Source organism: Empedobacter sp. GD03739 (genome assembly GCF_029843245.1).
Lineage (GTDB): Bacteria > Bacteroidota > Bacteroidia > Flavobacteriales > Weeksellaceae > Empedobacter > Empedobacter falsenii_B.
In genome coordinates this window covers 1-57,671 of record NZ_JAOCHX010000012.1, presented here as the reverse complement: position 1 = coordinate 57,671, position 57,671 = coordinate 1, and the positions used below count along the sequence as shown (strand labels likewise).

Sequence of the window (57,671 nt, the reverse complement as noted above, 5' to 3'; positions counted from 1 at the left end):
CGTTTCAAATCAATTGAAAAACCGCTTGAAGCGATTAATCAATATTTAGCAGAAGTTTGGGACGAAGCCACAAGACGAGGATATAATTTTGACCGAAATAAAATTGATTTTGATTTTACAAAGATTAAAATTGAGGTTACAACAGGTCAAATGCAATATGAATTCAACCATTTATTAAAGAAGTTAGAACAAAGAGATCCTGAGCGATTCAAACAATTTGAAAACCTCAAAATGGTTGATTGCGCGGAGATTTTCGAAGTAAAAGAAGGAGAAATAGAAAAATGGGAGATCATTTCTTAGAAGAATATTTTGCGAAAGCAAAAGAAAAACAACGTGAACATAAAAAGTTTTTGGAGAAGTTGAAAAAGAAACCGCCTAAAAACTTGGATCAAAAAATGGAAGAAATTCACGAAGATGTTTTCAATCGTATTGATTGTCTTTCTTGCGCGAATTGTTGCAAAACAACGGGTCCGCTTTTTACGCAAAAAGATATTGAGCGTTTAGCGCATGTTTTTCGTATCAAACCAAGTCAATTTATTGATAAATATTTACGAATTGATGAGGACAATGATTACGTTTTGCAACAAGTTCCTTGTCCATTTTTGGATAGTGAAAATTATTGTTTGGTTTATGAAGATCGTCCAAAAGCTTGCCGTGAATATCCACATACAGATCGCAAAAAGTTTTATCAAATTAATCATCTTACCCTAAAAAATACGCTAATTTGTCCTGCAACTTATGAAGTTGTCGAACAAATGCAGAAAGAAATAAAAGTATAAATGGAAACACCTCTAAAAATAATCGCATTTATTATGTTGATATTTCCGACGATTTATCAAGGAATTGCTGGATTTAGAACCAAAGATGCTACTGTTGTAAAAAAAATTGCTTGGCGCGCCGTTTTGATGCAAATCATGGGAACGCTTTTGGCTTATTTTATCTTCATAAAAATTGGTCAAGACAAACAAGTTGCCATTTATGTTGGCTTTATGTTTTTTACGTCGCTTGCAATTTTAGTGCTGATTCAAAACATTTTGATTTACTTAAAAAATAATAGTAATAATTAAAACGTCGTCTATGAGCGACGTTTTTTTAATATCATTAAGCTAATAAATTAACGTATTGTTCTGCTTTTTCGGTTAGTTTAGTTTTTACTTGATCATAATTTGAATCAAAAAAACTTCGTAATCTGAACTTTGATTTTTTGGTTTGAATAGTTAGAATTTGATTGCGATTCAAGCGAAAAATGTCTTCTTCTTCGTACAAATAATAAATTGCTCGATATGGAATTTCATCTTTTTTGAAAATTGTTCTGATTTCGAACGTTTCTTCTTTTAACGTAAATAAGGTCAAATTAAACGTTAAATCGTATAAAATAGACATCGATGCAAGTAAAGAAATCATGAAAACGCCAATGCGTAAAAAAGGTTCGTCTATCCAAAAATTTCCTCCAAACCAAAAAGCTTTGACAAACGTGAAGTTAACCATCATTAATAATAGAAAAATGATGATGAGAAGAAGTGTTTGCCAACTAAGTTTAGATTTTACCATCTCTCATTGGATTTGTACTAATTTACAATTTTTTTGAACAGGTTTAGAAAATTTTTCTACAAATAAAAAACCTCAGATAAATCTGAGGTTCATTATATTAAAAAAAATGTTATGTTATAAAATTTCAATACTAAAACTATGATTGAGATAATTGTTATAATCCAAGATTTATGCCAAACTGAATCATTTTACGATTATCAAATGTATTATCTTTAAAATAATTATTAAAATCCTTTCTCACAAAGACATCAATCAATCCTAAACCAATTGTTACTTCGGCTCCGTAGATAAAATTATTCACATTATAATTTCCACGATTTTTGCTGCGAACACCATCTCCTTTGTAAATATTATTCGATGATAACAACGTTCCTCCATACATATATGCTGCGATATAGTGTTTTCCTTGCGGACGATATGCAAAATCTTCGGTAATATTTTTGACTTTCGAAAAGTTGTATTTAAATCCAACTGGAACCATAAAATAAGCCGAGCGCAACTTCGATTTGTCTAACGATTTGTCATGTTTTATTAAACCAACATCTCCATTTTCATCACGATTAAAACGCATATCATCGTCAATTCTGTAAGTTCTCCAAGAGAATAGTGCTCCTGCTAAAAAGTTAACTGGACTCGTTAAGGATAATTGTCTTTCGTACATTAAACCTGCCGTAATATTACTTGAAAACTTTTCGTGTTTGTTCAATTCTTCGTCTTTTTTACCTGTAAACGCCATGTATCCAAAAGAAGCATAACCGTTAATTTGATTCGCAATTCGGTAACGTTTCGTCACATCTTGTTTTGTTTTTGGCGTAATTGGATCTTCGCCATTCATAATCGAAAATGCAACTTGTTGTTTGATGATATCATCTAAGTTAAAATTCACTTCCTGAATACGATCATTTATCGTTCCCGAATACACATTTGCAATCGCTTCTTTCTTCGCTGTAGCCTCAGAAGCATTCAGTTTTCCTTCTGCTAATTCTTTGTCAACTGCCGCAATTTTCTTTTCCATTGCAGATTTTTCTTCCTGCACAATTTGACGAATCACTAACGTAAATTCGCTAATGCGATCTTTTACAATTGGACTGATTTTTTCGTCATTTTTATCATTCAAATCAAATGTAAATTTTTGAGCATATAGTGATGTAGCTGATAAGCATAATAATCCTGCTACGATAAGTTTTTTTATCATAATCTTGCTAATTTAGGGATATTAATGTTTTATTTGAAGCCGATAGAAACCACGCGCGATTGGTTTGACTCCTTTAGATTTTCTTTATTTTCGATCGAATACAACAACATATTTGGATCTACAAAATTCTTATTCTTTTTGTTCACTTTTACAGAATCTAATGTTGTGTTAGCTGCAATATTTTTCTTTGGTTGAGCTTCTGATTTTAAATCTTCTTTCTTCTCTACAATAGCTTCTTTCTTCGTTGGAAAAGCCATTTCAACTTGTTGAGATTCTTCGTTTATTGCCACTTGAACTTTACCATGTTGAATTGGTTTCTTCTCTTCTTGTGTCTGAATTTCAACTTCTTTTTTAGAAGAATCAATCTTTTCATTATTCGCTAAAATCGATTCTGAAGAATGAACTGTATTAGAGTCTGATTGAATTTGTTGCGGATTATTTTGTTCCTGATGATTTACAAATTCTTTTGGTTGATCATCTTTCGATTGATTCGAGAATAAATAAATTGATGTAGAAACCGTAAATAACGCCACAACCGCAGCAGACAACCACCATTTAAAATTTGATTTTTGTGGTGATGGAGCGACATCCATACGAGCTTGAATTCTGTCCCACGCATCATGAGAAGGATTCAATTCACGATTTTCTAAATCGTCTTTTATATAGTTTGATATTTTATCGTTGTTTTTCATTTGTCATTTTCTTTTTACTTAGAACAATTTCTTTCAGTTTTGCCTTTGCTCGAAACAATTGCGTTTTGCTGGTCGAAACCGAAATATTCAGCATTTCTGAAATTTCTTGATGCGAATAATCTTCGAGAATATGAAGATTAAACACCAATCGATAAGGTTCTGAAAGTTGATCTAACATGTCTTGCACATTAAAATTTAACCACGTTTCCTCTACTTCTTCATCCGCTTCATCATAATTAGAAACTCTTACATCATCAACATAAATCAATGTTTTATTTGCACGTAAAAAAGTTAAACATTCGTTGACCATAATTCGACGCATCCAACCTTCGAAACTTCCTTTATTTTGAAATTTCTCGATATGATTAAAGACTTTACAAAAACCATTAATCATACAATCTTCTGCATAATGCATGTCTTCGATGTAGCTTCTACAAACGCTCAGCATCTTTTTGGAGCTTTGTTCGTAGAGTTCTTTTTGCGCCAAAGCATCGTTCTTTTTTAGTCGTTCGACTAAAATTTCTTCTTTACTTTTTCGATTTAGTACAAATAATTTCACGTGTGTTAATTGCTTTCTTACTTAATAGACTCAAGGTTTGTAAAAAGGTTACAGAAAATTAAACTTTTTTTTTGAAATGATTTGATATAGAACGAAAAAAGCTCACAATTAGCGAGCTTTTTAATCATATTTATCTAAAATAAATTATTTCTGAAACGAATCTTTATTCAATTCGTATAATATTTTAAGACCTTTTATTGTGTGTAAACGATCATCGATATCAATTTTATCTGTCAACGATTTGTAAACACCGCCAACTCCTCCTGTCGAAATCACATAACATTGTTCTCCTTCTTCGGCATTGATACGATCAATCATTCCTTCGACCATACTCAAAAAACCATAAACCATTCCTGATTGCATGCAAGATTCTGTATCAGATCCCAAAACAGTTTTAGGCGCTTTCAGTTCGACTGTTGGTAATTGAGCCGTTTCTCCTACTAAAGAATTTAAGGCAGTAATAATTCCGGGAGCAATTACTACTCCACCGACATTTGCTGATTCGTCTATGCCTAAGAAAGTTAGTGCAGTTCCAAAATCAATGACAATTTTTTTGCCTTGATAATTTTGATAATGTGCAGCTACGGCATTCGCATATAAATCTGTTCCCATTTGGTTTGACTTATGCTTGATTGCTGATGGTGTATTACGATCCACAACCATTGGTTTGAACTTGTGAATTTTTTGTAAAGCAATCTTAACACTTGCTGTAAGTGGTGGAACAACCGAACCAATCACAATATCTGTAATATCATATTTCTCAATTCCGAAAGGTTCGTACATGTTCGAGAATTTTGCAAAAAACTCGTATTCGGTACGGTAAGGTTTTGAATTGATTGTCCATGTAATAATCTCCGTTTCACTTTTGAAAACTGCGAAACGAAGATTAGTATTTCCAATATTTACTGCTAATAACATTATTTTGTAAATACGTTATTTTTATCGTTTACATCTGCCAAACGTTTTGTTGGATCGATGGTAACTTGTTTAACTTCTTTCGAAACTTTAACATCATAGGTAGGTTTTGTCCAGAACCAATCTTCTAAAATAGTTCTTTTTGCACCTTGATATTCTACTAAGTTTTCTGTTGGTTTTTCTCCACGCATTTCACGTAAAGGAATGTAGAATAATTCTTTTGAACCATCTGTATATTCTACCAATAAATCAATAGGCATTGCAAAATCTGATTTGTTTGCAATTGTGATTGTGTTTCCGTTTACAGCTTCTACAGCGTAATCAATTTTGCGTGTTGTGTTCAAGAATAAATTAAAATACCATTTAAGATTAATTCCAGAAACTTCTTCTGCCACACGTTTGAAATCGTTACCAGAAGGATGTTTGAATTTCCATTGTTTATAAAACTCTAAAAATGTTTTGTTCAAATTATCATTCCCAATAATATAACCCAATTGAATCGCTAAAACTTGACCTTTGTAGTAAGCCTCTAAAGAATATGCATAGTTGGTGTTGTAATAATCTGCCAATAAACTTGCAGGTTCTTCTTTTCCAGAAAGTGCTAAACTAATATATCCTTTGTAAGCATCTGGATTTGGATTAGAAGGCATTACTTTTAATTTATCTACAACATTAAGGTGTGCCATTTGCTCTACATATGATGTAAAACCTTCGTCGAACCATTCGTTGTACGTTTCATTGATTCCAAACAATTGTTGATACCAAGAGTGCGCTGCTTCGTGGAAAATTGTACCAATTAAACTATTCAAATTACTTCCTCCAGCAATTAGAGTTGCAGTACCATATTCCATACCACCGTCACCACCTTGAATAATTGAATACGTTTTCCATGGATATTCACCAAAATGTTCAGAATTATAATCGAAGAAACCTAATGCATAAGGCATCGCTTGTCTCCACGCAGAAGATTTATCATTGTCTTGGTAAACTAAATAAACATCTACGCCATGTTTAGATTTTTCGTGTTCCACAATAAATTCTTTATCTGCAGCCCAAACAAAATCGTGAATATTTTCAGCTTTGAAATTCCAAGCTACTTTACCATTTTTTGCTTTGATTGTAGGATTTTTCAAATAACCTTTTACATTATTTGGATTTTGTAACTCTCCTGATGCTCCCACAACATAATCTTTATCGATGTTAATTGTGACATCAAAATTACCAAAAGGAGCAAAAAATTCGCGACCAACATATTCATCTAAATGCCAACCTTCTGGATCGAATTCTGCCATTTTTGGATACCATTGCGCCATAGAAAATTCTACACCATCTTTCGAATTACGTCCAGAACGACGAATTTGTTCAGGAACTTGCGCATTCCAAACCATATCGAAAGTAGATGTTTGTCCTTCTGCAATTGGTTTTGCTAGCGTAACTTCTAAGATTGTTCCATCAACTTTATACGAAACAGCTTTACCATCTTGCTTTAGAGAAGTCACTTTTTGATAACCGATTTGATCTGGTTTTAATTCAGAAATACGGCTAACATATTTAGGATTTTCTTTTGTTCCAACATTCGTTGCCATTCTTTTATCAGGATCTGGAATGTTTTGCAAACGATTATCCATCATACTTCCTGGTTGAAAAGCATTAAAATACAAATGAAAATAAACTTTATTCAGGCTTTGTCCTGAATTGTTCGTGTATTTCAATTGCATTTTTCCATTATATTGATACGCTTTTTCATTCATATCAACATCAATCTTATAATCTACCTTTTGTTGCCAATATCCTTTGCGTTGCGCAAAAGCAAATTGTACCAAACAAAGGCAAATTAGTAAAGTAAATTTTCTCATTTCTAACTAATCATTAAACTTTAATCTCTCAAAAATACTAAAAAAAGCTCGTGTCAAGTACTTGACACGAGCTTTTAAATAATAAATAATAAAAAACTATATAATATTCATTCTACAATTACCACATTGGCGTTTGCAAAAATGAAGATAATATTCCTGGAAAAATTCCCATCACAATTAAGATAACCATTCCAATGATTAAAAGGAAATTCGTTAATCCGTCTTGTGTTTTTAATTTGTTTTTTCCTTTTTTGAAATACATGTAGTTGATGATTTTGAAGTAATAATACATACTCAAAACTGCCATAACCAATGCAATTACAATCAAAAATAGGTTTTTATCGTTTGTTCCTCCAATACTTAATGCCATAAATTTCGCGAAGAAACCTCCTGTTAATGGAATACCTGCTAATGAAATTAATGAAATTGTCATCGCTGCTGCTAAAACTGGATTTGCTTTTCCTAAACCAATGAAACTCTCAAATTTTGGATTTTTGAATTGATCAATCGTATAGAAAATAATGAAATTCGCAACCGAATAAGCAATCGTATAGAACATCAAAGCCTCTTTAGAAGCTGAATTGATGTTGAACAAAACAAATAACATGAAACCTGCTTGCGCGATTGATGAATAAGCCATCAAACGTTTGACAGATTTTTGAGAAACTGCTCCGAAGTTTCCTATAAATAACGTCAAAATGATGATTGAAGCAAATAATAAACGGTAATATTCGGCATATTCTACATTTGTTGGGAATGATTTTAAGACTAAAATAAATCCTAAAAATGATCCTCCTTTGATGATTGTCGACATAAACGATGTAAACACAGTTGGTGTTCCGTCGTAAACGTCTGGTGTCCATGCGTGGAACGGTGCTGCAGAAACTTTGAAACAAAATGCGAAGATGATTAAACACCATCCTGCGTAATAAATTGTTTCGAAATCTTTGTTATAGTTTACCAATTGATCAACCATAAAAGTTCCTGTTGCGCCGTACAAAAATGTTACACCTAACATCAAAATTCCTGTTGAGAAAGCTCCCATCAAGAAATATTTTACAGAAGCTTCTGTACTTCTAAGACTTTCTTTGTTTGTTCCTGCAATAATGTACATTGGAATTGACATTAATTCGATTCCTAAGAACATAATTACTAAGTTGTGGAATTGTGCTAAAACTGCGATTCCTGTAAAAGAGAAGAAAATTAAGGCATAATATTCTGCCACATGTTTTCCTACTTTTCCAAACGAATCTTTGTTCAACAATAAGTAAAAAATTGCCAATCCTGCCAATGCGATAAAGAACGAAACGCCGTAAAGCGATTGTCCAATCATATTATCGAATTTTCCTGCGAACATTGAGCAACCTTTCAAGTCGAAAATTCCTCCTACAATCATTCCGAAAAACAGAACAACAGAAAGTATATTTAAGGCACGATTATTTTTGATGTAGAATCCACTAAACATCAAAATAATACCTGAAAGTGCTGATAAAATAATCGTATTCATATCTATTTATTCAAAAATGATTAATGTGCTAATAAATTAAAAATTGGTGTTGGATAAACTCCTAAAATAATCACGATGATTGCGATTACAGAAATAACTGCAATTGGTCCAAAACCTCCTTTTTGAGCATCTTTTTGTTTGATGTTTTTCACTTCTCCAAACAATAATGCGCTTGATAATCTCAACGTATAAACGGCAGATAAAATAACACCTAAACAAGCTACTACACATAAAACTGGATTGTGTGTAAATAATGCAGAAAGCATCATAAACTCTCCGATGAATGAGCTTGTCAATGGTAATGCTACGTTTGCTAAACCGAATATCATGAATAAGATAGATAATGTTGGATCAACTTTTGCTAAACCACCAATCGATTTGATGTCTGTCAAATCATATTTTCTTTCCATAATATCTACACATAACCATAATCCTAAAACAACTAAACCATGTGAAAACATTTGGAAATAAGCTCCTGCTACACCATTTGCTAATTCAGAAAATAATGACACAAAAATTAAAGCTAAGTGAGCAATCGAGCTATATGCAATAATTTTCTTCACATTTTTTGCACTCAAAGCTATTAACGAGGCATAAACTAATCCGAAAATTGCTAAATAAGTAATGTATTTGAACAATTCTGAAATCGTTGGAAACATTCCCAAATACCAAGTAACCACTGCAAATAATCCCATTTTCGCCATCAAAGCTGAAAGTACAACTGTTAATGGAGTTGGTGATGTTTTATAGATTGTTGGTTGCCATGTATGAAATGGAAAGATTGGAATTTTAATCACAAAAGCGATTAAGAATAACAATGCCAACGCTGTGTTTGTTGAATAATGCGGTCCTGTAACTTGTACAACATCTGTTAATAAAAATGATGCTGGTTGTAAGAAAAATCCGATGTAAATAATTCCTCCTAACATAAACATCGATCCTAAAATCGTATATAAGAAGAATGTCATATTTGCGCGAATTTTGTCTTTTCCAATTCCAAATAATCCGATTAAGAAATAAACTGGAATTAAGACAACTTCCCAGAAGAAATAGAATAAAATTAAATCTTCTGCTAAGAAAACTCCGTTTAATCCTGCTAAAGTGATTAACAATAATCCATAGAATGTATTGCTATATTTTTGTTTTGTTGTTGATAAATAAACAAAAAGAGCTAAGTAAGTAAGGTTAGTTAATAGAATCATTAATCCTCCCAAACCTTGAGCATTTAACGCGAAATAAGTTTTAACGCTGTTGAAATTGAACCATTGTGTTTGAAACGTTAACTCGTTGTTTCCACCTTTGCAAGTGATAAACAAGTACAACGCCAACAACGCTCCACCAACGAATGCTCCTAACCATCTTTGTGGTTTTTGACCTTGCATTAATAGCATAAAAACTCCTACTATTAATGGTAAAATGATAAATAAAGATAAAAGCATTACTAACCTATTTTGAAATTAAATACCCCATAAAAAAGATTGCGATACCTGCCACGATTCCTACAACCATTAGCATAATATAGAATCCTACATTTCCGTTTTGTAGCTGACGTACATTTTTTGATGCGCGACCAGAAACAGTTCCAACTCCTAAAACAAAAGCTGCAATTCCTGCTTTTTCTACATATTTTTTCAAGACATCACCCAACTCGAACAATGGTTTTACAATTGCATTGTCATATAACTCGTCGATGTACCATTTGTCTTCAAAGAATTTTGCAATTCCTGTTGCTTCACCATCTACATGGTTTGTGTATTTCTTGATTGCATAATAAATTGCACCAAGTACACAAAGTAATAAAGCTCCCATCATCATCCATTCTGTTGCATGAGAAACATGATGAGCTTCTCCGATTGATACAACTCCACTTAAGAAAGTTTGAAGTTTATGTCCGTCTTGCATAAACAACGCTGGAATTCCGATATAACCTGCAAAAACAGAAAGAACTGCTAAGATGATTAATGGAATTGTCATTGCAGCTGGACTTTCATGCGGATGAGCTTCTTTATCTCTTAAATCTCCTAAGAAAGTCATTGCATATAAACGGAACATATAGAATGCTGTCATCACAGAAACGATAAATCCGATTCCGTAAACAACTGGATTAGAAACAAACATTCCTAATAACATTTCGTCTTTCGAGAAGAAACCTGATAAACCTGGAATACCAGCGATTGCCAAACATCCAATCAAGAAAGTGATATGTGTAATTTTCATGTATTTGCTCAAACCTCCCATTTTGCGCATATCTTGCTCGTGGTGCATTCCGTGAATTACAGAACCTGCCCCTAAGAATAATAATGCTTTGAAAAATGCATGCGTCATTACGTGGAAAACTGCTGCGATATACGCTCCAGATCCAATTGCTGCGAACATTAATCCTAATTGAGAAACTGTAGAATAAGCCAATACTTTTTTGATATCGTTTTGACGCATTGCAATCGTTGCAGTAACAAAAGCTGTTGCAATTCCTACGTACTGAATAACTTGTAATGTGATTGGCGCTGCCGAAAATAATTCGTTGCAACGTGTAATCATAAAGATACCTGCCGTTACCATTGTTGCAGCGTGAATAAGTGCTGAAACTGGCGTTGGTCCTGCCATCGCGTCTGGTAACCAAGTAAATAATGGTAATTGAGCCGATTTACCTGTTGCTGCTAAGAATAACAATAATGTGATTCCTGTTAATACAAAACCTGTAAATGCAGATGGATCAATTGCTAATTGGCTGAATACTTTTACATATTCTAACGTTCCAAATTCTTTGAAAATCCAAAACATTGCCAATAAGAATCCAACATCTCCAATACGGTTCATGATGAAAGCTTTCTTTGCTGCTTTGATATATTCTGGATTTGTAAACCAAAAACCAATTAATAAGAATGAACAAAGTCCAACTCCTTCCCATCCAATAAACATCATTACGAAATTGTTTCCCATCACAAGAATCAACATGAAGAAGATGAATAAATTTAGGTAAGAAAAGAATTTTGCAAATCCTTTGTCTTCGCTCATGTAAGCCGAGCTGTACACGTGAATTAAAAATCCAACTCCTGTAATAATTAACAAGAACAAACTCGTTAATGCATCAATTTGAAATGCAAACGGAACTTGTAAAGTTGGAATATTGATAATATCAAATGCCTTAAAAATTAATGGTTGTGCATCTGCTCCTGATGGAACTGACATAAAAACCATGATTGATAAAATGAAACTTGCTAAAACTGCTCCACTTCCGATGAAAGTAACTAAGCTTTTTGAAAGTACATTTCGTCCTAAACCGTTAATCAAAAATCCTATGAATGGAATCAAAGGAATTAACCATATATACTGCTCCATTCTTAACCTTTTAAACGATTTAACACATTAATATCTACCGAGTATACTTTGCGGAACAATAAAATTATCACTGATAATCCTACAGCAACCTCAGCCGCAGCCACAACCATAATAAAGAATACTAAAAGTTGTGCATCTGTTCCTTTTTCTAATGCTGGATTTGCGTGATAGTGCATTTTTGAGAACGCTACTAACAACAAATTCACAGAATTTAACATCAATTCTATACACATAAAAATGACAATTGCGTTACGACGAATCATTACGCCAGCCATTCCTATTCCGAATAGGATTAATGATAAAGTAATATAATAACTGATTGGTAACATCTTTTACTTTTTATATTTAATCCAATAATTCTTCGTCCTTTTTCGATAACATCACCGCTCCAATCATTGCAGAAATAAACAAAATACTGCTCAACTCGAATGGTAAAACATATTCTGAATACAACAATGATCCTAAGTTGTGAATCAATCCTAAATCACCTGTTCCCATTTCTACAGCTGTGTTTGCAGAAGCTTGATTTTGTGAGAAAATACCAATTGTCAAGGCAACAAATAACAAAGAGATTAAACTCGCTGCTAATATTTTTGCTGGTCGACCAAATGATTTCTTTTCACTATTCAAGTTCATCAACATCACCACGAATAAGAACAATACCATAATTGCTCCGGCATAGACAATGACATTTACAATTGCCAAAAACTGTGCGTTTAGCAATACATAATGTCCGCTGATGCAGAAGAATGTTACGATTAAATATAAAATGGAATGTACAGGATTTTTACTGAACACCATTAGTAGCGCACTTAACACCGTTAAGCTCGACAAAACATAGAATAAAATGATAGGTAATTCCATTAATTTGTAGCTTTTTTCGGGATTAATAAATCTTCTTTCGAATAGATAAAGTTTTGACGTTTGAAACTTGCTGGTGGAACTGTTTGCGATAAATAAACAGCATCTTTTGGACAAGCTTCTTCACAGAATCCACAGAAAATACAACGTAACATGTTAATTTCATATTTCGCTGCATATTTTTCTTCGCGGTAAAGATTTTCTTCACCAGGAAGTCTTTCTGCTGCTTCCATTGTAATCGCTTCTGCTGGACAAGCCAAAGCACAAAGTCCACAAGCCGTACAATTTTCGCGATCTTCTTCATCTCTATTCAAAACGTGTAATCCTCTAAATACAGGACTAAACGGTCTTTGTTTTTCTGGATAACTAATTGTTGCTTTCTTCGAAAAGAAGTGCTTCAATGTAATCATCAACCCTTTTGCGATAGAAATCAAATAGATACTTTCCCAAAAAGTAAGGGGTTTACGTTCTACTTGTTTTACTCTATTTGTAATTGGTTTCATACTTTTAATGATTTTGATGATTCTACTTGTTTAATAATAAAATCACTAAGCCTGTAATTAACATATTGATTAATGCTAAAGGCAATAATTTTTTCCAACCTAAATCCATTAATTGGTCATATCTGAAACGAGGAATCGTCCAACGCACCCACATATAGAAGAAGATGAAGAAACAAGCTTTACCGAATAATGAAAGGAAATTAAGAATTGCCGTTCCATTCACTCCGATAGAGTTTACTAATGTTGCATCGTCTACAAATGGGATATCGTATCCACCAAAATATAAGGTAGAAATTACTACAGAACTGATAAACATGTTGATGTATTCTGCGAATAAGAAGAATCCCATCTTCATCGAAGAATATTCTGAGTGATAACCTCCAATTAACTCATTTTCTGCTTCTGGTAAATCGAACGGAGTACGGTTAGTTTCTGCGAACGAACAAACCAAGAAAATAATAAATCCTAATGGTTGTAATAAGATAAACCACGCATGCTCTTGTTGATAATGTACAATATCACTCAATTTTAAAGAACCTGTCATCATCAAAATTGTGATTAACACTATTCCCATCGGTAATTCGTACGAAATAATCTGCGAAGCTGCACGCAAACCTCCCATTAAAGAGTATTTGTTGTTCGATGCCCAAGCACCAATCATAATTCCATAAACACCTAAACTTAATACACCTAAAATGTATAAAAATCCGATGTTAACATCTGCAATTTGAGGAACAACTACACGATCTCCAATCTCGAAAGCTGTCGACCATGGAATAACTGCACCTGTCATACAAGCTACAATCATTGCCAAAGATGGACCTAAGATGAATAAAAATTTATTCGAATCTTTTGGTGTAATTTCCTCTTTCGAGAATAATTTTAAACCATCGGCAAGCGGTTGTAATAAACCAAAAATACCTGCACGGTTTGGTCCGATACGATCTTGTAAGAATGCTGCAACTTTACGCTCAGCCCAAGTAGAGTACATGGCAACAACTAATGCAAAACCAATCATTACGCCTACTAAAGCTAACTTTTCTAATGCATCAGCAATAAATTCTTCTGTCATTTTGTTAATTTTATTTACGAATGATTAATCTTTAAAATCTTTACTTGTTGCTGGTCCATCAATTTTAGATAAATCACGATTTGGTTCATTTACTTCTGAAACCGAGTGAATATCTAATAAAATCTTTGGATCGCGTTTGATTACTTTCGGAAGTGTTTCTTTTGGCTCCACTTTATTCTCAAAGTAATGACCTTGACGAACAACAGAATCTTTAGAAATTTCTGATGGTTTTTCTAACGTCCAATCGTTGATATCTTTTTTATCGAAACGACATGTGTTACAAATCCAATCTTTTACTTCGTTAAATTCATCTTTGCGAGCTGTTACACGGAAAACTTCGTTTCCACGGAACCACACTTGTGCTTTACCAGAACAAGTCGGACAATCGCGATGTGCATCAACTGGTTTCAAGAACCAAACACGATTTTTGAAACGGAACGTTTTATCTGTTAGAGCTCCAACTGGACAAACATCAATAATATTTCCGATGAATTCGTTATCTAAACTTTTGTTGATATGAGTTGAAATTTCTGCGTGATCTCCACGATTCATTACACCATGCTCACGACAACCTGTGATTTGATCCGCAGTTTTTACACAACGATAACATAAAATGCATCGGTTCATGTTCAACTGAATATTTGGACCTAAATCTTCTTTTGGGAATGTACGACGATCAAATTCGTAACGTGTTGCTTCTGCTCCGTGCTCGTAACTTAAATCTTGTAATTTACATTCTCCTGCTTGATCACATACTGGACAATCTAAAGGATGGTTGATTAATAATAATTCAACAATACCTTTACGTGCCTCAACTGTACGCTCAGACGTTTTATTGCCTACAACCATTCCGTCCATAACTGTTGTACGACAAGACGGAACCAATTTTGGCATTGGACGAGGATCTGCTTCACTTCCTTTTGATACTTCTACCAAACATGTTCTACAGTTTCCTCCTGTATTTTCTAATTTACCGTAGTAACACATCGCTGGAGGTGCTACTTCTTTACCAACCATACGAGCGGCTTGAAGGATCGTTGTTCCCGCAGGTACTTCAATCGTTTCGTTATCGATGGTAACTTTAAATAATGGTGTTTCTTCTGCCATCTTCGTATTAATTTGCGGTTTCTTTAATTTCGATTGGATCAGCATAATGTGCTAAACCAAAATTACGCATCAAACATTCTTCCGGATTATTAATATGCCATTCAAACTCATCACGGAAGTGACGAATTGCCGCTGCTACTGGCCAAGCCGCTGCATCTCCTAATGGACAAATTGTATTTCCTTCGATTTTACGTTGAACATCCCATAACAATTCGATGTCAGACATTTTTCCTTTTCCTTCATCGATTCGTTTCAAGATTTTTTCCATCCAACCTGTTCCTTCACGACAAGGTGAACATTGTCCACACGATTCGTGACGATAGAAACGAGCTAATGTATACGTGTGGTAAACAACATCTTGATCTTCATCTAAAACAATAAATCCTCCGGAACCCATCATTGTTCCTGTTTGGAAACCTCCTTCTGATAAACTTTCGTAATTCATGTAACGAGGTTTACCTTCTGCAGTTTTTAACAATAAGTTTGCTGGAACAATTGGCACAGAACTTCCTCCAGGAATACATGCTTTAAGGCGTTTTCCATTTGGAATACCTCCACAATATTCGTCTGAATAAATAAATTCTTCAACCGTAATTGTCATATCAATTTCATAAACGCCTGGTTTATTAATATTACCACAAGCTGAAATTAATTTTGTTCCTGTTGAACGTCCAACTCCAATTTTAGAATATGCTTCTCCTCCAATCTCAATAATTGGAACAATAGCTGCAATTGTTTCTACATTGTTTACAACCGTTGGTCTTCCCCATAAACCTTTAACAGCTGGGAAAGGTGGTTTTAGACGTGGATTTCCACGTTTACCCTCTAACGATTCTAACAATGCCGTTTCCTCTCCACAGATATAAGCTCCACCTCCACGTTGAACATAAATTTCGCAATCGAAACCTGTTCCTTGAATGTTTTTACCTAACCAACCAGCAGCTTTTGCTTCGTCGATTGCTTCTTCTAAAATTTCTGCAACCCACGCATATTCTCCACGGATATAAATAAATGATGTATTAGAACCTAAACAGAATGATGAAATCAGAACTCCTTCAATTAATAAATGAGGAATATATTCCATCAAGAAACGGTCTTTGAACGTTCCTGGTTCAGATTCGTCTGCATTTACCACTAAGTGTCTTGGAACACCTTCTGGCTTTGCCAAAAAGCTCCATTTCATTCCAGTTGGGAAACCTGCACCACCACGACCTCTTAAACCAGAAGTTTTTACTTCTTCTAAGATTTCATCAGTTGTCATTTTAAATGCTTTTTCAGCATTTGCATAACCACCGTTTTCGCGGTAAGCTTGATACTGACGAATTCCTGGAACATCAATATTTTTTAACAGTAATTTTTGTCCCATTATGCTAATTTTTTCAATTCCTCGATTAATTCGTCTACTTTCTCGATCGTTAAATTCTCACGATACGTTTTTCCTAACTGTAGCATTGGCGCGTAACCACATGCTCCTAAACATTCGGCTGGTTTTAATGTAAATAAACCATCTGCCGAAGTTCCACCAGCTTCAATATTTAATTTTGTTTTGATGTGTTCAATAATTTTGTCTGAACCTCTTAACATACAAGGTCCTGTTTGACAAACTTCTAACACAAATTTCCCTACAGGATTTAAGTTAAACATCGAATAAAATGAAGCTACTTCGTAAACTTCTACTGGTAAAATTTCTAATACTTCTGCAACATAATCTAAATGAGGAGTGTCTAACCAACCACCAAACTCAGCTTGTGCGACATGAAGTAAAGGAATCAATGCACTTTGTTTTTTATCCGATGGATAACGTGCAATGATTTTATCTACTTTTTGTTGTGTTTCTTCTGAAAATTGAATTGCCATTTTTAATAATTTTTATTAAGCATCTAATTCTCCAGCAATCAAATTCAAACTACTCATTGTGATAATGGCATCTGAAATCATTGATCCTTCAATCAATTCTGGATAAGCTTGATAATAAATGAAACAAGGTCTACGGAAATGTAAACGGTATGGCGAACGTCCACCATCAGAAACGAAATAATAACCCAACTCACCATTTGCAGCTTCGATTGAATTATAAATTTCTCCTTTTGGCATATCTACCTCTCCCATAATAATTTTGAAGTGATAGATTAACGCTTCCATTTTTGTGTAAACATCTTTCTTTAGTGGTAAATAAAAGTCTGGAGCATCAGCATGATATTGCGTTGCTTCTTCTCCTTCTAATGCATCAATTTTTGCAATTGCTTGTTTAATGATACTTAAACTTTGCCACATTTCTTGACCACGAACTAAGAATCTATCGTAACAATCTCCCGTTGTACCAACTGGAATATCGAATTCGAATTCTTCGTAACGAGAATATGGTTTCGCTACACGAACATCATAATCTACACCAGCCGCACGTAAATTTGGTCCTGTGAAACCATAATTTAATGCACGTTCAGCCGAAATTCCTCCTACTCCTTGCGTACGATCCATAAAAATACGGTTACGTAAAAATAAGTTTTCAAACTCTGTTAAGACATCTGGAAACTCTCTCACGAAACGATGGATTTTTGTCCAAGCAACTTCAGAAAAATCACGTTCGAAACCACCGATACGACCAATATTTGTTGTTAAACGAGAACCACAAATTTCTTCGTAAATCTCATAAATCAACTCGCGGTATTTCATCATATAAAGGAATCCTGTAAATGCTCCTGTATCAACACCCATAATCGAGTTACATACAATATGATCTGCCATACGAGCCAATTCCATAATGATAACACGCAAATAAGAAACACGTTTTGGAACTTCAATTCCAACGAATTTCTCAACTGTCATGTGCCAACCTAAGTTATTTAACGGCGCCGAACAATAGTTCAATCGGTCTGTTAAAGGTGTAATTTGGTACAAAGGTTTGCGTTCAGCAATTTTCTCAAAAGCACGGTGAATATACCCAACTGTAGGAACCGCAGATTTGATGATTTCACCATCAATCTCTAAAATATTTTGAAATACCCCATGTGTTGCAGGATGCGTAGGTCCTAAGTTTAAGGTAATTGTGCTTTTTTCTAACGAACCATCTGGAAGATCAAGATGCTTTAATTTTTTAGTTTTCTCTTTTCCCATGGTTAATTTGCTTTTACATTAAAACCTCCGTAATTAAAATCTCCACCACGACCAAACATATCGTCGTCTTTGTCTTTACGTGTTTGATCCTCTAATGGGAACTCTTTGCGTAACGGATGATAATCCATTTCTGGAACATTCATGACACGAATTAAATTTGGATGTCCTACAAAATCAACTCCATAGAAATCATACGCCTCGCGCTCTAACCAGTTAGCTGTTTCGAATAATTTAGTTGCGGTAAAAATCGAAGGTTTTTCGATTGGTAAAGCAAATTTTAATCGAACCTCAACTCCTTCATATAGATTATAAACTAAATAGGTTACAACCAATTCTTCTCCAACATTATTAGGATAATGAATAGCAGTTAAATCCTTCAAAAATTTGAAAGATAATTGCTCATCATCATATAAATATTGTAAAATCTTTAGATTGAAATCTTTGTTAGCGTATAAAGTCAATACACCGAAATGCTCTTCGTATCCGTATATATTTTCTTGAAACTTCTGAACCAAACGGTCTTTTATAAATGAATTGTCCATTATTTCAACTTATTTAATTCCATAACTTGCTAAAAGTTGTTGATATTCTTCGCTACTTCTGCGACGAACACTTTCGCTCTCTACCAACTCCTGAATACGCATTACACCATCGATAATTGCTTCTGGACGAGGCGGACAACCTGGCACATATACGTCTACTGGAATTACTTCATCAATTCCTTGTAAGACCGAATATGTATCAAAAATTCCTCCCGAACTTGCACAAGCACCAACAGCAATCACCCAACGAGGTTCTGCCATTTGGATGTAAACTTGCTTCAGAACTGGCGCCATTTTTTTAGAAATTGTACCCATTACCATCAACAAATCGCACTGACGAGGCGTAAAAGCCAAACGCTCAGATCCAAAACGTGCCAAATCGTATGTCGAACCCATAGTCGCCATAAACTCGATTCCGCAACAACTTGTCGCAAATGGTAAAGGCCAAATAGAGTTTTTACGCGCTAATCCAACTACTTTTGATAGTTGCATCGCCATAAAACCTTCACCTTCAAAACCTCCTGGAGACTCTACAATCTTCACATTGGTATTGTGTGTTACTGGTCTTTTATTATGAATCATTATACTATTATTTTAGAATTTTAATCGCTCTATTTTTCCCAATTAAGAGCTCCTTTTTTGCGTACATACAAGTACATCACAAAGAATAATCCAACGAATGTTACAACTGCTGCAAAACCTTCCCAACCTAACTCTTTAAAATTCGCTGCATATGGGTAAAAGAAGATTACCTCTACGTCGAATAACACGAATAAAATGGCTACTAAGAAGTATTTAATTGCAAATGGCTGTCTTGCATTTCCAACTTTCTCAATCCCAGACTCGAAATTCTCTAATTTTTCGTCTGTCTTTCTCGATGGCCCAAGAAAATGTGTCGCAACGATAGTACCCGCTACAAACGCAAAAGCAATCACAAAAAGAATGAGAATAGGAATATAACTTGATGCTGTTTCCATAACTACTTTACTATTTTTCCAACTAATATTTTATCGATAAAAATAATAATAAAATATCATATTATTTATGTAAATTAGTTTTCAGCTAGTTATAGTTCTTTATATGATAAATTATATATTATTTATCTATATCGGAAGTTTAATGATTGAATAAAAAAAGGAGAACTAACAACTTGGTCAATTCTCCCTATGTATTTTATTAGATTACTAATTAAAACTTAAAAAAGTTAATGAATTAATAAATTTTGTAGATTTTGCAGTGCTTCATGCACAGTTTTAATATGTTCAAATCGTACTAACAATGTTGGATACTCTTCTCCTTTTTTGGGTGATTTTTCCTTAAAATTGATGTTTTTAGGGTTATTTTGAACGTAATTTAAAATTAATCTAAATTCATCTGACTGATAAAATTCGCTTTGTGGTTTATTAATAAAATAAGCCAATAAAACACCATTTTTCATCACCAAACGTTCGAAACCTAATTTTTTACTGATCCATTTCAGTTGAATTGATTCCAATAAATTTTCGGCTTCAATTGGTAATTTTCCAAAGCGGTCAATCAAATTATTTTTAAACGTTTGTAAATCTGTTTCAGTTTCGACATCAGCTAATTCTTTGTACAACAATAAACGTTCTTCCGAACTTTCAATGTATTCGTCGGGGAACATAATTTGTAAATCCGAATCAATTTGCACATCCGATACATACGATTTTACTTCTTCCGATTTTTGATCTTCGAACAAATCTTTGAAATCTGTTTCTTTCAATTCTTCAATCGCTTCATTCAAGATTTTTTGATACGTTTCGAAACCGATATCCATCATAAATCCTGTTTGTTCAGCACCTAAAAGATTTCCAGCTCCACGAATTTCTAAATCTTTCATCGCAATATTGAATCCTGATCCTAAATCAGAAAACTGCTCAATTGCTTGCAAACGTTTACGCGCTTCGTCCGTTAAAACCGAAAGTGGTGGCGCAACCAAATAACAAAACGCTTTGCGGTTACTACGACCAACACGTCCACGCATTTGATGCAAATCTGCCAAACCGAAATTCTGCGCATCATTAATTAAAATCGTATTCGCATTCGGAACATCTAAACCAGATTCGATAATAGTTGTTGACACAAAAACATCATATCGACCATCAATAAAATCGAGTAAAACGGCTTCTAATTCTTTCCCATCCATTTGTCCATGACCAATCGCCACACTCGCATCAGGAACTAATCGTTGTACCATTCCAGCAATATCTTTTAACGATTGCACACGATTGTGAATGATATAAACTTGTCCACCACGTTGCATTTCGTACATAATCGCATCACGGAAAATCTCTTCATTAAAACCAACCAATTGCGTATCGACAGGTTGTCTATTTGGTGGAGGAGTTTTGATAACCGATAAATCACGCGCAGCCATCAACGAGAATTGAAGTGTACGCGGAATTGGCGTCGCAGTCAAGGTTAATGTATCAATATTTTCGCGAAGTGTTTTCAATTTATCTTTTACACCAACACCAAATTTGTGTTCCTCATCCACAATTAATAATCCCAAATCTTTGTATTCAATTTTTGGATTAACCAATTGATGCGTTCCTATCACAATATCAACTTGACCAGATTTTAAACCATCTAAAACAGCTTTTTTCTTTGCTCCTGTTACAAATCGATTGAGATAAGCAACTTTCACAGGCAAATCTCGTAAACGCTCTGAAAATGTCTTGAAATGTTGAAAAGCTAAAATCGTTGTTGGCACTAAAACAGCAACTTGTTTTCCATCAACAGCTGCTTTCATCGCCGCACGAATCGCAACCTCTGTTTTCCCGAAACCAACATCTCCACAAACCAAACGATCCATTGGGCGTTCAGATTCCATATCCGTTTTTACATCTTGCGTCGCTTTGTACTGATCGGGCGTATCTTCATAAATAAAAGATGCTTCCAACTCATTTTGCAAATACGTATCAGGCGAATACGCAAAACCTTTTCTGGCACGGCGTTTCGCATATAATTTAATCAAATCGAAAGCAATTTCTTTTACTTTAGCTTTGGTTTTATTCTTTAAATTTTTCCAAGCTGGAGATCCAAGTTTTGAAATTTTTGGCTCAGCGCCATCTTTTCCTCTAAACTTTGCAATTTTATGCAACGAATGAATATTAACATACAGAATATCATTATTTTGATAAATCAATTTGATTGATTCTTGCGTTACGCCATTATTATTCAATCGTACCAAACCTGCAAATTTTCCGATCCCATAATCTATATGCGTCACAAAATCTCCAACTTGCAACGAATTGATTTCCTTTAGCGTAATCGCTTCTTTTTTGGAAAATGAATTTCGAAGATTGAATTTATGATATCGACCAAAAATCTGGTGATCCGTATAACACGTTAATTTGATTTCTTCGTCAATAAAACCTTGATAAATAGATCCCAAAACGGGAATATATGAAACTTCTTTTCCGATATCATCAAAAATTTCTTCGAAACGTTTGATTTGATTTTCATTGGAACAAATCAGTGCATTTTTGAAACCTTCGGCTTTATGCTCATTCAAATCATCAATTAATAACTCGAATTGCTTATTAAAACTTGGTTGAGGTTTGAATGGTGATTCTATTTCTTCAACTGTTTCAAAATAAGATTTCATGGAACATTCAATAACTCCATAAGATGAAATTTGTTGAAGAAATGCATTCTCATTCAAAAATAAATGATTCGGTTCTGCTTGTTTAATTTCTCCTTTCAATTCTGAAAAAGCAACTTCCGCTTGTTCAAAATTCTTGGTGATTTGTTTCGCTAAAACAGAAATATTTTTCGCGATAACTAAACTATCTTTCGAAATATATTCTAAGAAACTTTCTCGTTTTTCGTTAATCGATTTACTCTCAAGATTTGGAATAATCGTAATTTCTTTTGTCGTTGCAATGGACAATTGATTCTCGATATCAAACGTTCTGATGGTTTCCACCTCATCACCAAACAACGAAATTCGATAAGGATGCTCATTCGAAAACGAAAAAACATCTATAATTCCACCACGAATCGAGAATTCTCCCGGTTCAGAAACAAAATCAACACGATGAAAATTATAAGAAGATAAAACCTCCGTTAAGAAATCAATTCCTAAATCATTTCCAACCTTCACTTTAAGTGTATTCGTAGAAAGCGCTTTTTTTGTCACTACTTTTTCAGACAAGGCTTCCGCATATGTCACCACAATTTTTGGGCGTTTCGAATGCGATAATACATTTAAAACCTCTGTTCTAATAACAACATTTGCATTATTTACTTCCTCAATTTCGTAAGGACGCTTATAAGAAGACGGAAAAAATAGAATTTGTTCTTTATCAAACAAAGTTTCCAAATCATTTAACACATAAGCCGCTTCTTCTTTATCATCAAAAATTAGAATCGTAGGACGCGCAACACGATCATATAAATGACCAGTTATAATGCTCAATCCTGAACCTAAAAAACCTTTGATATTGACTTTATGCTGTGGATTATTTTTAAAATTGACAATAAGCTTCTGTACGAAATCTGAAGAATCGTATAAGCTAAAAACGTTGTGAATAGTTTTCTGTTCCAAAGTTTTGCAAATATAAAATTTTATAAACTTATTTTTAAACAATCTTCAAAAAAAGCAATGTTAAAATGCGAATTTTCAATTAATGAAAATTTTTCGGAAAATTTATAAAAAAAGTTGAGCTAAGTTAAAAAAATTAATCCTAGCTTTGATTTATCAAAAAAAGAAAATGAAATTAGTTCACAACATTATCAACTTGATTATTTTAGTCATTCTTATCCCAAGGAGTGGTAATTAATTGTGTACGTACAAAATAACAATTAAAGCCACTTCATAACGAGGTGGCTTTTTTTATGGAGAAAAATTAATTAAACAATATTATGCAAAACAATTTCGTCATTATTATCATTATTATTTTAGTCTTGGTCTTACGATTAGGAAAGGTGGTTTTATGACGAATTTTTTGAACGATTTTTTATGAGCCACCTTAATTTAAGGTGGCTTTTTTTATGTTTTTAATACAAACAAATGTCAAATAAACAGTGATGAAAAACAACAAAGAAGCACTAAACAAACACAGCCGAACCGTAACGCAAGATGACACTTTACCCGCGTCACAAGCGATGTTACATGGGATTGGCCTAACTAACGAAGACCTAAAAAAACCGCTAATCGGAATTGCAAGTATGGGGTACGATGGAAATACTTGCAATATGCATCTGAATCAATTTGCACAGTTGGTACAAGATGGAATGAAAGCCGAAAACCTAATCGGATTGAAGTTCAACACTATCGGAATTAGCGATGGAATTACCAACGGAACTTCAGGAATGCGCTACTCTTTAGTAAGTAGAGAAATCATTGCAGATTCTATCGAAACTGTTTGTGCAGGACACTTTTACGATGGCGTAATTACTATTCCTGGTTGTGATAAAAACATGCCAGGATCGATTATGGCAATGGGACGTTTAAACCGTCCTTCGATCATGATTTATGGTGGAACAATTGCTCCGGGACATTACAAAGAAGAGGAATTAAACATTGTTTCTGCTTTCGAAGCATTAGGAAAAAAATTAAACGGAAATCTTGATGACAAAGATTTTTGTGGAATCATTCAGAATGCTTGTCCTGGTCCAGGTGCTTGTGGCGGAATGTATACAGCAAACACAATGGCAGCGGCGATTGAAGCGATGGGAATGAGTTTACCTTATTCATCTTCTTATCCTGCTCTTAGCCAAGAAAAGAAAAACGAATGTACAACTGCAGCGCATTATCTAAGAGTTTTATTAGAAAAAGATATTAAACCAAGTGATATCATCACGAAGAATTCTTTAGAAAATGCCATCAAAACGATTGTTGTTTTAGGCGGAAGCACAAATGCTGTTTTGCACTTATTAGCAATTGCAGCGACTATGAATATCAAATTATCATTAGACGATATACAAGCAATTAACGATAAAACATCAGTAATAGCAGACTTAAAACCTAGTGGAAAATACTTGATGGAACATTTGAGTAAAGTTGGTGGAGTTCCTGCTGTTTTAAAGTATATGTTACAAGAAGATTTAATCGATGGAAGTTGTTTAACGGTTACTGGAAAAACATTAGCCGAAAATTTAGCATCGGTTCCTGATTTAGATTTCTCTAAACAAAATATTATTCGTCCATTATCTAATCCCATAAAAGAAACTGGACACTTACAAATGCTTTACGGAAACCTTGCTCCTGGCGGATCGGTATCTAAAATATCTGGAAAAGAAGGTTTTTATTTTAAAGGAAAAGCACAAGTTTTTAATAGCGAAGTTGAAGTTTTAAAAGCAATCGAAGATTTACAAATCAAAGCTGGAAGCGTTATCGTCATCCGAAACGAAGGTCCGAAAGGTGGTCCTGGAATGCCAGAAATGTTGAAACCAACATCTGCCATTATTGGAGCTGGATTAGGAGATAAAGTCGCTTTGATTACAGACGGACGATTTAGTGGCGGAACGCACGGATTTGTCGTCGGTCACATAACACCAGAAGCTTTTGAAGGAGGTCCAATCGCATTAGTCGAGAATAATGATCTCATCGAAATTGACATCAACAAAAATGAATTAAACCTTTTGATTGATGAAAAAACATTAGAAAATCGAAAAAATAACTGGAAACAACCCGCATTAAAAGTAAAAAATGGAGTCTTATACAAATACGCAAAGCAAGTCGGAAACGCTTCAGAAGGATGTCTTACTGACCAATAAACCAACTCAAATTTCAGGTTCACAAGCGATTATTAACGCTTTATTGTCCGAAGGAGTTACAACAGTCTTTGGCTATCCTGGTGGCGCAATTATGCCTATATATGATGCTTTGTATGATTACAAAGATAAATTAGAACACATTTTAGTTCGTCATGAACAAGGAGGCATTCACGCTGCGCAAGGTTATGCAAGAACTTCAGGAAAAGTAGGTGTAGCTTTTGCCACGAGTGGTCCAGGCGCAACGAATTTAGTCACTGGAATTGCAGATGCCATGATTGATAGCAATCCTATTGTATGTATCACAGGGCAAGTTTTCGCTTCTCTTTTAGGAACGGATGCTTTTCAAGAAACTGACGTTATCAATATTACTAATCCTATCACGAAATGGAATTATCAAATTACTGATGCAGAAGAAATAAATGATGTTCTAGCAAAAGCATTTCATATTGCTCGCTCTGGAAGACCAGGACCTGTCTTAATTGACATTACAAAAAATGCTCAAATACAACTTATCGAAAAGAAAAAGTATGAGAAATGCACGCATGTTCGCAGTTATAGACCAGAACCAGAGATAAGAACTGAATATATAAAAGCTGCTGCTAAACTTATTAATCAAGCAAAAAAACCATTTGCGATTATTGGTCAAGGAATATTACTTGGAAAAGCTGAACAAGAATTAAACGATTTCTTAGAAAAATCTGGAATTCCTGTAGCAACAACTTTGATGGGATTAAGTTCTTTAGATACTGATCATCCACAATATGTAGGTTTATTAGGTATGCATGGTAATTATGCACCTAATGTTAAAACAAATGATTGCGATGTATTAATTGCCATAGGAATGAGGTTTGATGATCGCGTAACTGGACGCTTAGACAAATATGCAAAACAAGCCAAAGTGATTCATCTTGATATTGACCCAGCAGAGATTGGTAAAAATGTAAAAGTTGCTGTCCCTGTTTGGGGAGATTGTAAAAAAACACTTCCGTTATTAACAAATTTGATTCATCCTAATGATCATTCTCAATGGTTAAAAGAATTTAGAGATCTCGAAAAAGAAGAACGTACAGAAGTTATTGATAAAGAATTCTATCCAACAACTGATGTAATGTCTATGGCTGAAGTTATCAACACATTAAATGAGTTAACAAACGGAGAAGCCGTAATTGTTACAGATGTTGGGCAACATCAAATGTCGGCTTGTCGTTATGCGAAATTCAAAGATTCTAAGCTTTTGGTTACATCAGGAGGATTAGGAACAATGGGATTTGGTTTACCTGCTGCAATTGGAGCGTGGTATGGAGCACCAGAAAAAGATATTGTCATGGTTTGTGGTGATGGTGGTTTCCAAATGACTTTACAAGAAATGGGAACTATTATGCAATTTGGAGCAAAAGTAAAGATGTTAATCCTAAACAATAGCTTCCTTGGAATGGTTCGTCAATGGCAAGAATTATTCAACGACAAACGCTATTCATTCGTAGATATTACAAGTCCAGATTTTGTTGCGCTTGCAAAAGCTTATCAAATAGAAGGTCAAAAAATAGAAGCAAGAAACGACTTGAAAAATGCATTAAAAGAAATGTTAGAACATGATGGTTCTTACCTTTTAGAAGTAGTTGTAGGAAAAGAAAACAATGTATTTCCTATGGTAGAGCAAGGTACAAGTGTTTCTGAAATTAGATTAAAATAAATGATTATGGACTCAAAACGAGAATATACAATTACGCTATATACAGAAAATTCCATAGGAATTTTGGGAAGAGTTGCAGGAATTTTTACTCGACGAAAAATTAATATTGAAAGTTTAAGCACTTCTCCATCAGAAATAGAAAATGTACACCGATTTACAATTGTTATTGAAGAATCTGAAGAAGTTGTTCGAAAACTTTGCATGCAAATTGAGAAACAAATAGACGTTCTTAAAGCTTATTTCAACAATAATGATGAATTAATTTGGCAAGAACAAGCTTTATACAAAGTTCCAACCAATATTATTGCAGAGAAGGCATATGTAGAACGTTTGTTACGTCAATATGGTGCAAACACAGTCGTAATCCGTAATGATTATACAGTTTTTGAAACAGCTGGTCATCGTGAGGAAATTGATAATCTAACACAAGAGCTGACTAAATATGGCTTAATAGAATTTGTTCGAGGAGCTAGAATAGCAATTATCAAAGCAAGTGCTGGTTTCCATGAAAAATTATTACAATTCGAAAAAGACGAGCCATCAAAAGAAGTAATCGAAAATGAATTCCTAAACGAAGGAACCTCAGTTTTCACAATGTAAAGACAAACAATTCAACAAATAATTTTATTAAAAAAACAAAAATGACTAATTACTTTAATTCACTATCATTAAGAGATCAATTATATCAACTAGGACAAGCAGAATTTCTAAATAACTCAGAATTCGCAAAAGGTACAGACGCATTAAAAGACAAAAAAATTGTGATTGTAGGCTGTGGTGCGCAAGGTTTAAACCAAGGATTAAATCTACGAGACAGCGGTTTAGATGTTTCATACGCGTTACGCAAAGAAGCGATTGAACAACAAAGAGATTCTTGGAAAAATGCAACAAGTCATAATTTTACAGTAGGAACTTTCGAGGAATTAATCCCAAATGCTGATGTAGTAGCGAATTTAACACCAGATAAACAACATACGCAAGTTATCAATACTGTTCAACCACTTATTAAACAAGGTGCTACACTTTTATATTCTCATGGATTCAATATCGTAGAAGAAGGTATGCAAATTCGTAAAGATATCACGGTGATAATGGTTGCTCCAAAATGTCCAGGTTCGGAAGTTCGTGCAGAATATTTAAGAGGATTCGGAGTTCCAACATTAATTGCCGTTCACCCAGAAAATGATCCCGAAGGAAAAGGTTTTGATCAAGCAAAAGCATATTGTGCAGGAACTGGTGGTCACAGAGCAGGCGTTTTAAAATCGTCATTTGTTGCAGAAGTAAAATCAGATTTAATGGGAGAACAAACCATTTTATGTGGTCTTTTACAAACAGGTTCTATTCTTTCTTTCGATAAAATGGTTGAAAACGGAATTGATGCTGGTTACGCTTCAAAATTAGTTCAATATGGAGTTGAAGTAATTACAGAAGCCTTAAAACATGGTGGAGTTAGCGGTATGATGGATAGATTAAGCAATCCTGCTAAAGTAAAAGCTTTTGAATTATCAGAAGAATTAAAAGAAATTATGCGTCCATTGTTCCAAAAACATCAAGACGATATTATTTCGGGTGAATTTAGTAAAACAATGATGGAAGATTGGGCGAATGATGATAAAAACTTATTAAAATGGAGAGCTGAAACTGAAGAAACTGCTTTTGAAAAAACACCAGCTGGAGATACAAATATTACTGAACAAGAATATTTTGACAATTACACCTTAATGGTTGCTTTTGTTCGTGCTGGAGTTGAATTAGCTTTCGAAACTATGGTGGAAGCAGGTATTAAACCTGAATCTGCTTACTACGAATCATTACACGAAACACCATTGATTGCAAATACAATTGCTCGTAAAAAATTATTCGAAATGAATCGTGTAATTTCTGATACAGCAGAATATGGTTGTTATCTTTTCGATCAGGCTTGTAAACCTTTGTTAAAAGATTTTATGACAAAAGTAAACGTAGACGTTGTCGGAAAAAATTACAACGAAGGAAAAGACAATGCTGTTGACAATGCGACATTGGTACACATAAATGATGTTTTACGTAATCATCCTGTCGAAACTGTGGGAAAAAAACTTCGTAAAGCAATGACTGCTATGAAAACCATAAAAACGGCATAATCAAATATTAAAATAACTAAGAAAATAGTGAATTATGACAAAGGGACTTAGAAGTGAGAAAACTGAGACCTTAGGCGTTTCGCTTGACGAAGTAAACTTAGCACAAATGAATTTGAAAGGAGTTGCCAAAAACACTCCTTTCGATTTCAATGAAAATTTAAGTCGTCAATTTGATGCGAATGTCTATCTAAAACGAGAAGATTTACAAGTCGTCCGTTCATACAAATTACGTGGTGCTTATAATAAAATCGTTCAGTTATCAGAACAAGAAAAAAATAATGGTGTAATCTGCGCAAGTGCAGGAAATCACGCGCAAGGTGTGGCGTATTCGTGTCAACAATTAAATATCAAAGGTAAAATTGTGATGCCAACGACGACACCTCAACAAAAAATAAAACAAGTAAAATGGTTTGGGAAAGATCAAATCGAAATCATTTTACATGGTGATACATTTGATGATGCATCGGCTTTTGCACATCAATTATCCCAAGAAGGAAATATTACATTTATTCATCCTTTTGATGACGAAAAAGTAATCGCAGGACAAGGAACTGTTGCTTTAGAAATTTTGAATCAATGCAATCAACCAATCGATTATATTTTCGTGCCAATTGGCGGTGGAGGTTTAGCATCTGGCGTTATTTCTGTGATGAAAACACTTAGTCCAAACACCAAAATTATTGGCGTAGAACCGAGTGGCGCAGCAAGTATGGCAGAAGCTATCAAACAAAAACAATCTGTTGCATTAGCGAAGATTGACCCTTTTGTAGATGGCGCAGCTGTAAAAAAAGCAGGTGAAAAAACCTACAAAATCTGTGCAGAAGGTTTAGAAACAACTTGTGCTGTTCCAGAAGGAAAAGTTTGTTCGAGCATTTTGCGTTTGTACAATGAAGACGCAATTGTTGTAGAACCAGCAGGCGCTTTGAGTGTTTCGGCTTTAGATTTTTTCAAGGAAGAAATCAAAGGAAAAAATGTGGTTTGCGTGCTTAGTGGAAGCAACAACGACATTACGCGAATGGAAGAAATAAAAGAAAGAAGTTTGCAATATGAAGGTTTGAAACATTATTTCATTATCAATTTTCCTCAACGTGCTGGCGCTTTAAAAGAATTAGTGAACGAAGTTTTGGGTGAAAATGATGACATCACCTATTTCCAATACACACAAAAAAATAACAAAGAAACAGGTCCAGCAGTAGTTGGCATTGAATTAGACAAAAAAGAGGATTTAGATGGTTTAATTTTTAGATTAGAAAATCATCATTTCGACTATCAATATCTTAACACAGACAACACACTCTTTTCGTTAATGATTGGATAATTTTTCCATCATTAATATACTATTCAAAAAAAGCAAAGCTTCTATTTAGTTAGAAACTTTGCTTTTTAATTTATTAATTATTCAACAACCAATTTTTCAACTCATCAAAATTATTGCTCATTTCAACTTTATTCGATTGTTTCGATTTCAATTCTTCTACTTCTTTTGGATAGACAATTTTATCTTGTATTTCTTTCGGAAAAACTTCAGGAAATTTACACGGATGCGCTGTCGATAAAAACACCACTAACTCTTTTTCATCTTGCTTTTTCGCTTGGTATTCCTTCGCCGCCAACCAGGCAATTGACGTATGAGGACAAGCAATATAATTGTATTCTTGATTAATTTCTACGATTGCATTTATTGTTTCTACATCAGAATAAGCTTTTGAAACCATTTTTGATTTTAATTGCTCCACATCTTGCTCAAAAAATTCCATCACGCGAACCCAATTACTCGGATTTCCAACATCCATTGCATTCGATAACGTTTGTACAGAAGGTTTTGGTTGATAATTTTCGGTTTTTAAAAATGAAGGAACTGTATCATTCGCATTCGTAGCCGCAACAAATTGTTCCACTTCCAATCCTAATTTTGAAGCTAAAATACCTGCCGTAATATTCCCAAAATTTCCACTCGGAACAACAAAAGAAACTTTCTCAAAACCTTTTCTTTTTGCTTGGGCAAATGCCTCGAAATAATAGAAAGATTGCGGAATTAAGCGAGCAATATTAATTGAATTTGCTGAGGTTAAGTTTAGATTTTTCATTAAATCTTTGTCTAAAAAAGCTCGCTTGACCAATGCTTGACAATCATCAAAAGTTCCGTCGATTTCTATGGCACGAATATTTTTTCCATTCGCCGTTAATTGCAATTCTTGTATCAGCGACACTTTTCCTTTTGGATACAAAATCGTTACTCTCGTTCCTTCTACTCCCAGAAAGCCAAGTGCTACAGCGCCTCCTGTATCGCCAGAAGTTGCGACCAAAACATCTAACAATTGATTATCTTTTTTTGAATAATGTGCCATCACGCGACTCATAAATCTTGCTCCAAAATCTTTAAAAGCAAAAGAAGGTCCGTGAAATAATTCCAAAATAGCTAAATCATCTTCTAAAAACACCAAAGGCGCAGGAAAATTAATTACATCATCAATTAAATTATTAATCGTTTCTTCAGAAAAATCATCTTTTAATAAGTGATTTGTCACCTTTTTCGCAATCTCTTGAAATGAATAATTTTCAATAGAATTCAACCAATTTTCATCTAATTTTTCCAACGACAAAGGCATATACAATCCTTTATCTTCTGGCAAAGATTGGAAAACCGCTTGTTTAAAATCGACTCTGTTATTATGATTATTTGTACTATATAATTTCATTTTTAGTGTTTTATGTAAGGTCCTTGTTGATTAATTTTAGAGACAAATGATAAATGTTCAATTTCTTTTATCGTCAAAAAATTATTTAATTTTTGTTCGATATTTTCTGCATCCAATTTACTTTTAGATAACGCCATAACTGTTGGTCCAGAACCAGAAATACCGAATGTTAATGCATTATTTTCGAGCGAAATACTTTTCATTTCATTAAAATACGGAATCAATAAAGAACGATTTGGTTCGACAATATCATCCTGCATCGAACGACCAATTTCTTCGTAATCATTCTCATAAAGCGCCGCAACCAAACTTGCAATATTCCCCCATTGTTTTATTGCTTTACTCAATTGCACTTTATCTTTAATTAATTTGCGCGCATCCTTTGTTGGCACTTCTACTTTTGAGTAAATCAGTGTGACATATAAATTTTCAGGAACAGGTAAAGAACGCACCAAAATCGACTCATAAGAAGGAATCAACGTAATTCCACCAAACAACGATGGCGCAACATTATCCGCATGAGCAGCACCACAAGCCAATCGTTCGCCTTCCATACAATAAGGTAAAAGCTCATTTTTAGAAAGTGGTTTTCCTAATAATTCATTCAATGCAAAAAGTCCAGCAACTGTACTCGCCGCGCTTGAACCTAAACCACTTCCAATTGGCATTTTTTTGTGTAATTCTATCGATAATCCAAAAGAATCTTGTAGACCTAAATCACAAAATAATTTCCATGCCGAATGAGAAACTGTATTTTTCATCGCATCCAAAGGCAATTTCCCCTCGTCACCTGTAATTGTCAGAATTTCGATTCCTAACTTTTCTGTCTTTTTCATGATTACCTCATCACCTGGATAATCCACCGCAAAGCCCAAAATATCATATCCACAGATCATATTGGCAACTGTTGCAGGAGCAAAAACATGTACTTTTTCTAAAAACTTCGCTTGATCAAGCTTATATTTATTTTCGATTATTTGATTCATCTTTTATCGTATTGAACTTATATTAACTAAATCTGCAAAAACGCCAGCTGCCGTAACTTCTGCACCAGCTCCAGGTCCTTTCACAACCAAAGGACGTTCCTTGTAACGCGCTGTTGTAAACGAAATAATATTATCGCTTCCAGACAAAGCATAAAACGGATGTTGATTATCAACCAATTCTAACGAAATTGATATTTTTCCATCTTCTAAAATCCCGATGTAACGAATCACTTTCTGCTCCTCATCTGCTTGATGTTTTATCTTTTCGAAATAATCATTTTCGTTGACTAATTCTTGATAAAAATCTTCTACAGTTGCAGCTTCTAAACAAGATTTAGGCAAAATAGAATCGATTTTTACATCTCCCGCTTCAATTTCGTAACCATTGTCACGAGCAAGAATCAACATTTTTCGCATAAAATCTATTCCACTCAAATCATCGCGAGGATCTGGTTCTGTATAACCTAATTCTTGCGCTTTCTTTACAACTTCGGCAAATGTATTTTCACCTTTAAAATGATTAAATATATACGAAATTGTTCCTGATAAAATTGCTTCAATTTTTAAGATTTGATCTCCACTCATTCTTAAATCTTTCAACACGCTAATAATTGGTAAACCTGCTCCAACATTCGTTTCATAAAGGAAATCAATGCCATATTTTCGAGCAGTTTCTTTCAATTTTTTATACTCTTGATAAGAAGATGAATTCGCAATTTTATTACATGTTACAACCGATATGCTGCTTTCGAAAATTTGTTTGTAATAATTTGGCAAATCAGAACTCGCAGTATTATCAACAAAAACACAATTTGGTAAATTATACTGTTTCATTTTTTGGATAAATTCATTCAAATCAGCTGGAGAAGAAGAATTTTCTAATTCATTTTTCCAATTCGATAAATTAATTCCGTTTTCATCAAACATCATTTTTTTTGAATTTGATAATCCAACCAATTTAATCTCGATATCATTATTTTTTGCTAAAAAATCTTTCTGTTTTTCTAATTGATTTAAAAATGTCGACCCAATATTTCCTACTCCAACATTGAAAACATGAATTGTTTTTTTCAAATGATTAAAAAACGCATCATGTACCGCATTTAAAGCTTTTGACAAATCATTTTCGTTAATCACAACCGAAATATTATACTCCGAAGAACCTTGCGCAATCGCTCTGACATTGATTCCATTTCGTCCTAATGCATAAAATAACTTGCCCGAAACACCAACCATTTTCTTCATGTTTTCTCCAACAATTGCAATAATTCCGAGATTTTCTTCAATTTCAATTGGTTCCAACCATTTTGCTGCAATTTCCAAACAAAACTCTTCTTCTATTAATTGCTTCGCTTTTTCGACTTCGTTATGATGAATCGCAAGCGTAATACTATGCTCTGACGAAGATTGCGTAATCAACACAATGTTGATATGATGTTGCGCTAAAAGTGAAAATAGTTTCCCACTAAAGCCCAATTTTCCGACCAAACCGCTTCCTTTTATATTGACTAACGCAATATCTTTGATCGACGAAATTCCTTTAATTGGATAATCTGTTGGTTGCGAATCGAACTGAATTTTTGTTCCCTCAAAATCCGGTTGAAATGTGTTTTTAATTAAAATCGGAATTCGAAGTTTAAAAGCTGGAGCCATTGTTGGCGGATAAATCACTTTCGCACCGAAATACGACAATTCCATCGCTTCTGTATACGATAAATTTTCTAACGAAAAAGCTTTGTTCACAAAACGAGGATCCGCCGTCATCATTCCATTTACATCTGTCCAAATTTCAATTTGTTCTGCATGTAAAGCCGCACCAATCAAAGCCGCAGTGTAATCAGAACCTCCTCTTCCCAAAGTTGTCACTCGTCCTTCTTCATTAGCAGCAATAAACCCTGTTACAACTAATAATTTATCCGAATAATCTTTTGCTAATTGTTGAATATTCTGAAACGATTTTTCCTCGATAACATTCGCTTGACCAAAATTATGATCAGTCAAAATATAATCTGATGCATTAATCGCCAATGAATTTCCAACATGCTCTTGCATTACTTTTGCTATTAATAAAGCACTACATCTTTCGCCGAAACTCAAAATCAAATCTTTTGTTTGAGGGCTTAATTCTTTCAGAATTTCCACCCCTTCTAATAATGCTTCCAACTCATTCATCAACAATTTTAATTTTGTTAAAATCGGATTTTGATTCGGCACATCGATTAAAGCTTTTACAATTTCGAAATGTTTGTCTTGAAAAAGTTTTAAATCATTTTCATCAAAATTTCCTGATGAAGCTTCTTCAGACATTTTGGTTAATAAATTGGTCAAACCAGAAATAGCAGACACAACCAAAATAATCGAGTTATTTTGTTGCTTTTCCTGTTTAACAATTTCTACGACCGCGCGGATACCTTCTACCGATCCGACTGATGTTCCTCCGAATTTTAAAACTTTCATAATTTAAATTTTGATCATAAAAAAAGCATCTTCCTTTTGAGAAGATGCTTTTGCATTATTTTTTTAGAATTAAATACATAACAAAACTCCTCTAAGTGTGAACACTAGAAGTCGTCGTAATTGAAATGATTGTATTTAATCCGTTTTGTTTCATTATTGATAACGAATATACAAACTTTTTCAATAAATCATTACGTATTTATTATTTTTTTATATTTATTTCACCGAATCCTTTTTTACAGCCAATGAATCATTTGGTTCAGCAACAGGTTTTACATCACTTGCATAGCCAACAACAATTCCGTCTAGTTTATCAATTTTTCGTACTTTAAAAGTTTCTGTACCTTCTGCTCCTTTAAAAGATACTTTATAAACTGCTTCGTAAACTGTTTTGTCACCATCTTCAAGAGGCGTCATTTTCTCAAAGTTGTAGACATCAACTGGCCCATATTGTTTAACCACCGCATTCAAATCATCCACATTTACGCCTTCTACTTTCGAAAAAAGTGAATCTGGCTTATCTGCTCTGTATTTGTAAACATCTAAAACTGCTTCTTTCACCTTATAATCTGGCAAATCTGATTTTTTATTACATGCTGTTAAAGCCAAAATACCGCCAACCATAAGTAATGCACTTGCTTTCATAATTCCTATTTTTTGTGTTAATTGATTATAACTAATGTAAAAATAAATAAGATAAAAAACAAGTATTTTTATTGAAATCAAATAGATAGAAACAAAAAAAGTCGATTCTGTTGCAGAACCGACTTTTGAATATATCTTATTGTAAAATAAATTTTATACTTCAAAATTGACGTAAAAACCTTCGTGACCTCGAACATTGAAAACGGTATTGTCTTCAAAAATCAAGTATTGACCTTTTATTCCTTTCAAAACACCTTTTATTTCTGGCGTTTTTTTCAAGTTTAATGATTTTACTTTTTCTGGATAAGATAAAACTGGATAGTCTAACTTCCAAACTTCTGGCTCATCAACCAAAAATTTTTGAAAATCTGGATTCACTTCATTTCTGATTTCGTGATACTTTTCGAACAAATTAATTTCTGGCACATCGTTTTTCAACATTCTTTGCCAATTTGTTTTATCAGCAATAACATTTTTCAACGAAACCTCTATCATTCCAGCTTCGTAACGATTATCCGTTCGCGCAATAATAATAGCTTCTGAAGCTCCTTGATCGATCCAACGTGTCGGCACTTGCGTTAAACGCGTTACACCAACTTTTATTCCTGATGAATTTGCCAAATACACAATATGCGGTTGCAATTCGAATTTCGTTTCAAACTCTAAATCACGTTGCGCAATTCCCAAATGTGCTGTAGAAAGTTCTGGATTGATAATACTTGGATTAGCTTCTGGAACTGTAAAAAAACAATTTTTACAATATCCCATCTGATAAATCTCTTTGTCCTCGTGACAGTTTAAACATTCGTAATGATCAAAGTTAATCTTGATTTTTTTTCCTAACAATTGATTCATAACAATAAAATCATTCTTGAAATTCCAATAATAATTGATTGGCGTTCCATTTTCAGTTGTCATTTTACGAATTTGTCCTTCAAACTGCATCTTGCTAAAAAAGTTTAATTAATTTTGTGTAAATCTACAAAACTTTTAGCGGATGGGAATAGTCAATAAGATTATGGAAATTATGATGCGTAGCCGAATGAATATCATCGAGGAAAGTATCAAAAATCCAGTTGGTACGCAAGAACGTGTGTTATTTGAGAATATCAAAAAAGCCAAATCGACTATTTACGGAAAAGAATTTCATTTTGACGAAATCAAAACGACACATAAATTTCAAGAGCAAGTCCCTGCAGTGCATTACGAGGATTTTCAACCTTATATTGAATTAGCAAGAAAAGGTGAAAAAGATGTTACTTGGCATGGAAAAATAAAATGGTTTGCGAAATCTTCTGGAACAACAAATGCCAAAAGTAAATTTATTCCGATTAGTAATGAATCCTTAGAAGATTGCCATTACGCAGCAGGAAAAACAATGTTTGCATTGTACTTAAATGCTTATCCCGAAACGGATATTTTTATGCACAAAAACTTAAGAATTGGCGGAAGTAGTGAACTTTATCAAAAATATGATACGCGTTTTGGTGATTTGTCAGCTATTCTGATTGATAATTTACCTTTTTATGCAGAAATGAAAAACATTCCAAATCGTGAGATTTCTCTAATGTCTGATTGGAATGTAAAGATGAATGCTATTATTAATGCAACAAAAAATGAAGATGTTGGTTCTTTAACTGGTGTTCCTTCATGGATGTTAGTCGTTTTGAATAAATTATTAGCCGAAACTGGAAAGAATTATTTGGACGAATTATGGCCAAATCTCGAAGTGTTTTTTCATGGTGGAATCAGCTTCAAACCTTATGCAGAAAACTATAATTTAATTACTCAGAAAAAATTAAATTATTTCGAATTATATAATGCTTCCGAAGGTTTTTTTGGAATTCAGGATCAATTGCACAGCAAAGATTTGTTGTTATTATTAGACAACGGAATTTTTTACGAATTTATTCCAATGGAAGAATTTGGTTCAGAAACTCAACGATTTTTAACAATTGGAGAAGTTGAAGTTGGTAAAAATTACGCCATGGTAATTACAACAAATGGAGGTTTATGGCGCTATATTATTGGTGATACAGTTCGTTTTACGTCTACAAATCCACACAGAATTGTTGTTTCTGGACGAACAAAACATTATATCAATGCATTTGGAGAAGAATTGATGATAGAAAATGCAGAAGAAGCTTTGAAACGTGCTTGTATGCAAACAAATTCGATCGTTTCTGAATATAGTGCTGGTCCAATTTTTATGCAAGGAAAAGAAAAAGGCGCTCACGAATGGATAATAGAGTTTGATAAAGAACCTCAAAATTTTGAGCAATTTATTGATTGTTTAGATAAAGGTTTGCAAGAAGTTAATTCCGATTACGAAGCAAAACGTTACAATAATATGACACTTAATCGACCGATTGTACACAAAGCACGCACAAAATTATTCATCGAATGGATGGCTTCAAGAGGTAAATTAGGTGGACAAAATAAAGTTCCTCGTTTATCAAATACAAGAGAGTTTATTGAACCATTAATTGAATTAAATAATCGATCATAATAAAAAAGAGAATCAATACGATTCTCTTTTTTTGGTTTAAAATAAATAGGATAATTACCTCGAAACAAGTAAATTTACTATTAAGAGAAAAAATACCTATTAATGCGAAGTACGAATTTATCTGAACTTAAATTCCACCAAATTGTGGAAAATAAGTTTCAAATTTACAACAGTCTCTTTATGAGTCTGCCCTACGAAAAAATGCAAAACATTGGATCGTTGATTCCGTTTTTGTACGATGAAAGTCAAAAAGGTTTACCAGAAGGTAAATCGCCAAATGAAATCATCAACAATTTTTTTGAGAAATACACCGATTTAAAGACCGAACAAGAACAAATCGATTTGATGTTTCGAATGATACAATACATCGAGCGACAAGTTGTTTTGTTTGATAGTATCGAAGATGCTGCATTTCCGTCATTACATTCCGAAAATGAAAAAGGAAGTTTGGAAAGCATTTACCATATTGCACAAGCGCAAGGTAAAATGGAGCAAGTAAAAACCAGAATCGAAGATTTTGTGACGAGAGTTGTTTTTACAGCACATCCAACGCAATTTTATCCGACAAATGTTCAACAAATTATTCAGGATTTACGCGATGCAATTCAACAAGATTCGGTAAGTAAAATTGATTTATTGTTGCAACAATTAGGAAAAACACCTTTTATCAACGAAGAAAAACCAACTCCTTACGATGAAGCTGTTTCTATTATTTATTATTTGAGAAATGTATATTATCAAACAATTGGACGATTGTATAACGAAATCAACCAATTGTTTTTTACAGAAAGTGAACCTCTAAAATCTCCTGTTATTCAATTAGGTTTTTGGCCTGGAGGCGATCGCGATGGAAATCCATTTGTAACAGCAGAAATTACATGGAAAGTTGCAAGTTTATTGCGTACAAGTATCTTAAAAAATTATTACAATCATCTTAAAATTGTTCAACGTAGATTAACATTCAAGCATGTTACAGAACCTTTGAAAGCGTTGAGTAATTTGATTTACGAAAATATGTTCAATGAAAATGGAACAATTACAATTGATGAAATCAAGACACGTTTACAGACTATTCGTACAATTTTGATTGAACAACACAACGGAATTTTCTTGGATATTTTAGACGATTTTATCACACGTGTTGATATTTTCGGGTTACATTTTGCTTCGTTGGATATCCGTCAAGATTCGCGTGTTCATCAAAAAGTAATTAACCAAATTATTGAAAAATATACTGGAATTAATCTGAAAGATTTAAGCGAAGCAGAACAAATCGAATTGTTAACAAATCCTTCTTTTACAGCTAAGCCTGAAGATTTTGAAGATGATATTGTCGTCGATACAATCAGAAATATTTATCAATTAAAAACGATTCAGCAACGAAATGGTGAATTAGGTGTTAACCGATACATTATTTCAAATTCTGAAACCATTTTCGATGTCTTAAATGTTTATGCTTTATTCAAATTTTGCGGCTATAAAGACGATGAAATTAAGTTTGATATTATGCCACTTTTCGAGACGATTAGAGGTTTAGATGGTGCTGAAAATACAATGAATAAATTGTATAATTTACCTATTTATGCGCAACATTTAGAACGTAGAAAACAGCGTCAATCGATTATGCTAGGCTTTTCGGATGGGACAAAAGATGGCGGTTACATCAAAGCGAATTGGGAAATATATCGCACCAAAGAAATCCTTTCGAATGTTTCGGATAAAAATCAAATCGAAGTTATTTTCTTTGATGGTCGTGGTGGACCTCCTGCACGTGGCGGTGGAAAAACACACGAATTTTATGCTTCTCAAGGGAAAACAATTGCGAATCACGAAATTCAAATTACGATTCAAGGGCAAACAATTACGTCGAATTACGGAACAATGCCGCAGGCAAAATATAATTTTGAACAATTGTACACGGCTGGTATCATTTCGGATGTTTTCTCTATAAGCACAAGTCAGATTTCGCCAGATGAGCGAATTTTGATTGATAAATTAGCCACAATTAGTTATCAGAAATACGAAGATTTGAAAGCGCATCCTTCATTTTTACCTTATTTAGAAAATATGAGTACGCTTAACTATTATGGAAAAACGAATATCGGAAGCCGTCCGAGTAAACGAGGTGGTGATAAAAAATTAGAGTTTGATGATTTGCGTGCTATTCCATTTGTGGGTTCTTGGAGTCAATTAAAACAAAATGTTCCGGGATATTTTGGTGTTGGAACAGCTATAAATGAATTGAAAAAACAAGGTCATTTAGAGGATGTAAAAGATTTATTCAAGAATTCGAGCTTCTTCAAAACATTGATCCAGAATAGTATGATGTCGATGGAAAAAACTTATTTTCCATTAACATCTTATATGAAAAATGATCCTGAATATGGTGAATTTTGGAATATTTTGCACGATGAATTTGAATTATCAAAAGCATTATGTTTAGAAATTTCGGGTTACACAGAATTGATGCAAGACGAACCATTGAACAAATCTTCGGTACAAATGCGCGAAAAAATTGTGTTACCATTATTAACGATTCAACAATTTGCGTTGAACAAAATTCATCATGAAAGTGAGTTCAAATCAATCTATGAGCAAATTGTGATGCGTTCGTTATTCGGAAATATTAATGCGAGTCGAAATTCGGCTTAATTTTCAGAATATCTTAATACCTTCGCAACGATGGAAAAGATTATTTTAGGGATTGATCCTGGAACAATGGTGATGGGTTTTGGTTTGATTGAAGTCAAAAATAACAAAATAAAGTTGATTACTTTAGACGAATTGTTGTTGCACAAACTTCCGAACCAGCAAACGAAATTGAAAAAGATTTTCGAAAAAACTTTAGCCATTATCGATCAATATCATCCTGATGAATTAGCCATTGAAGCGCAGTTTTTTGGCGTTAATGTTCAGTCTATGTTAAAACTTGGACGTGCGCAAGGCGTTTGTATTGCCGCTTGCCTGCATCGCGATATGCCTGTGGTAGAATATGCGCCAAAAAAAATTAAGATGGCGATTACCGGAAACGGAAATGCCTCGAAAGAACAAGTTGCGGGAATGTTACAGCATTTACTTGGATTGAAAGAAATTCCGAAACGTTTGGATGCCACAGATGGTCTTGCCGTTGCGGTTTGTCATTATCTAAATTCGGGTAAAACAACTGGAACGTCAAGTTCTTATTCGAGTTGGGATGCCTTTGTAAAAAATAATCCGAATCGAACAAAATAAAATATATTTGTAGTAGAATTAGCAACCTAATTCATAAAACATAAAACACATCAAATGAAAAAATATTTAATCGCTGCCTCAGTTTGTGCAACAGTTTTCTCTTCAGTGTTATTTTCTTGTAAAGATTCGACAGGAAAAAACAATACTGCAATCACTGAAATTGTTTCGAAAATTGAACAAAATAAATACAAAATTGGCGACAAAATCGATATTCCATTAACTAATTTGGATGGAATTACGAAAGTTGTAGTTTCGGTGGATGGACAAGAAGTTCCTGCTGATTTTACGATTAACGGAAAAACAATTGGATTAGGAAACCATACGGTTAATTTGAAATTCTTCAAAGGAGAAGAAGAAACAAATTCGCGCGATTTTACGTTTGTGGTTTATGCAAATGAGCCGGCTGCACAATGGAATTATGAAATTGTAGGAACTTATCCACATAATCCAGATTATTTTACGCAAGGTTTTTATTTCAAAAACGGAAATATTTTCGAAGGAACTGGACTTCGCGGAGGAAAAACACGTTTGATTGAATATAAATTGGGGGCAACTGAACCTACAAAATTATATCAAATTAAAGACGATGTTTTTGGAGAAGGAATTACAGAACTGAATGGTTTTATTTATCAATTAACATGGCAAGATCGTGTCATTTATAAATATGATTTGAACTTTAATCAAGTTGAAAAATTTGATATGCCAGCTCAAATTATCGAAGGCTGGGGAATTACTACAATTGGTAAAGAATTGGCTATTACAGAAGGTTCTCAACGTATTCATTTTTTCGACGAAAACTTTAATTATTTAAGAACTGTACAAGCTTTTGATAACACACAACCGTATAGTTATTTGAATGAAATTGAGTTTCACGATGGTTTAATTTATGCAAATGTTTACCTAAAATCTGGACACGCAGATAACAGTAATATCGTGGTAATAGATCCGCAAACTGGCGCTGTAAAAGCTGAGTTTAATTTTGCTGAATTGAAAGGAAAACAAGGAAATCCACAAGCGCAAGAATTGAACGGAATCGCTTTCAAAGACAACGGAAATATGTTAGTTACTGGAAAGCTTTGGGACAAAATCTTTGAAGTGAAGATTAAGAAATAATTTCCTTAACACATAAAAAAGCAAAAAGCTCGACCTGCAAAATCGAGCTTTTCTTTTTCAAAAATCATCTAAAAAATTATAAGTAAAAATTTATGGTTACGAAAGATCTATAACCAAAATTGATCTTTCCAATCTGTGTTAGTTAAAAGTGAATTAAATTGTTCTTTAATTACTTTTAACTTTTTTTGTGTTGCATTTTTCTCAAATTCAGGAAACATTTGTTTCTCCTCAAATCTGATATGCAAATCCAATTCTTCTTCGATATAAATCAAACTTTTCATCGGATTTTTTGCATCTATTTTAAACAAGCGTCTCAAACGTCTATGTTCTTTCAATGCTCTTTTTACCAAGTAATGATCTTCATCTAAAAGCGAAAACAAGTAATTTTCTTCTATCTCAAATTTTTTGAATAACACTTTTTCCCCATACCAATTTACATAATCAACAATTCGTTGAATATCGACTCCTTTATCTATTCCAGCACGAATATTCCAACAAAAAAATAATGTTTTATGATGCCTTTCGCACGCTTCATTTAGATTTACTGTTACAGTATAACTCATATGAGAAGCAGTTGTTTGAGGAAGTTCTATTAATAGGTTCATTGTTGTAATTTTTTAATTCGGATAATCGGATATTTTTATCTTATTTTTAATCAAATTTTTTTAATGCTTAAGAAAAGCAATTCCTTTCTCTAGATCATCAATCAAATTAAACATCGATGTCTTTTCTAACATTCCTCGCAAATCATTACGAATTGCAAAAACACGGCTATGTAAAGCACAAGGTTTGTTAGCATCGCATTCTACTAAACCTAAAATGCAACTATGATAAAGACCATCTCCGTCAATCGCTTTGATGATATTCACTAATTTGATATCTTCTAAATGCGCTGCATCCATTTGGAAACCTCCCATTTTTCCTTTGACAGATGAAATCACATTTGCTTTAACTAATTGTTGAAGAATTTTGGCTGTGTAAGCTTCTGGAGAATTAATAGAATTTGCAATTTGTTTTAAATTGACTCTCTTTCCTTCTACAGATTCTTGTGCAATAAACACACAAGCCTTAATTCCATATTCGCACGCTTTAGAAAACATTAATTTCTTTTATTCATTATAAATTATGAAGCAAATATACAACTAATTTTAAATCGGACAAATTTATCTTATTAAATTTTTAAAAATAAAAAACCACTCAAAAATGAGTGGTTTAATATTATCTGAAAAGAAAATTTCTTAATCTTCGTCTTCGTCTTGATCAGCATCCTTAACAGCGTTACGAGAAGTACGAATAGCTACTACTACTGCGTTATCTGGATGAGCAAATGTGTAGTTATCATTTTTCAATGTTTCTACATACATTTTGTGACCAATTCTCATTGGAGTGATATCGATTTCGATTTCGTCTGGTAAGTTTGCTGGAATAGCACGAACTTTTAATTTACGCATGTTGAAACGTAAAACCCCACCAGCTACTAAACCACGAGCACGTCCTACTAAACGAACTGGAACTTCCATAGTTACTGGTTTGTCCTCGTTTAATTGGTAAAAATCTACGTGTAAGATTTTATCCGTTACTGGGTGAAATTGGATGTCTTGTAAAATTGCTTGAATTTTAGCTCCATCAGCTAACTCGATAGTTGCTGTATGAGCATCTGGAGTGTAAACTAATGATTTGAATGCTTTTTCATCAGCTGAAAAGTGGATAGGCTCTCCAGAACCGTAAACCACACAAGGTACTTGTTCAGCATTACGTAGGTTACGTGTAGCCACTTTACCTAAGTCTTCTCTTTTTACACCTTGAATTGTAATTGACTTCATAATAATATGTATATAATAAAAATAATTTAATATTTAGTTAAACCACTAGATAACAAAACGTTGACTAATAGATTTGTTGCTATGTACTAGATGCATAACATCAGCAAAAAGCGGAGCGCAAGATAATACTTTTATTTTAGATACGGAAGTATTTTTTAATGGAATACTATCAGTTATAGCAATTTCCGTTAATAGAGAGTTATCAAGACGCTCATAAGCTGGTCCAGATAAAACTCCGTGCGTTGCAATTGCACGAACAGATTTTGCTCCTTTTTCCATAATCAATTCAGCAGCTTTAGCAAGTGTACCCGCTGTATCAATCATATCATCTACTAAAATAACATTTTTACCTTCTACCTCACCGATTAACATCATGCTATCAACTTGGTTTGCAACTTTACGTTCTTTGTGACAAATTACGATATCTGCATTAAGGTATTTAGCATATGTATTTGCACGTTTAGCACCTCCCATGTCTGGAGAAGCGATACAAATATTATCTAAACCTAAACCTTTGATATATTCAACGAAAATTGTTGAAGCAAATAAATGATCAACAGGAACTTCAAAAAATCCTTGAATTTGATCCGCGTGTAAATCCATAGTCATTACACGAGTTGCTCCAGCTGTCATTAACATTTTCGCAACTAATTTTGCTCCAATTGGCACACGTGGCGCATCCTTACGATCTTGACGAGCAAAACCAAAATAAGGAATAACAACTGTAATACTTTTAGCAGATGCGCGTTTTGCAGCATCACACATTAAAAGTAATTCCATTAAATTGTCTGTTGGTTGCATTGTTGAACCAATTAAGAAAACGCGAGCACCGCGAATTGGTTGTTCAAAAGCTGGCACAAATTCGCCATCGCTAAACTCTACAATTTTAGATTTACCAAGTTCTTGACCATATTGATCGGCAATTTTTTGTGCTAATTCTAATGATCCTCTGGTTGAAAAAAGAAATGCTGATTGTTCCATTGTTTGTTTTGGGAAATATTTGTGCAAAAATAATTTAAATGATTTGAAAATGATATAAGAAAACTAAAAATTAATTTCGGCACAATTATTGAAGTCTTTTTTTGGACGTTAAAATAATCACAAAAAAATATTATGACTTTCGTTAGTTGTAAGCTTTTTTAACATTATTTATTTATTCGTTTTTAACAATTTATATAATTTTGTAATTAAATTTTTCCTCATGAAAAAGATTTCATACCTATTAAGTGTAATTGGATTAGGGATTTTTGCTCAAGCGCAAGAAGTTACTGAAACAGTTAACAATGATTACAACAAATGGTCTATTGAGGCCAATGGTGGAGCAAACAAAGCAACTAAAGGTTTTTCTAATGGTTACTTTATGCAAACTCCAAGTTTTTACCATGTAGACTTAGGTGTTCGTTATATGTTTAATCCTAAATTTGGTTTAAAATTAGACGGAGCTTATGATCGTTTAAAAGAAGGTGAAGATTCTAAAAGATTTAGAACAAACTATTACCGTGTAGACTTACAAGGAGTAGCAAATCTAGGTCGTATTATGAACTTTGAAGATTGGACTAAATCTATTGGTTTATTAGCACATGCAGGTGCTGGTTACTCTTGGATGACAAGAGAAGATGATGGTTTGTTTGATAATGCAGATAATATGGGTAATATTATTGTAGGTTTAACACCTCAATTAAAATTATCTGATCGTATTGCATTAACAGGTGACGTTACTTACATCAGAAACATTCGCCAACAAAACAATTATGACTTCACTTCTAAAATGGATACAAGAGGTTTAGATGGCGATATGTGGAATGCTACATTAGGTTTAACATTCTATCTTGGAGGTAACCAGAAACATGCCGATTGGACTTTTGAAACTACAAGAAAAGATTTAGAAGACAGAATTGCCAACATCGAACAAATGTTAAAAGATACTGATGGAGATGGTGTTGCTGATTACTTAGATCAAGAGCCAGATTCAGCTCCAGGCGCTGTAGTTGATACTAAAGGTGTTACTATTGATCATAATGGTAATGGTATTCCAGATAATATTGAAGAATACATTAAACAAAATGCAGGAGGAAATACAACTATCGTTAACGATGCTGATTTCTTAGAACAAATGATTAACTCTGGTATTATCAACGTTTACTTTGATTACAATTCTGATAAACCATATCAACAATCAGTTGGAGGTATCAAATTTGTATCTGAGTACTTAAAAGCTAAGCCAAATGCTCAAATCGACATTTTAGGTTACGCTGACCCAGTTGGAAGTGATTCTTACAACAAAGATTTATCTCGTAGAAGAGCAGAAAATGTAAAAGCTATTTTAGTTAGTCAAGGAGCTAATGCTTCTCAATTAACTACAGTTGGTGAAGGTGAAGATAAAGAATTCAAAAATTCTCAAGTTTCTTCTCATCAATTAGCAAGAAGAGTTGTTTTCAGAGTAAAATAATTCTCTCTTAATTTAAGATATTAATCAGGGGTAGATTTTTCCATTTTTTGGAGTCTCTATTCCTGATTTTTTTATTATCTTTATCACCACTTAAATTACTATAATATTGAATCCTTTTAACCAACACTTTAATACTCCAAGATGGGTAGTATTGGTGATAGATATATTTATTGTTTTTGTCAGTTACATATTAAGTAACTTTATCTTAAACAGCTTTCTAAACACCTTTAATTTGGAAAGACTTTTTTATAAACTTCCTTTTATTACGTTAATATATACTCTTTGTTTTTTATATTTTAAAACATATAAAGGAATTGTAAAAAAAACAGGATTAAAAGATGCTGAAAATGTGTTTGTATCTAATACGACAGCTTTCTTAATATTATTTTTTATATCCTTTATTTACAGACAATTTATAGAGGCAAATACATCTCAAAGCGAAACAACTACATATGTATTCAGAATGTCTTATTCTGTGATATTTGTGCATTTGTTTATTTCAACTGTCTTAATGGTAATCGCTAGATTATATTACAAATGGATTTACGATTATTTTTTCTCTAAAAATAAAGCTCAACAAAAAATATTGATTTACGGAGCTGGAGATTCCGGATTAATTACTCGAGATATTTTACAAAATGATACTCAGTTTAATTATAAAGTTGTAGGTTTTATTGATGACAAACCTTCTAAAATTGGAACATTTATAGATGGTGTAAAAATTTATTCTATAAATGATATTGATGATAAATTCATTGAACGAAATGATATTTCAGAAATCATTATTTCTATTCAAAATATTAAAACTAATAAGTTATTAAACCTTTCTAAATCTTTAGAAGATTTGAATGTAAATATAAAAATAATTCCGCCTATTTCTAATTGGATTGATGGTACATACAAGCCTGCACAAATCAAACAATTGAAAATTGAAGATTTATTAGGTCGTGAGTCAATTAAGTTGAAAAACCCTATTATTAATGAAAATGTACAAGGTAAGGTAATACTTGTTACTGGTGCTGCAGGTTCTATAGGAAGTGAAATTTCTAGGCAACTTGCTATGATGGATTTTGCTCAACTAATTTTGATTGATCAGGCAGAATCGGCTCTATATGATGTTCAACAGTCTTTAAAAAATGAAATTTCTGAAGAAAAACAAAATAGAATAGATTATATCGTTTCGAGTGTCAGAGACAGAAAAAGGATGTTAAGTCTTTTTGATAAATATCATCCACAAATTATTTTTCATGCAGCTGCATATAAGCATGTTCCGTTGATGGAAAAATTTCCTTATGAGGCGATCAACACAAATATTTATGGAACAAAAATTATTGCTGATTTAGCAAATGAATTTGGTGCTGAAAAGTTTGTAATGGTTTCTACTGATAAAGCTGTAAATCCTACAAACGTGATGGGCGCAACTAAACGAGTTGCCGAAATTTATGTAAATTGTACAAATGAAATTTCTAAAACTAATTATATTGTCACACGATTTGGTAATGTGTTAGGATCTAATGGTTCTGTAATACCTTTATTCAAGCGTCAATTGGAAAAAGGAGGTCCATTAACTGTAACACATCCAGATATCACTCGTTTTTTCATGACAATACCAGAAGCTTGTCAATTAGTTCTTGAAGCAGCTATTATGGGAAAAGGTGGAGAGATTTTTGTATTCGATATGGGCGAATCAATGAAGATTATTGATCTTGCTAAAAGGATGATTAGACTTAGTGGATTTAAATATCCTGAAGAAATTGATATAAAAATTGTAGGTTTGCGTCCAGGTGAAAAAATCTTTGAAGAATTATTAGCAAATGATGAAAATACAGTAAAGACTCATCATCAAAAAATAATGATAGCAAAAGTTAACACAAACAAATGTCAAGACAATAAAAAACTAATTGAAGAACTATGCTTAATGTCATCAACTATTGAAAAACATGAACAAGTCATGCATTTAGTGGCTAAAATAAAAGAGATAGTACCTGAATTTAAATCTCAAAACTCCGAATTTGAAAAACTTGATAACTTAATTTATGAAAAATAAAATTTTCCAATTTTTATGTCTTCTATCTTTAATTGTAGTTACGTCGTGTGGCTCAAGTAAAGAAATTGTTTATTTTCAAACCCCAGAAGAATTAACAACTAATTTTGAACAACATATACCAAAAATACAACCAACCGATCAATTAGCAATTGTTATTTCAGCAGCTGATGTTGCTGCAGTGGCTCCTTTTAATCAAATGAGTACTATTCAGACTACAGCGAATAGTAATACAATATCTCCATACAGTCCAACTTATACTGTTGATGAGAATGGAAATATTAGTTTACCAATGGTGGGTAATGTCAAATTGGCAGGCTTAACAAGAAGTCAAGCGATTGAAACAATTAAAAACAAAGTCAGTAAATATGTGGTTAATCCAGGTGTTAATGTAAATTTTGTAAACTTCAGAATTAGTGTATTAGGAGAAGTAACTCGTCCAGGAAGCTTTATAGTTCCTACAGAAAGAATTACATTATTAGATGCCTTAGGAATGGCTGGAGATTTAACTATAAAAGGAAAACGAGAAAATGTAACAGTAATTAGAGAAAGTAATGGTGTAAAAGAACGTTTCAATGTTGATTTAACATCTGAATCTGCTCTCAATTCTCCTGTTTATTATTTAGCACAAAACGATGTGGTTTATGTAGAGCCAAACTCTGCACAAGTTTCTGCATCAAAATTTACACCTAACTATTCGTTATGGATTTCTATGGCAGGTGTTATTATTTCTGTAATTTCTGTTTTAACAAGGTAAGATGAATCAAATTAATAATTCGACAAATAACTTTTTTTTTGAAGAAGAAGAGAATATTAATCTTAGACAAGTTTTAGAACAATATTTATATTATTGGAAATGGTTTGTTTTGGGATTAATCGTAGCCATTATAGGGGCGTTATTTTATTTAAAATATACACAAAAACAATATCAAGTTTCTGCAAAAATCTTATTAAATGAGAAAGAATCAGCGGCGGGTGAATTAGCCGGTTTGGCAGATGCAGCAACTATGTTTGGTACGAGTTCTAATGCAGAAGTTGGTGACCAGATCGAAATTCTGAAATCAAGACGTTTAATTTCTAAAGTGGTTGAACAAAATAATTTTAATATTCGCTATTTTAGTGTTGGTAGAATTGCTGAAATTGAAACTACTGCTGCTGAATCGCCTATCAAAATTTTGTTTTTGAATGAAGCAGATAAACTGAATGAAGAATTATTTGAAGAATTAGAAGTTAAGATAGAATCAACGACTAAATTTAAGCTTTCAAATAGAAATACAAAAGAAGCCAACACCTATTCGTTTGGACAAAAGATTAGCACCGATTTTGGTGATATTATCATCAGCCCAAATAAGAATATTGCAAAAAGTATTGATGCCGAATATTTAATCAAGTTATATTCATTGGATTATACAATAAGTTATTATCAGTCAAAAATCCAGATTGAACCTAACAGCGATAAAAATTCTAAAGTTGTTAACTTTAGCTTAGTAGGAACAGTACCGAATATTTCCAAAAAATTCATCAATGATTTGATTAATCAATACAATTTAGATCTTGTTACAGATAATAATAAATTGACTGAAGCTACTTCTAAATTTATCGATTCGAGGTTAGATATTGTTACAGGCGATCTACAAGGTGTTGACAGAGATTTAGAACGTTATAAATTAAGCAATAACATTACTGATGTTACTTCTGAAGCGAATATTTTCTTACAAAATGCATCAGATAATGAAAAGAAATTATTAGAATCATCTACTCAGCTACAATTAGTTGATTACATGAATTCAGCTTTAAATTCTAACAAAACGGATCTTTTGCCAACTAATATTGGTTTACAAGATCAAACAATTGCGTCACAAATTGCTTCGTATAATGAATTGGTTTTAACGAAAGAAGATATGTTAAAATCAGTTACAAACGAACATCCAAATGTGGTTAAATTACAGGAGCAAATTGGTGATGTTAAACGAAACTTGAAGAATAGTTTGCGTTTGTACCGAAATAATACTCAAACAACTCTAAGCACAATTCAGAACAAACAAAATCAAATAACAAGCAGAATACAAAAAGTACCAAGCCAAGAACGAGGTTTTAGAGATATTTCTCGTCAACAGCAAATTGTTGAAGCTTTATATTTATTCTTATTACAAAAACGTGAAGAGAACGAAATAAAAGCAGCTGCTACACCAGAGAATATAAAAGTTATTGACTATGCTTATAGTTCTAAGGTTCCTGTCTCACCTAAGAAAAGTATTATACTATTAGGGGCGCTAATTCTAGGATTAGTTATTCCTTTTATATGTATTTATATATATAAATTATTAAATAACAATGTAAACTCTAAGGAGGATGTTGAAGATGCTGTGGGAGCTCCAATTGCTGGGCAAGTACCTAAAAGTGATATTTCTATTATCGAGCAAAATGATAATTCTAGTGTTGCTGAAGCTTTTAGAATTCTTAGAACAAACATGAATTTTTTACTTAAAAATTCAACAGATCCTCAGTCTATCTATATAACTTCTACTACAAGCGGAGAAGGTAAAACATTTATATCAACTAATTTAGCTCAAATATTAACAATGTCAGGTAAATCTGTTTTATTAATTGGAGCAGATATTAGAAGTCCAAAAGTTTTAGATTATTTAGGAATTACTGATCAGTATAGACACAAATATGGAGTTACAGAATACTTAATTTCGAATGATATTAATATTAGTGATATCATTATCAAAAATCCTGCTGATTACAAATTTGATGTTATTTATTCTGGACAAGTAGCTCCGAATCCATCAGAGCTATTGATGAACGGACGTTTTGATGATATTGTCAAATATGGAAAAGCAAACTATGATTATGTATTAATAGATACTGCGCCTGTTAGTTTAGTTACTGATACTTTATTAATTTCTGACAGTGCAGATATTACAATGTACGTTGTTCGTGCTAATTATTTAGACAAACGAATGTTGGCTATTCCTAAAGAATTATATCAAGATAACCGTCTTAAAAACATGGCAATGGTTGTTAACGATGTTGACTTTACAAAAGGATACGGATATGGATACGGATATGGGTACGGATATGGTGAAAATCATAATAAAGGTAGATTTTTTAAAAACCTTTTTAAACGTAAATAAAATAAAAACCTGAAGTTAATCTTCAGGTTTTTTTGTACTATAAAAATATATACACTATTGACCTTCCTTCTCCAATCTCTCTAATGCTTTTTCGTGAGCAGATTTTACATCATTTTTGATTTTTTTATCTTGAGTAGATTTTCGAATCTTTTCTGCATGATAAGCCAAATCATCCAATGTCATTTTATAACTCACATAAAACCCGCGATTATATCTTGAATACGAAGCTAATCCCCAACCAGCAATTAATTGATTCTTAATTTTTTTAGTTTGATATTCGTTCAAATAACGTTGAAGTTTTGGAGAAATTTCTTCTTTCGCAATTGATTTTACAGAACCATTCATTCGGCTAAACCAATATTTATTATCCAATTTTATATACGATTTTGCACCTAAAATGCTTTTAAAAGCAAGATCCCCAAGCAGTAAAACCTTCTCAAATTCCGATTTTTCATTGGTCATATAATCCCAATACATTTCAGAAGTCATTCCAACCATCGGACTTTTATCTATTGTTGCTTCATACAAATCTTTACCATTTTGATAAGCTGCAGCAACATTTTTAAATTCAATTCCAAAATCATCACAAGCCTTCTGATAACCTGTAAAAGAACCCGAATATTTCTCGAAATTATCTATAAAAACTCTATAAATACAATAATGTGAAATATCAATCAAAACTTTTTTAGAATCATCTAAAAAACCGTTTATCAACTGTATCGGAAAGTTATAATATTCGTAGGAACTCATAATTGTTTGATTTTCTTAAATGTGGTGTTAATTCATCGACTAAGATAAGATAGTTTTTATTATTCTTAAAATGATAAGTATCAAAAAACTTCAAAATTTAATAGGTTAGATTTTTAAAGCGGTAAAACTTCAATTCCTAATTTCTTCCTAAATCTTCTTTGTCCTTTGCTTCAAAATAATAAACAAATGAAGTTTTTCTTAACAATATTGACAACAATTTTCATTACAATTTTCATTACAATTTCAACTAACGCCCAGACAAAAAATGATTCAATCATCACGATTCAATCACAACAAAAAACATTAAAACCTAAAGTTGATCATGCAGAACCATTGTATACAGATTTGATGCGCGATCTGGGAGCAAGAAAAGGAGAAGCTGAGATAAATGTAGGGGTTGGAGTGACCTCAAAAAAAGGATATAATGAATATAATGGTTTTATTGAGTATGAATGGGCTGTTGCAGATCGTTTGGGATTGGAGGTTGAAGTACCTTTTTCTTTTAATCACAAAAGCGATAATAACGATGGCTCTATTTATGTTCCGAACAATAAAATTGAAGGTTTAAAATTAGCAACTCAATATACTTTTTTAGTAAATGAAAAACAAAAAATGTCTTTGGCTGTAGCTTATGTTCATGAATTTGAATTCAATAATTTCAAAAAAATAGGACATCAAGGCTCTGTATTTACGGGTATGAAAATGAATCCTGTTTTTATTGGAGCTAAAAACTTTAATAGTTTTAATACATTAATCTATACAGGACCTATTTTCGAACATCATTATAAAGAGCAAAAATTAGATGTTGGAGCAACTATAAACGCAAGTATGATGTATGTTTTACCAAATTCGAAAAACTTTATTGGACTTGAAAATAATATGGATATTGACCGCAATGGATTTCATTATACTTTAAGACCTCAAATTAGATTGGCTATTCAACACAATTTAATGATTGGTTTGGTTACTGGAGTTTCTATCACCAAACATACAGGAACCAACCTTGATGTGATGACACGTATTATTTGGGAACCTTAGTTTTCTTAATAAAAAAACCTCCTTTAAAACTTTTTAAAGGAGATTTGTGGAGCTGGCGGGATTAAGGATATGTATTAAATATCAATATCTTAGCTATAAAAACCTTCTAAAGGGGATGAAATCGGGGATGATTTCCACTAATTATCATCTTCAACCCTACTCGTATATTTTATTTAAATCAAAGAATTCCTTCGTCTGCAAAACTAAGGTAAGAATTTTTAGCCATAATAATATGGTCTAACAATCGAATGTCAAATAACTCGCAACACTCTTTGATTTTAGAAGTTATTCGTTTATCCGATTCACTCGCATTTAAGTTTCCACTTGGATGGTTATGAGTTATTACAAGAGCAGATGCGTTAGCTTTTAATACCATTCCCATAATTAATCTTACATCTATGCTACAAGTGTTTATTCCGCCCTTAAACATACTTTTAATTCCTAAAACTTGATTCCCTTGATTTAGTAATAATATTTTGAACTCTTCTTGAAGTTCAATTATATCCAAATCCCAATTCGCTTTAAGAACTTGATAAACTTCGCTACTTCCCAAAACTTTGATTTTCTCATCAACTTCATTCATGTATGAGATTTTAATTTCTGATACCTTCATTTTTGGCTATAAGATTTTAGAGTAGAGATAAATTTTGTTGATGATTTAGTATCAAAAACAAGCAAGTTTGTTTACCTCTACGTTTGTTAAACATTAATTTAGAATCACAGGAGGATGAATAAATCCACCAGAAAAAACCATTCTCTTAAAAAGTGGTGAGGGGGATTCCAAATCTTCCAAAAATAGATGGGGGTTATTCGAGGGTAGTTTACGTCTTCGAAAATTTTATAAAAAATTTTTTGTAGGAATTGTAAGGTTTGTAATTGTAGTAAAAAAATATAAAAAAATACTTTTCTCTGTTTTTTATATCTGGAATATTAATTAAATAGCTAGAAAATATCTTAATTTACTATATTGCATATTAAATTAATAAACTTCTTTAAATTTTTATAAATGATACGATTTGACAATCAAAATTTATTCGAAAATGAAATAATAAAAGGATCTAATCTTTTTTTAGGTGCTGGTTTTTCAGTTCTCGCTAAAAATAATAAATTAGAAAAGCTTCCAATTGGAGAGCAGCTAAATGAACAAATAAAGAACGAATTTAAGCTAAATTTAAACCTAAATTTAGCTCAAATATCTACAATTCTTGAAAACTCTAAAAGAGAAGATTTTTATAACTTTCTTCGAAAAAATTTCTCTGTAGGTACTTTTGATAAAAGATATACAAATATTGATAAACTAAATCCTAAGAATATATATACAACAAATATTGACGATCTAGTACATAAGATTTATGAAAAAATTGATGAAAAATATATTAATGATGTAACTTATAATGGAGAGAGTTATTCTGATAAGCTTGCTGTTGATTTTTCAGCTTTACATGGAAATGTTAGGTATCCTGAACGTAAAATGATATTTGACGTTTCTTCTATTTCTAACGCATATAGTTCTAATCCTAAAATATGGAATCAACTTGCTTTAGACTTTGAAAGAAAAATCACTTTGTTTTGGGGATATAAAATACAAGACACAGGTGTTATACAAGCCCTTACGTCTTCTAATACTAACCCAGAGAATCATAAAGATAAATGGATTATAATCACAAATAATGAGGATGATATAGTACTTTATTATGAAGCCCTTGGATTCAATATTATTATATCTGATACAGAAAATTTCTTGGATTATTTAGAAAATTTAAAAATAGAAAATTCAATATCTAATCAAAGAAATAACCAAGAAATTACTTTTCTTTTTAGTAAAAATATAATTCCTAGAAGTAATAAAAATTTGCCAGTTAGACCTATTTTAGAGTTTTTTAGTGGAAATCCTCCAACATGGTATGATGTATTCTCAAATCAGATTTACAAAACTTCACATTTTAATAAAATTAAAAATTTAATTTACTCAGACAAAAACCTTGTTGTTCAAGGAGCGCCAGTATCAGGTAAGACTACTTTAATGATGCAGATTGCTATAGAGCTTGACTATGATATAAAACTTATATTTGAAAATCTTCAACTCAATAAAGCGGAATTAATTGCGAACAGATCAAATGGAAAAAAAACTATAGTTTTCATTGACAATTTTTCTGATTCATTGGATGCTTTTATCTACCTGTCTAAATTTAAAAACATTAAACTAATAGGAATCGAAAGAACTCATAATTTTTCAGCTATATCACATTTAATAAAAACCGAAAACTTTAATATTTATAATGTAACAGAGTTAAATGATACAGATTTACAAGGTATATTTGACCACCTACCTGTTGCTACAAGATCTATAAGATTAAATACTGAAAAAAGTAAGAATTATGAAAAAGATACAATTTTTGAATTTGTTAAACGTAACGTAAAACATAACACAATTAAAAAAAGATTTATTGAAGTATTCGAAAATCTTAAAAAACATGATAATAAACTTACTGAATTTCTTGTATTAATTGCTTATTCACATAATTGTAGAATTCCATTATCATTTGACATGTTATACAGCTATTTTAGTGATGAAATTAATAATAATTATTCTGAAATTTTTGATCTAAGGGATCAGCTAGAAGATTTAGTTAGAGATTATTCAGGTGACTTAAATTTAGAAGAAGATCAAGACTATTACTATCCTAGATCATACTTCATCGCAGAGACTATTATCGATGTTGTTTCATCTGAAGTTTTGAAAAGTGTTATGAATAAAACATTAAACAATGTTCCTAACACAAGAATTCCACATTATAATGTTTTTAGAAAATATGCATATGATAAAATTCTAGTTGCAAAAGCTTTTCCTAATTGGAAAGAAGGTATGGAATTTTATGAAAAAGTTTATGATATGGACTTTAACAACCCTTATGTTCTACAACAAGGAGCTTTATATCTTGCTTATAAGAAAAAATACACAACTGCATTTGAATGGATAGACAAAGCTATAACTCAAACAAATAATAAATATTTTTCTATAAGAAACTCGCATGCCATAATACTTTTTGATGCTAATATTAATAGCTCCGAAGAAACATCATCAATAAGAGTTCAACTGGATAATAGTATGGATATATTAGAAAAATGTTTTAAAGATGATAAAAGAAAAGTTTTCCATGCTATAAGATACGCAGAACAAGCAAAAGAATATATAAATCGTTTCTATGATGATAAAGCCTTTACTTATATTGAAACAGCAAAAAAATGGTTGAAGGAGGAACTCAAAAACAGACCATGGGATAAAGGCTTATCTTCAATAATTCAAAGTTTAGATCAAATAAAATATTAACTCTCAAAATATATTTAACATAATTTGGTTATAGTGGGCTTGTCCCCGATAGCCCGCAGGCGACTATAACAACAAGTTAT

At 32.8% G+C, this 57,671-nt stretch carries 50 protein-coding genes (1 of these 50 running past the window's edge); 18 read left to right on the top strand and 32 right to left on the bottom strand.

Going from position 1 to position 57,671, the window contains the following annotated elements:
• The 3 genes in view from N5E64_RS05745 to N5E64_RS05735 are tightly spaced (each overlapping or abutting the next) and all read left to right on the top strand, a layout consistent with a single transcriptional unit that may run on beyond the window.
• A protein-coding gene (locus N5E64_RS05745; RefSeq protein WP_280036262.1) for a pyrimidine dimer DNA glycosylase/endonuclease V crosses the window boundary here: on the top strand, positions 1 to 300 show its 3' portion. It extends 132 nt beyond the left edge of the window; only the last 300 of its 432 coding nucleotides appear in the window; its start codon lies off the left edge, out of view; the stop codon is at positions 298 to 300.
• Positions 282 to 779 carry a YkgJ family cysteine cluster protein gene (locus tag N5E64_RS05740; RefSeq protein WP_280036259.1) on the top strand — a complete coding sequence of 166 codons (498 nt, stop codon included), beginning with the start codon at positions 282 to 284 and terminating at the stop codon, positions 777 to 779. Before N5E64_RS05745 ends, N5E64_RS05740 begins: the two co-directional genes overlap by 19 nt.
• Complete coding sequence (locus tag N5E64_RS05735; protein ID WP_125348911.1) at positions 780 to 1,067, top strand: hypothetical protein; 288 nt, start codon at positions 780 to 782, stop codon at positions 1,065 to 1,067.
• 34 nt (positions 1,068 to 1,101) lie between these two features.
• On the opposite strand, the gene N5E64_RS05730 is transcribed toward N5E64_RS05735, so the two are convergent.
• From N5E64_RS05730 to mfd, 21 genes are all read right to left on the bottom strand, one after another.
• Positions 1,102 to 1,551, bottom strand: coding sequence for a hypothetical protein (locus tag N5E64_RS05730; protein ID WP_125348910.1), 450 nt, complete (start codon positions 1,549 to 1,551; stop codon positions 1,102 to 1,104).
• Positions 1,552 to 1,705: 154 nt separating this feature from the next.
• Entirely contained in the window at positions 1,706 to 2,746 is a 1,041-nt protein-coding gene (locus tag N5E64_RS05725; RefSeq protein WP_125348909.1) for a PorT family protein, read from the bottom strand.
• Between the two features lie 29 nt (positions 2,747 to 2,775).
• A complete protein-coding gene (locus tag N5E64_RS05720; protein WP_115002304.1) occupies positions 2,776 to 3,438 on the bottom strand; it encodes a hypothetical protein in 663 nt (220 codons plus the stop codon).
• A complete protein-coding gene (locus N5E64_RS05715; RefSeq protein WP_180905452.1) occupies positions 3,422 to 3,997 on the bottom strand; it encodes an RNA polymerase sigma factor in 576 nt (191 codons plus the stop codon). The genes N5E64_RS05720 and N5E64_RS05715 overlap by 17 nt, the downstream gene beginning before the upstream one ends.
• Before the next feature lie 144 nt (positions 3,998 to 4,141).
• The gene (locus N5E64_RS05710) at positions 4,142 to 4,915 is read right to left on the bottom strand and encodes a type III pantothenate kinase (RefSeq protein WP_280036254.1); all 774 of its coding nucleotides are present in this window, start codon (positions 4,913 to 4,915) and stop codon (positions 4,142 to 4,144) included.
• Complete coding sequence (locus N5E64_RS05705; protein WP_280036253.1) at positions 4,915 to 6,768, bottom strand: M1 family metallopeptidase; 1,854 nt, start codon at positions 6,766 to 6,768, stop codon at positions 4,915 to 4,917. Before N5E64_RS05705 ends, N5E64_RS05710 begins: the two co-directional genes overlap by 1 nt.
• Before the next feature lie 118 nt (positions 6,769 to 6,886).
• Entirely contained in the window at positions 6,887 to 8,275 is a 1,389-nt protein-coding gene (locus tag N5E64_RS05700) for an NADH-quinone oxidoreductase subunit N (RefSeq protein ID WP_038333340.1), read from the bottom strand.
• A 20-nt stretch (positions 8,276 to 8,295) separates the two neighbouring features.
• Positions 8,296 to 9,714: a NuoM family protein gene (locus N5E64_RS05695; protein ID WP_125348902.1), complete on the bottom strand. Its 1,419-nt coding sequence runs from the start codon at positions 9,712 to 9,714 to the stop codon at positions 8,296 to 8,298.
• A 7-nt stretch (positions 9,715 to 9,721) separates the two neighbouring features.
• A complete protein-coding gene (gene nuoL / locus N5E64_RS05690; RefSeq protein ID WP_125348901.1) occupies positions 9,722 to 11,614 on the bottom strand; it encodes an NADH-quinone oxidoreductase subunit L in 1,893 nt (630 codons plus the stop codon).
• Positions 11,615 to 11,616: 2 nt separating this feature from the next.
• Complete coding sequence (gene nuoK, locus N5E64_RS05685; RefSeq protein ID WP_026357457.1) at positions 11,617 to 11,943, bottom strand: NADH-quinone oxidoreductase subunit NuoK; 327 nt, start codon at positions 11,941 to 11,943, stop codon at positions 11,617 to 11,619.
• A gap of 16 nt (positions 11,944 to 11,959) precedes the next feature.
• Positions 11,960 to 12,478, bottom strand: a complete 519-nt coding sequence (locus tag N5E64_RS05680; RefSeq protein ID WP_038333350.1) for an NADH-quinone oxidoreductase subunit J — start codon at positions 12,476 to 12,478, stop codon at positions 11,960 to 11,962.
• Positions 12,478 to 12,978, bottom strand: coding sequence for an NADH-quinone oxidoreductase subunit NuoI (gene nuoI / locus N5E64_RS05675; protein WP_038333352.1), 501 nt, complete (start codon positions 12,976 to 12,978; stop codon positions 12,478 to 12,480). Before nuoI ends, N5E64_RS05680 begins: the two co-directional genes overlap by 1 nt.
• A gap of 22 nt (positions 12,979 to 13,000) precedes the next feature.
• A complete protein-coding gene (nuoH, locus tag N5E64_RS05670; RefSeq protein WP_038333358.1) occupies positions 13,001 to 14,050 on the bottom strand; it encodes an NADH-quinone oxidoreductase subunit NuoH in 1,050 nt (349 codons plus the stop codon).
• A gap of 24 nt (positions 14,051 to 14,074) precedes the next feature.
• Positions 14,075 to 15,157, bottom strand: a complete 1,083-nt coding sequence (locus N5E64_RS05665; protein WP_115002357.1) for a 2Fe-2S iron-sulfur cluster-binding protein — start codon at positions 15,155 to 15,157, stop codon at positions 14,075 to 14,077.
• A 7-nt stretch (positions 15,158 to 15,164) separates the two neighbouring features.
• A complete protein-coding gene (nuoF, locus tag N5E64_RS05660; protein ID WP_115002289.1) occupies positions 15,165 to 16,523 on the bottom strand; it encodes an NADH-quinone oxidoreductase subunit NuoF in 1,359 nt (452 codons plus the stop codon).
• The gene (gene nuoE, locus N5E64_RS05655) at positions 16,523 to 17,014 is read right to left on the bottom strand and encodes an NAD(P)H-dependent oxidoreductase subunit E (protein ID WP_115002287.1); all 492 of its coding nucleotides are present in this window, start codon (positions 17,012 to 17,014) and stop codon (positions 16,523 to 16,525) included. The genes nuoF and nuoE overlap by 1 nt, the downstream gene beginning before the upstream one ends.
• 15 nt (positions 17,015 to 17,029) lie before the next feature.
• Positions 17,030 to 18,271, bottom strand: a complete 1,242-nt coding sequence (locus N5E64_RS05650; protein ID WP_038333370.1) for an NADH-quinone oxidoreductase subunit D — start codon at positions 18,269 to 18,271, stop codon at positions 17,030 to 17,032.
• A gap of 2 nt (positions 18,272 to 18,273) precedes the next feature.
• Positions 18,274 to 18,813, bottom strand: a complete 540-nt coding sequence (locus N5E64_RS05645) for an NADH-quinone oxidoreductase subunit C (RefSeq protein ID WP_038333373.1) — start codon at positions 18,811 to 18,813, stop codon at positions 18,274 to 18,276.
• 9 nt (positions 18,814 to 18,822) lie between these two features.
• Entirely contained in the window at positions 18,823 to 19,395 is a 573-nt protein-coding gene (locus tag N5E64_RS05640; RefSeq protein WP_038333376.1) for an NADH-quinone oxidoreductase subunit B, read from the bottom strand.
• A 29-nt stretch (positions 19,396 to 19,424) separates the two neighbouring features.
• Positions 19,425 to 19,790 carry an NADH-quinone oxidoreductase subunit A gene (locus tag N5E64_RS05635; RefSeq protein WP_115002285.1) on the bottom strand — a complete coding sequence of 122 codons (366 nt, stop codon included), beginning with the start codon at positions 19,788 to 19,790 and terminating at the stop codon, positions 19,425 to 19,427.
• 227 nt (positions 19,791 to 20,017) lie between these two features.
• Positions 20,018 to 23,386, bottom strand: coding sequence for a transcription-repair coupling factor (gene mfd, locus N5E64_RS05630; RefSeq protein ID WP_280036243.1), 3,369 nt, complete (start codon positions 23,384 to 23,386; stop codon positions 20,018 to 20,020).
• A 482-nt stretch (positions 23,387 to 23,868) separates the two neighbouring features.
• Between mfd and ilvD the strand changes: the two genes are divergently transcribed.
• Genes ilvD through ilvA form a run of 5 tightly spaced genes read left to right on the top strand, consistent with a single transcriptional unit; the run spans position 23,869 to position 30,694 of the window.
• Positions 23,869 to 25,560: a dihydroxy-acid dehydratase gene (gene ilvD, locus N5E64_RS05625; RefSeq protein WP_280036241.1), complete on the top strand. Its 1,692-nt coding sequence runs from the start codon at positions 23,869 to 23,871 to the stop codon at positions 25,558 to 25,560.
• On the top strand, positions 25,493 to 27,253 hold the full coding sequence (gene ilvB / locus N5E64_RS05620; protein ID WP_280036240.1) for a biosynthetic-type acetolactate synthase large subunit: 1,761 nt from the start codon (positions 25,493 to 25,495) through the stop codon (positions 27,251 to 27,253). Before ilvD ends, ilvB begins: the two co-directional genes overlap by 68 nt.
• Positions 27,254 to 27,259: 6 nt before the next feature.
• Entirely contained in the window at positions 27,260 to 27,853 is a 594-nt protein-coding gene (gene ilvN, locus N5E64_RS05615) for an acetolactate synthase small subunit (RefSeq protein WP_125348895.1), read from the top strand.
• A 41-nt stretch (positions 27,854 to 27,894) separates the two neighbouring features.
• Complete coding sequence (ilvC, locus tag N5E64_RS05610; RefSeq protein ID WP_280036239.1) at positions 27,895 to 29,376, top strand: ketol-acid reductoisomerase; 1,482 nt, start codon at positions 27,895 to 27,897, stop codon at positions 29,374 to 29,376.
• Between the two features lie 34 nt (positions 29,377 to 29,410).
• Positions 29,411 to 30,694 (top strand): threonine ammonia-lyase IlvA, encoded by a 1,284-nt coding sequence (gene ilvA, locus N5E64_RS05605; protein WP_221854717.1) that lies wholly within the window; start codon positions 29,411 to 29,413, stop codon positions 30,692 to 30,694.
• 73 nt (positions 30,695 to 30,767) lie between these two features.
• Here the strand turns inward: ilvA and thrC are convergent, their stop codons facing one another.
• The 5 genes from thrC to N5E64_RS05580 form a co-directional block, all read right to left on the bottom strand.
• Positions 30,768 to 32,075, bottom strand: a complete 1,308-nt coding sequence (gene thrC / locus N5E64_RS05600) for a threonine synthase (protein WP_125348892.1) — start codon at positions 32,073 to 32,075, stop codon at positions 30,768 to 30,770.
• Between the two features lie 2 nt (positions 32,076 to 32,077).
• Complete coding sequence (locus tag N5E64_RS05595) at positions 32,078 to 33,061, bottom strand: homoserine kinase (RefSeq protein WP_125348891.1); 984 nt, start codon at positions 33,059 to 33,061, stop codon at positions 32,078 to 32,080.
• Positions 33,062 to 33,064: 3 nt separating this feature from the next.
• The gene (thrA, locus tag N5E64_RS05590; protein ID WP_280036238.1) at positions 33,065 to 35,518 is read right to left on the bottom strand and encodes a bifunctional aspartate kinase/homoserine dehydrogenase I; all 2,454 of its coding nucleotides are present in this window, start codon (positions 35,516 to 35,518) and stop codon (positions 33,065 to 33,067) included.
• A gap of 216 nt (positions 35,519 to 35,734) precedes the next feature.
• Entirely contained in the window at positions 35,735 to 36,163 is a 429-nt protein-coding gene (locus N5E64_RS05585) for a hypothetical protein (RefSeq protein WP_147280028.1), read from the bottom strand.
• Positions 36,164 to 36,316: 153 nt separating this feature from the next.
• Complete coding sequence (locus N5E64_RS05580) at positions 36,317 to 37,108, bottom strand: DUF2797 domain-containing protein (protein ID WP_125348888.1); 792 nt, start codon at positions 37,106 to 37,108, stop codon at positions 36,317 to 36,319.
• Positions 37,109 to 37,160: 52 nt separating this feature from the next.
• On the opposite strand from N5E64_RS05580, the gene N5E64_RS05575 reads away from it, so the two are divergent.
• The 4 genes from N5E64_RS05575 (at position 37,161) to N5E64_RS05560 (ending at position 43,016) form a co-directional block, all read left to right on the top strand.
• Positions 37,161 to 38,672, top strand: a complete 1,512-nt coding sequence (locus tag N5E64_RS05575; protein WP_280036234.1) for a GH3 auxin-responsive promoter family protein — start codon at positions 37,161 to 37,163, stop codon at positions 38,670 to 38,672.
• A gap of 102 nt (positions 38,673 to 38,774) precedes the next feature.
• Positions 38,775 to 41,324, top strand: coding sequence for a phosphoenolpyruvate carboxylase (locus N5E64_RS05570; RefSeq protein ID WP_280036233.1), 2,550 nt, complete (start codon positions 38,775 to 38,777; stop codon positions 41,322 to 41,324).
• A gap of 30 nt (positions 41,325 to 41,354) precedes the next feature.
• Positions 41,355 to 41,903, top strand: a complete 549-nt coding sequence (ruvC, locus tag N5E64_RS05565) for a crossover junction endodeoxyribonuclease RuvC (protein WP_038336282.1) — start codon at positions 41,355 to 41,357, stop codon at positions 41,901 to 41,903.
• Between the two features lie 54 nt (positions 41,904 to 41,957).
• Entirely contained in the window at positions 41,958 to 43,016 is a 1,059-nt protein-coding gene (locus N5E64_RS05560) for a glutaminyl-peptide cyclotransferase (protein ID WP_280036217.1), read from the top strand.
• Between the two features lie 107 nt (positions 43,017 to 43,123).
• Here N5E64_RS05560 and N5E64_RS05555 read toward each other — a convergent pair whose 3' ends face one another.
• From N5E64_RS05555 to N5E64_RS05540, 4 genes are all read right to left on the bottom strand, one after another.
• Positions 43,124 to 43,621 carry a hemerythrin domain-containing protein gene (locus tag N5E64_RS05555; RefSeq protein WP_052217884.1) on the bottom strand — a complete coding sequence of 166 codons (498 nt, stop codon included), beginning with the start codon at positions 43,619 to 43,621 and terminating at the stop codon, positions 43,124 to 43,126.
• A gap of 60 nt (positions 43,622 to 43,681) precedes the next feature.
• Entirely contained in the window at positions 43,682 to 44,116 is a 435-nt protein-coding gene (locus N5E64_RS05550; RefSeq protein ID WP_038336279.1) for an Rrf2 family transcriptional regulator, read from the bottom strand.
• Between the two features lie 138 nt (positions 44,117 to 44,254).
• On the bottom strand, positions 44,255 to 44,839 hold the full coding sequence (locus N5E64_RS05545) for a 50S ribosomal protein L25/general stress protein Ctc (RefSeq protein ID WP_038336278.1): 585 nt from the start codon (positions 44,837 to 44,839) through the stop codon (positions 44,255 to 44,257).
• A 45-nt stretch (positions 44,840 to 44,884) separates the two neighbouring features.
• Positions 44,885 to 45,820, bottom strand: a complete 936-nt coding sequence (locus tag N5E64_RS05540; protein ID WP_038336277.1) for a ribose-phosphate pyrophosphokinase — start codon at positions 45,818 to 45,820, stop codon at positions 44,885 to 44,887.
• Positions 45,821 to 46,040: 220 nt separating this feature from the next.
• Between N5E64_RS05540 and N5E64_RS05535 the strand changes: the two genes are divergently transcribed.
• The 4 genes from N5E64_RS05535 (at position 46,041) to N5E64_RS05520 (ending at position 52,472) form a co-directional block, all read left to right on the top strand.
• A complete protein-coding gene (locus tag N5E64_RS05535) occupies positions 46,041 to 47,288 on the top strand; it encodes an OmpA family protein (RefSeq protein ID WP_280036212.1) in 1,248 nt (415 codons plus the stop codon).
• 100 nt (positions 47,289 to 47,388) lie between these two features.
• Entirely contained in the window at positions 47,389 to 49,335 is a 1,947-nt protein-coding gene (locus tag N5E64_RS05530) for a polysaccharide biosynthesis protein (protein ID WP_407933291.1), read from the top strand.
• Positions 49,325 to 50,089 carry a polysaccharide biosynthesis/export family protein gene (locus tag N5E64_RS05525; protein ID WP_280036207.1) on the top strand — a complete coding sequence of 255 codons (765 nt, stop codon included), beginning with the start codon at positions 49,325 to 49,327 and terminating at the stop codon, positions 50,087 to 50,089. The genes N5E64_RS05530 and N5E64_RS05525 overlap by 11 nt, the downstream gene beginning before the upstream one ends.
• Before the next feature lies 1 nt (position 50,090).
• A complete protein-coding gene (locus N5E64_RS05520) occupies positions 50,091 to 52,472 on the top strand; it encodes a polysaccharide biosynthesis tyrosine autokinase (RefSeq protein WP_280036204.1) in 2,382 nt (793 codons plus the stop codon).
• A gap of 54 nt (positions 52,473 to 52,526) precedes the next feature.
• Here N5E64_RS05520 and N5E64_RS05515 read toward each other — a convergent pair whose 3' ends face one another.
• Positions 52,527 to 53,222 carry a hypothetical protein gene (locus N5E64_RS05515; RefSeq protein ID WP_219034502.1) on the bottom strand — a complete coding sequence of 232 codons (696 nt, stop codon included), beginning with the start codon at positions 53,220 to 53,222 and terminating at the stop codon, positions 52,527 to 52,529.
• 186 nt (positions 53,223 to 53,408) lie between these two features.
• Here N5E64_RS05515 and N5E64_RS05510 point away from each other — a divergent pair, with 186 nt between their 5' ends.
• A complete protein-coding gene (locus tag N5E64_RS05510) occupies positions 53,409 to 54,260 on the top strand; it encodes an HAEPLYID family protein (RefSeq protein ID WP_280036201.1) in 852 nt (283 codons plus the stop codon).
• A 178-nt stretch (positions 54,261 to 54,438) separates the two neighbouring features.
• Here the strand turns inward: N5E64_RS05510 and N5E64_RS05505 are convergent, their stop codons facing one another.
• Entirely contained in the window at positions 54,439 to 54,873 is a 435-nt protein-coding gene (locus N5E64_RS05505) for a JAB domain-containing protein (RefSeq protein ID WP_280036199.1), read from the bottom strand.
• A gap of 393 nt (positions 54,874 to 55,266) precedes the next feature.
• Between N5E64_RS05505 and N5E64_RS05500 the strand changes: the two genes are divergently transcribed.
• Positions 55,267 to 57,591, top strand: a complete 2,325-nt coding sequence (locus N5E64_RS05500) for an SIR2 family protein (protein ID WP_280036198.1) — start codon at positions 55,267 to 55,269, stop codon at positions 57,589 to 57,591.
• The last annotated feature ends 80 nt before the right edge of the window (positions 57,592 to 57,671 follow it).

Bases quoted from the DNA above. Each gene is read 5' to 3' on its own strand.
- thrC (WP_125348892.1), bottom strand. From the start codon at position 32,075: ATGAAATTATATAGTACAAATAATCATAATAACAGAGTCGATTTTAAA.
- N5E64_RS05595 (WP_125348891.1), bottom strand. From the start codon at position 33,061: ATGAATCAAATAATCGAAAATAAATATAAGCTTGATCAAGCGAAGTTT.
- nuoK (WP_026357457.1), bottom strand. From the start codon at position 11,943: ATGTTACCAATCAGTTATTATATTACTTTATCATTAATCCTATTCGGA.
- N5E64_RS05505 (WP_280036199.1), bottom strand. From the start codon at position 54,873: ATGAAGGTATCAGAAATTAAAATCTCATACATGAATGAAGTTGATGAG.
- N5E64_RS05560 (WP_280036217.1), top strand. From the start codon at position 41,958: ATGAAAAAATATTTAATCGCTGCCTCAGTTTGTGCAACAGTTTTCTCT.
- N5E64_RS05650 (WP_038333370.1), bottom strand. From the start codon at position 18,271: ATGGGAAAAGAGAAAACTAAAAAATTAAAGCATCTTGATCTTCCAGAT.
- N5E64_RS05550 (WP_038336279.1), bottom strand. From the start codon at position 44,116: ATGTTTTCTAAAGCGTGCGAATATGGAATTAAGGCTTGTGTGTTTATT.
- N5E64_RS05520 (WP_280036204.1), top strand. From the start codon at position 50,091: ATGAATCAAATTAATAATTCGACAAATAACTTTTTTTTTGAAGAAGAA.
- N5E64_RS05725 (WP_125348909.1), bottom strand. From the start codon at position 2,746: ATGATAAAAAAACTTATCGTAGCAGGATTATTATGCTTATCAGCTACA.
- N5E64_RS05710 (WP_280036254.1), bottom strand. From the start codon at position 4,915: ATGTTATTAGCAGTAAATATTGGAAATACTAATCTTCGTTTCGCAGTT.
- thrA (WP_280036238.1), bottom strand. From the start codon at position 35,518: ATGAAAGTTTTAAAATTCGGAGGAACATCAGTCGGATCGGTAGAAGGT.
- nuoH (WP_038333358.1), bottom strand. From the start codon at position 14,050: ATGACAGAAGAATTTATTGCTGATGCATTAGAAAAGTTAGCTTTAGTA.
- ilvN (WP_125348895.1), top strand. From the start codon at position 27,260: ATGGACTCAAAACGAGAATATACAATTACGCTATATACAGAAAATTCC.
- N5E64_RS05680 (WP_038333350.1), bottom strand. From the start codon at position 12,478: ATGGAATTACCTATCATTTTATTCTATGTTTTGTCGAGCTTAACGGTG.
- ilvA (WP_221854717.1), top strand. From the start codon at position 29,411: ATGACAAAGGGACTTAGAAGTGAGAAAACTGAGACCTTAGGCGTTTCG.
- N5E64_RS05720 (WP_115002304.1), bottom strand. From the start codon at position 3,438: ATGAAAAACAACGATAAAATATCAAACTATATAAAAGACGATTTAGAA.
- N5E64_RS05730 (WP_125348910.1), bottom strand. From the start codon at position 1,551: ATGGTAAAATCTAAACTTAGTTGGCAAACACTTCTTCTCATCATCATT.
- N5E64_RS05695 (WP_125348902.1), bottom strand. From the start codon at position 9,714: ATGCTTTTATCTTTATTTATCATTTTACCATTAATAGTAGGAGTTTTT.
- N5E64_RS05545 (WP_038336278.1), bottom strand. From the start codon at position 44,839: ATGAAGTCAATTACAATTCAAGGTGTAAAAAGAGAAGACTTAGGTAAA.
- N5E64_RS05525 (WP_280036207.1), top strand. From the start codon at position 49,325: ATGAAAAATAAAATTTTCCAATTTTTATGTCTTCTATCTTTAATTGTA.
- N5E64_RS05500 (WP_280036198.1), top strand. From the start codon at position 55,267: ATGATACGATTTGACAATCAAAATTTATTCGAAAATGAAATAATAAAA.
- N5E64_RS05740 (WP_280036259.1), top strand. From the start codon at position 282: ATGGGAGATCATTTCTTAGAAGAATATTTTGCGAAAGCAAAAGAAAAA.
- N5E64_RS05570 (WP_280036233.1), top strand. From the start codon at position 38,775: ATGCGAAGTACGAATTTATCTGAACTTAAATTCCACCAAATTGTGGAA.
- N5E64_RS05510 (WP_280036201.1), top strand. From the start codon at position 53,409: ATGAAGTTTTTCTTAACAATATTGACAACAATTTTCATTACAATTTTC.
- N5E64_RS05640 (WP_038333376.1), bottom strand. From the start codon at position 19,395: ATGATTCATAATAAAAGACCAGTAACACACAATACCAATGTGAAGATT.
- N5E64_RS05635 (WP_115002285.1), bottom strand. From the start codon at position 19,790: ATGGAAACAGCATCAAGTTATATTCCTATTCTCATTCTTTTTGTGATT.
- nuoE (WP_115002287.1), bottom strand. From the start codon at position 17,014: ATGGCAATTCAATTTTCAGAAGAAACACAACAAAAAGTAGATAAAATC.
- nuoI (WP_038333352.1), bottom strand. From the start codon at position 12,978: ATGAAACCAATTACAAATAGAGTAAAACAAGTAGAACGTAAACCCCTT.
- N5E64_RS05585 (WP_147280028.1), bottom strand. From the start codon at position 36,163: ATGAAAGCAAGTGCATTACTTATGGTTGGCGGTATTTTGGCTTTAACA.
- nuoL (WP_125348901.1), bottom strand. From the start codon at position 11,614: ATGGAGCAGTATATATGGTTAATTCCTTTGATTCCATTCATAGGATTT.
- N5E64_RS05515 (WP_219034502.1), bottom strand. From the start codon at position 53,222: ATGAGTTCCTACGAATATTATAACTTTCCGATACAGTTGATAAACGGT.
- N5E64_RS05580 (WP_125348888.1), bottom strand. From the start codon at position 37,108: ATGCAGTTTGAAGGACAAATTCGTAAAATGACAACTGAAAATGGAACG.
- N5E64_RS05540 (WP_038336277.1), bottom strand. From the start codon at position 45,820: ATGGAACAATCAGCATTTCTTTTTTCAACCAGAGGATCATTAGAATTA.
- N5E64_RS05700 (WP_038333340.1), bottom strand. From the start codon at position 8,275: ATGAATACGATTATTTTATCAGCACTTTCAGGTATTATTTTGATGTTT.
- N5E64_RS05705 (WP_280036253.1), bottom strand. From the start codon at position 6,768: ATGAGAAAATTTACTTTACTAATTTGCCTTTGTTTGGTACAATTTGCT.
- N5E64_RS05555 (WP_052217884.1), bottom strand. From the start codon at position 43,621: ATGAACCTATTAATAGAACTTCCTCAAACAACTGCTTCTCATATGAGT.
- nuoF (WP_115002289.1), bottom strand. From the start codon at position 16,523: ATGGGACAAAAATTACTGTTAAAAAATATTGATGTTCCAGGAATTCGT.
- N5E64_RS05735 (WP_125348911.1), top strand. From the start codon at position 780: ATGGAAACACCTCTAAAAATAATCGCATTTATTATGTTGATATTTCCG.
- N5E64_RS05535 (WP_280036212.1), top strand. From the start codon at position 46,041: ATGAAAAAGATTTCATACCTATTAAGTGTAATTGGATTAGGGATTTTT.
- N5E64_RS05645 (WP_038333373.1), bottom strand. From the start codon at position 18,813: ATGGACAATTCATTTATAAAAGACCGTTTGGTTCAGAAGTTTCAAGAA.
- ilvC (WP_280036239.1), top strand. From the start codon at position 27,895: ATGACTAATTACTTTAATTCACTATCATTAAGAGATCAATTATATCAA.
- ilvB (WP_280036240.1), top strand. From the start codon at position 25,493: ATGGAGTCTTATACAAATACGCAAAGCAAGTCGGAAACGCTTCAGAAG.
- ilvD (WP_280036241.1), top strand. From the start codon at position 23,869: ATGAAAAACAACAAAGAAGCACTAAACAAACACAGCCGAACCGTAACG.
- N5E64_RS05665 (WP_115002357.1), bottom strand. From the start codon at position 15,157: ATGGCAGAAGAAACACCATTATTTAAAGTTACCATCGATAACGAAACG.
- N5E64_RS05575 (WP_280036234.1), top strand. From the start codon at position 37,161: ATGGGAATAGTCAATAAGATTATGGAAATTATGATGCGTAGCCGAATG.
- ruvC (WP_038336282.1), top strand. From the start codon at position 41,355: ATGGAAAAGATTATTTTAGGGATTGATCCTGGAACAATGGTGATGGGT.